This window comes from Archangium lansingense (genome assembly GCF_026626635.1).
Classification (GTDB): Bacteria; Myxococcota; Myxococcia; order Myxococcales; family Myxococcaceae; genus Archangium; species Archangium lansingense.
This window is the reverse complement of the sequence record NZ_JAPNKA010000002.1, coordinates 1-57,671: the sequence shown is the minus strand read 5'-3', so window position 1 is coordinate 57,671 and position 57,671 is coordinate 1. Positions and strand designations below refer to the sequence as shown.

Sequence of the window (57,671 nt, the reverse complement as noted above, 5' to 3'; positions counted from 1 at the left end):
AGCAGGAGGTCTCCGGATCGTCTTTGGTGACAGACCCCAGGTGCACGCAACACCCGGTCGGTGCCCGCTGTGGTGGCCGAGTACCAGCGCGCGGTGCGGCAACTCGGCTCTGCGATGCTATTTCCAACCACAGTTCGGACTGGGCCTAGACGCTCCTCCAGCGCCAAATGAAAAGCTGTTGTCGAAGAAGCATCCCAGCATCCACCGTTGTCTCCCGCCGGCGGCAAGTCTTTGACACGTAGCAATGGTCCATGTCGAAGGAACGGGAGTCACGCTCACGTAGCCCGAATCCCCTATGGATCCTTCCCCAATGATGACGCAGACCTTTTGGGCCACTGCCATAGGCGTCGCCTGTTGTGCCGCAAACTCGTCTTGCAAAGTGGCCCCGCTGGGGCCCGATATGCCTTTCGCGTTTGAATGACTGGACAGCGCTGCCATCATCAAACCCACCGCCACTACAGGGAGTCGGAGCATGACAAAGTTCTCCTCAGAATCACCTGCACGACAGGCGCAGGTGGTCGGCCAATATTCCTCTGTGCTTTCGCACTCGTAAATACTTTCCGGAAATTCGTGTTTTATTTTCGTCTTCAAGAGTTGTGGGTTTGTATGATGTTGAATGGAACAGAAGGCGAAGAGGGGACATGTTGAAGGCGGACGAGTTGGGCCGCCTGCCCGGGGGGTCCTCGCGGGCGGGACGAGGACGGGGCGCTTCTCGAGGAGCCCACTGTGGGGGAGGGGAGGCCTGGCAAGGTGGTGAGCAGCGGGGGCGACAGACCAGAAGAAGGAGGCTACGCTGGTTTCCAATTCGGTTGAGGCTCTGGCTGTGGTGCGGGCGCTCACTCCAGATGCAGGCAGTGCCGGGCGCATACACGCCCAAACTGAGGGGACGCGGCCGCGAACTCGTCCTGGAGAACGCCACCTTCAAGTGATGGAGCGGTAGGTCTTCCCAGCAAGCAGCGCCGCCACCGCCTTGTGGGTAACTCCGTACCGTGCCCCAAGCGCTGCCATGGAAACACGGCCGGGTGCGTATGCGGCACGGATTGCTCTCGCGTCGGAGTCGGAGAGGCGACGTAGAAGAAGGTTAGGGCGACCACGACTCTGCGCGGAACGGATGACGCGCGGCCCTCCTGCTTCCTTGTACGTGTCATGCCGCAGGATCTTAATTACAGTTGCGACACACACAGAGTACTCCTCTCCGAGTCGCTCAAGCGTGAGCAGTGGATTCGCGTGAGCCCTCTCGCGCATCTCTACAATCGTCGCCCTGGGCATCCGGAGCCACTTCCGCTCAGGACGCGGAACACGAGGGCCGCCGGCCCACAAGTAGGTCTTGCCGTCGACGATGTTCTGAATGACCGAGGCTGTCGTCCTGAACTGCTTCGCAAGCTCACCCATCGAGGCTTGGCCGGACGCGTACCGAGTCCTAATGGCGAGAGCATCCCCGTCGCGCAGGCTTCGATTGGTCCACTTGGGGAGGGTGTGTTGAAGCGTTGGGCCGCCAGCCTCCAGCCGCCTGACGCCTCGGACCAAGGCAGTAATCGCCGGCGAGTTCACACCGAACTCTTTCCCAAGGGCAACGCCGCTTTCGCGGCCGAAAACGTACCGCTCTCGGATTTCTCGCACCTGCGCATCTGAAAGCTTGGCGCCGTGATGTCGCTCTCCGCGCGGGAGGACTCTGTAGGCGAGGTTTTCCCGTGGAGACACTGTTCGAAGGTGGTCGGGGTTGACACACATTCGATTGCGGCAAATGTGGTGGACGTGCATCCCAGGCGAAGCGGGTCCTTTGAAGAGCCGGAAGCTCACTCGGTGGGCAGCCTCGTCGCCGTAGCGGCCATAGCCAGACGGAGATGTGGGCCCCTGCCAGACCCAGCACCTGGTGGCTGCGTCAACAGCGGTTTGCCTTTTTATGTATGCGCGGCGACCATCATCGTCTTGTAGTGGCCCAGAAGCGCTGAACTTCGCCTGGGTGAGCGGTCCGGGAGCGTGCTTGTACGTTCGCCCGGTTGCAATCTGACTGGCAGCCCCGGGGCTCAGACCAAAATGAGCAGCGAGGCTGACGACGGATTCTCCTTGTGCGCGGCGGACCCGGAGCTCTTGAACTTGTCGAGAGGACAGGCGCGCTCGGGTTCGCCCGGCCAACGCCATGTCGCGCATATTGTCGGCATGTGACCCAACCAGAAGATGATCCGGATTTACGCAACTGCGATTGTTGCACTGGTGCCGCACGACTTCGCCCGGCCGGAGGTGCCGGCGACGGAATAGAATGATCGCGAGCCGGTGAGCGGTAACATTCTTCTCTCCGACGTGGATTGAGCCGTAGCCGGTCGTCTGGTTGCTCGCGCCGGTCCACTCCCAGCAGCGAGTCGTGGGGTCACAGTAGGTTTTCACCATGAACCGACTGAGTAGTGCGATGCGATCTGGACGGTGTTTCGCGCTCATTGGGCAACCTTTCGGCCCGTAGCCGGGAGTTCGTCGTGGAGAACGTCACCTTCAAGTAGCTGGCTAGGCTCCGGAGGGCTCGCGCCCAAACCGCGCCGCCAGCGAGGCGAGTCGTTTGGGAGAGGTCTCCGGTATTAGGCCTCGGGCCTGGAGAGCCTCCAGGGCAGCGGCAGGGCCCGCCACGACGACGCAGGCCTCTCCGTCCGTGTCGAAGAGCACCCAGCGCTCGCCGCGGCCCCTGTCCTGGGCCAGGGCGTTGAGGAAGTCGAGGAGCGCGTAGGCGTCGATGTAGTCGTCATCCTCATCGACGGACACGTCGTCCTTCGCAGGCGCCTCGTAGCGTTTGCTACCGCTACGGGCGACGAGCTGCTCGGCGGCTGCGTATTCGCGGAAGTCGTCTTCGTCCTCCTGCTCACCGACGAGGCCCCCCTCCACGTCCTCGTCATCGAGCTGCTCCTCGGCCGGGGGCATCTGCTCCAGGTGGAGTCCGTCAAGGGCACCGCTGGCGAGGGAGGCGAGCTCGCGCATGAGCACATCGTGGCGGACGCTGTGTTGGCGACGCTTGAGGGAGAAGAGGTGGGCCCGCCCTCGGTGGAGCAGGACCTCCTGCAGCGTCGCCGGGCGCTCCTCGTGCTCAGCCAAGTCCAGGTGGAGTTGGTCCGTTAGCCCGAGGCTGTCCAGGAAGGTCTCGAGCGCGCCGGCGGCGGGGAAGTTGAGCAGGGCGGCAACAATCGACTGGGCGCCGTCCGGCAGCTCCATGGTGCTCCACGCGCGGGCGATCTCCACTGCGGTGGGCCGGTCGAGCGCCGCCAGGTGCGCGAGGCAACGTTCCGCCATCTGGCTCGGGCCCTCCTTCGCGCAGGCGGTGAGCAGGCGGATACGCTCGGGCACAGGTGGGTAGCGCACCTCCTCCCCGGGTCCGAATTCGACGCCCTCGGCCTCCAAGTGGAGCTCGTGGCGGGGATCGGGCAGCAGCTCCCCAGGGCGGTAAGTGGGCGGGGTCGGTGTAGAAGGAGCGGCCGAGTCGGCGCTCTCCTCCAAGTGGGCGTAGGTAAAGAGGACTACCGGTTTCTGAGTTGTCATGCAGAGGAGAGCAAGGCCAAAGCGCACGTAATTGCATGCGCTCTGAACTAAGCGTCTGGCAGGGTGGCTCCCTCCACAGGCTACGCCGCAAGCGTGCGGAGCGGGCGCCGTCAAGAGGGGCGAGTCATCTCCCGTCCCCGCGTGAGCACCTTCCCCCCCTGTCTGGTTGGGCGGCCCGCATCCTATCCTTCAGGGTTGTTTCACCTGGGGGAAAGGCGCGACACATGGAGAAGCACCGCGGTTCTGAGGTGGGGGCGGGCGCGGTGACACGAGGAGCGCCACGGCCAGCACTGCGGCGAGGCTGGCCGAGGCGGGAGGCCAGTGCGCTGGCGCTACTTGTCCTCGGTCAGCAGGCGGCGTGCGCGGCGGAGGCGTGGGAGGTGGCCGAAACAGCACAGGGGTGGGAACGTGCGTGAAGCCGCCCATGCAAAGAGCCTCCAGGCCCTCCTGCTCGCAAGCTGCCTCGTCGCCAGCACCAGCGCGTCCGGCGAAGAGCTGAGACGAGAGCAGGTGACGCTCTCGGCCGAAGCGCATGCGCGAGCCAAAGCCCCTAGCCCCCGCGTGGAAGATTGGAAGGGGGACGTGCTCTCCCTCCGGGTTATGGATCCCGGCACCCTCGTGGTGGAGGCAGGCGATGAGGTTGTCGCCGCTGGCGAGCTCCTCTGGGGCGAGGGCACGCGGCTGCGGGTGGAGCCACGCAGGGGCTACCCGCCCGCGCCGCTGCCCCGGCTGGTGAGTCCCGAGCCGGGCCGGGAAGAGGTGGAGGTGGACGTCCCGGAGGGAGTGGGCGCCGGAGGGGTGCTCACCCTCACCTATGATTGGGGCCACAAAGACACGCCTGCCCTGGAGCGCACCTGGCGCCTCCCCCCCATGGAGGACATTCCGCCAGAGTGGCTCGAGGACGAGCTGGTTGAGACGGAGCAAGAGGGCACGCCGGAGGACGAGGCGGACAGCGCGCTGGCCTTCCTCTCACCCCAGCAGGCTCCGCTCCCCGTCCAGGTGGACCCAGAGCGTCCGGAGTTGCTCTGGGTTCCCGCGTACGCCTCTCGGGAGGAGCTCGCCTCGCGACTCTTCGGGGAGGCGGCCGCGGTGGGCGCCTTCGACTTCGAGCCCCGCCCGGCGCCCCCCAACGCGGAAGGCGAGCCACGCCAGTGTGTGCGCGTGCGCCATCCACCCGCCTTGCGGCCCGAGCTCCTCGCGCAGGTGCGCGGCGCCCTGGACGAGCGACTGAAAGCGGATAGCACATGGAGCCGCGCGCAGCTCTCGGCGGAGTCCCTTGACAGGCCCGGGGCCGAAGCGCTCGTGGAGCGCGGCCTGCGCTGGTCTCAGCGCTCGGAGATTCCAGACGGCTCCGGCCAAAGTTATTTCGACAGCTACCTCCAGACACTGGCGCCCTGGCGGGAGGCGAAGCCACGCGGGCTGCTGGGAGACACGCTCGCCCAGGACTGGCACTTCCTCGGAGAGTCCTCCGAGCCCCTGCAGAAGGCCATCGCCCTGCGCTCCCAGCGCTGGACGACGAGCTACACCGTCACGGATGGCTCACCCGTCCTCTCACCTGGAGACGTGGTGGGGCGCTTCTACTTCCCGGACGGCTCCAGCGTTCAAGTTTACCTCCAGGAGTTGCTCACCGAAGAGCGCTCCCAGGAGCGTGCGGAGATCCGGCTCCGCAACCTTCCACTCAGAGGCCCGCGCGTCATCATCCCCGGGGAGGATGAGCGCTGGCGTGGCTACAGCGCTGACTTCCGCCTCGCGGCGGGGGCCCCCGAACCGCTGGAGTACCCCGCGGGTGACTTCTTCTGGTACTACCCCGGGACAGTCTTCATCCGCCCGGACGATTGGCGGCTGGGAGTGGGAAGCGGCACGGGCGAGCTGGCGGCCCTGCGGCGGGCGATTCTCACTGCCGCCCTGGCCAGGGCCACACCGGACGCGCCCGAGCCCCTCCACGGGCTGGACTACGACGTGCTCTCCCTCCTCACCCGGGAAGAGCGCCTGGGCATCTTCGACACCGTCCTCAACAGCTCAGCGCTCACCTCCGACGCTCTCGAGGAGGACGCTGCCCAGTTGCTCGGGCGGTTGGTGCTGTCCATGCCCGCCGAGGAGTTTCCCACCCTGGAGCGCAGGCTCACCTCGGGCGAAGCGTTGGACAAGCTGCTCGGCAGCAACGCGCCGCACAAGGTGCTGCTGGGGCAGGCCTTTACCCAGAAAGCGCTGGCCTCGTTTCCACTGGTGCTCGGCTCGCTCGACGACCTGCCCACCTTCGAGCTGGGGCACGAAGGCGGGACGGCATACCTGGTGAACGTGTCCTCCGGGCTGGTGCCCACGAAGCTGGTGGCAACGGAGGCGTGGGACGTGAAGAAGGGAGTGAGCTTGGAAGCAGAGCCCGCGCTGCCCCAGGAGGCACCAGGGGCCTCCCGGCGCATGGCCCTGTACTTCGAGCCGGTGAAGCACGACTTCCAGGCCCGCTACGGCTCTTCGACGGAAGCGGGCACACGTAGCCGCGCCTTTCACCCGCTGGAGTGGGTGCGCGTGGAAGTCCACGGGCCACAGCCGCGCACCCAACTCATGACGGCCATGGAGTTGGCCCTGCACGCCTCCCTGCCAGATAAAGCGCTTATCTGGGCGGCGGTAATCCGCATCATCGAGATGCGCACGTTTTACCGCGCCCTGTATGCATTGACGAAGGCACCGCTGCTGCCAGTTGTGCCGGCTACCGCCGCAGAAGGAGGCGCCCTCGCCGCGGCGCAAAGGACGGCGGTACGTCAGTTCGTGGGCCGCACGGCCCTGCTGACGACTCTGGCGGTGGTAGACACCTACCGCGCAGAGCTGTCGCGGACGGCGGAGGGACGGTACTTCCTCGCGGTGCATGACCTGGCACTGCTCGCGCTGGCCGCGCGGGACGTGTCCAAGCTCATCAACTCGGGCATCTGGCGCGAACTGGCGTACCGGGGTGGGCTGCTGCTGAGTCAGTCCGGCGCCCGGGCCTCTGCGGGACTGCGCGAGTCCGTGGAGTCCATACAGGCCCTGGCCAAGACGTTGGAGCGGATGCTCGCCGAGGGCAAGGCCCTTGCGACACCGGACGGACTGCGGTTTCCCTTTCCTGGCGGCGCCGAGGCTTTCAAGCAGACCTTCTTCGCCATACGCGGGGAAATCGCCGCCGCACGGGCCCTCGGTGGCATTCGCGGCGCGGGGCTTGCGGCCCAGGAGGCCGAGAAGACGCTGGAAGCGTTGAAGCTGCTGGCGGCGGAGAGCCAGGAGATGGCGCGTGCCTACGGTGCGGTGGCACGGCGTGCGGCGGCGCTGCCGGCCGACAAGGCCCAGGCCTACCTCGCCGCAGTGGACAAGCTGCGCGCCTCCACGCGCGGTGCGGTGAAGCCGGCGCTCGCGGAATTGCTGCGGTACTCAGGAGCACGGAGCCTGAAGGACCCGCTTGCCTTCCTGAAGGAGGCCGATTGGCTCGTCAGTCACCCGGAGCTGGAAGCCGAGGCAGTGGCTACACTGGCGAGGAAGGCCTGCCGGAACAAGGTGGACCTGAGTTGGCTGCGATCCACATCGCTGACCCTGAAGGATCTCAATGCCATGGGCAGGAACAAGATGACGCCCTGGAAAGACTTCCAGCGCGCAGCGGCGGAACCGGGGAATTTGAAGCTACAGCGGAGGGTGCGTGAGCAACTCCGAGGCCTCGCGACGGAGATGCTGACAGAGGACAACGCGCGTAAGCTCTTCCCGGGATTCCAGTTAACTGGGCGGCAGGTAAAAATGGGAGGAGGGCACATCATCGACGAGGTGCTGACGGCCATGATGGGGCCGAAGCTTCAACATGGGGTGGAAGTGAAGGGGTGGAACGAAAACCGGTGGCGCAAGGCACTTGATACTTGGTTGGCCAGAGAGGGCGGCGCCAGGCTCAACGAACAACAGGAGGCGCTCGTACGGCAACTCCAACGCCTGCTCGACCAACTCACGGACGCAGCGAAGGCACCTCGAGGGCCGCCGTTTCTGGTCAGTACAGACAAGCTGAGCGGGCCGACCAAGGCTAAGCTGCTCAGATTCCTCAACGATAACGCACGAGGCACGCCGCTCATACAGATAGAGGAGGCGAAGATTTTGGAGACGACGAAACAATGGCGCGGGGCCCTCCGGCTACCAGAGGATCTGTCCGGAGGTGCGCCATGAGTCGGTGGCCACTCTGGGCGGTCCTGGCTCCCGGCGAGCCCGCACGGCTGGAGAGCCGCGCCCTGGCCATCGCGATGCCGGACTGGGATGAAGAGGACGGAGAAGAGCTGCCCTTCGAGTTCATCGCGGGCAGTGGTCGCTACCATGCCATCGTGGGGACGGACCCCATTGACATCGGCGCCGAGATGCAGATCGCCGAGGCCCTGTCGCTCGAATGTGATGAACCCGTGTACTCGATTGAGCGCGCCAACGACCCGTGGACCGTCATGTCGTGGCGAAACGGTGCACTAGATGTCCTGGAGGACAGGGACCCGGACTCTCTGGCGAAGTCCCTCGGGTGTCCGCTGCCAGAAAGCGAGAAGACTTCGGACTCCCCCTGGAGGAAGCCGCTGCGGACGGTCGCGTTGATAGAAGGAGTCCGGGCGGAGGAGGCGCACCGCGTGCTGGTGGAGGCCGACGATCCGTTTCCTCCGGGGCACTATCGCTTCGAGAACACCCCGCGAGGGCTCCTCATTTCTAGTGGCACAGGCAATATAGGGTTCGCTGACATCACCATTTCGGAACGACTCCCTCTTGCGACTGTGTATGCTGTGAGCGCCTCCCCAAGCCTAGACAAATTTGTTGTGACCAAGATGAAAGGAGGGGAGGGCATCGAGCAGTTCGCACGGCCGCCCGAAGAGTTTCCGCCCTATCCGGTTGCCAACGAGGTCAGTGGCGAGTCCTCGCCCGAGCGGATCCTCGCGGCGTTGGGCATACCGGCAGAGTGGTTTCGGAATGAATGACAGGTGCTGGGATGACCTCGTTGAGGGTCCCATGCCCCACCATGTCGCCACCGAGGTCAGGGTGAGCCACTTCCACCGGAATCACCGAGGGCCAGAGGACCACCCGGTGGATTCAGAGCGATTTCCCGCCCGAGCCGACAGCGGGCCGAGGCCGCAGGGCTTCTACTCAGTCCGTGCTCCACGGCAGTTTCGGGATGGACTGCTCCTCCCCGATGAGGGCGGCGCCAGAGCGAGGGCACTAGATTCTCGTGACAGCTCGCCGCGCCCCGTGTGGACGGGGGGAGGTGCGGTGAGCCCACCGCGCATCAAGGCCAGGTTGTGCAAGGGGGAATTTTTCGGTAGGCCCTCCTGAATGAGTCACTCTGTAGGGCTGGTGGTTACTTCACTTCTCATCCCTCTGGCCTTCCAAACCCTGCTCACGCTCGCACTGCAGGCATGGGGCAACTGGGTCAGCCACCGCCAAGGCGAAGGTATCTGGTGGATGCGTGCGGCGAGGGGCCCGGTGGTCGCATTCGCGCTCACAGTCATCGGCATTGTGGGGAGCAGCATCGGCTTGCTGCTGACGTATTGGTCCGCAACCTCATCCCCTCCTGAGCAGAGAGCGACAGTGCTCGTAGAGGGCTTCACTCTCTCGATGAACGCTTCAGCGCTCACCGCCATCCTATCGTTGCTGCTTAATGCCAGCAGCGTGGTGCTTTTCATCGTTGGCACAGTGCGCCGCTCCTCGCCAATGCGCAGCACGGGCGACTGCGAGACATAGCGCTGAGTTTCACGCACAAAGGCGGCATTGCCCTCTGCAGTGTTACCGTAAGCATTCGGTCCAGCCCAGGGTGTCGGCCATCACGAAGCGTGGCAGGGTAGCCACGTTATAGACGGCACCCTGGGCTGGACCGGATGCTTACGCTGCGGCAGCACTCTTGGCCGGGTCGCTTCGCGCGGGTCACCGTCGAGGTGGCGTGTGAGTCGCCCGAGGGCTCAGGCGAGGTGACTTGGCACACCGCCACCGTCGTCGAGAACATGGACACGACAGTCGAGAACCTGCGTGCGGCGTTGGAGATGGCGCCCGGGCTCTTCATAGCGCTACGGCAAGGGGGCGGGCGCGACCGAGGGCATAAGCACCACCGGCGCATCAAGAAGCGCCGCGCGCGCCACAGCCTCCGCTGCCTGGTGCTCCGCCCGGGTGTTGGCGTTCACGAGGAAGCGCGGAAATTTGGACCGGGCCGCCAGACTGCTGTTCAGCCCGCGTTGCGCCTGCTGCAACTCCGCCTCCGCTCTCGCCAGTCAAGCCGCGAGAGCCTCCTGCTCCGTTCGTGTCGTCATGGTGGCGGATGATGCAGGCGACGTGCCTGCCGCGGTCGTGCTCGCCAGCCCAACCGGAGATGTCACAGCGAGGCTGAGTGCGCGCGTCCCATCCGGCCGAAGTGCGCCGCCAACAGGAGGAAGCAAGCGCGGCCGGGGGTTCAGTCCTCCATGAGGGAGTCCACGGCGGCCTCAAGGTCCTGCATGTTGGGCTGCACGTAGATGGCCGTGGTGGCGAGCTTCGCGTGGCCCGCCACGGCGGCGACGAGTGCAATGTCGTGCTTCTTGCGGCGCACCAACTCGGTGAGGGTGGTGTGGCGCAGGACGTGGGGGCTGACGCCGGCGACACCGGAGAGGCGCTCGTACTTGTCAACGAGGCGGCGGATGGAACTGGTGTTGAGCGCATCCCCGTAGCGGCCTGGGAAGAGGTAGTCGCCCAGGGCGGGGCGCGCGGCGAGCCAGGTGGTGAGGACGCGGCGCACGTCGCGGTGGAGGGGGAGGGTGCGCTGGCGCGAGCCCTTGCCATTCACCTTCACCCAGCCGCGGCGCTCGCCCAACTCCAGGTCCTCGAGCTTCACGTGCACGAGCTCGTCCTCGCGGATGGCGGTGGCGACGAGCAGCTCGCAGACGGCCCTGTCGCGCAGGGTGCCATGCTCCTGCACGGTGCGGAGGAAGCGGCGCTTGTCGCGCACGTCCAGGGCCCGGCGGAGGGGCTGCTCCAGGGGGGCGAGGCGGTGGAGCTCCAGGCCCGCCACTGGGGACTCGCGGCAGTGCTGCGCGGCGACGGCCCACCGGAAGAAGCTGGCGAGCCCCGCCCGACGGCGGTGGATGGTGGCGGGCTTGGCCTCGGCCCGCTTCAAAGCCGACAGGTAGCCGCGCACGTCGGCCGTCCGCACGCCGCCAGGGAAGTGCGAGCCGCCCTCGCGCTCGAAGTGCCCGAGGAAGGCGCGGACGTCGCCGAGGTAGGCCCGCACCGTGTGGGCGGGCTTGCGCTGCCTCTCCAGATCCAGCCGGTACTGCTCCACCAAGTCGTCGGCGGATAACAGAGTGCGAGCGCCGTTATCGTGCGTCATGGTTGCGCGATAGCACGGGGCAGGGAGGCGGGCTAGGCCCCGTTTGGGAGGCAGCGACGCACGATAATCGCCATTATCGCGCGTGGCGCCGAGCCCGCACGCACATTGGCTGTCCGTGTAGGCGGTTGGCTCTAATGTAGGACATATCACCGCCCATTGGGCCTTTTCGCGTCACGACTTGTCCTCGTCAGCAGCGGCACCGCGCCCGCCCCTTCTCCCCATTGAGGACGCAATGAAGCGTCGTAGGCCTGAGCCGCGAGGCGGGGCCTTTAACTCGATTCCCAGCCAGGGGCTGGGGTCGGGGAGGTGGTGAATGACACTTGGAGATTGTGAGCATCTCTCCTGGCTGAAGGGTCTGAAGGTTGGAGATCGGGTACGGGTGCGACCCCTGCCCAACGGCCAGTTTACCTTCGAGACGTACGTCACGGCCGTGGTTCGAGGCGGAGTTGCCGTTAATTGGGAACTGGCCGCCGGATACTGGCAGGACAAGGTGCGGCTCTTCTCCACGAGGACCGGCAAGGAGAAGGACGTCGGTACCAAGAGGCACTACATCATGAAGCCGTGAGGGGGCCGGAGAATGATTGAGCCAGGCCGCCTGAGACCTCAGTGCTTCAGGAGGTTGAATCGGCTTGGTTCCTCCATGCTCCGGTACGCCTCACGGGAGGTGGAGGATGTCGCAGGTGAGCAGGGGCACCGGCTTCCCTACGCCGGGCTCCCAGCCAACCCCCATGCGGTAGCCGAGGGCCGGGACGCGGTGCTCGACGAGCAGCAACTCCACCTCGCGCGAGGCGCGCATGAGGGCCTGACACGTCTCGTCCGAGTCGGCCGTGGCGCAGAAGTACCCGGAGCGGTGTAGGCGAAGCGGCGTGGCACGGGAGAGCAGCTGCGCCAGGTCAGGGCGGTGTGAGGCCACCACGTTGAGGAGGAAGGCCCACGTGGGCTCGGTGCTGGCTCCGGTCTCCTTGGCGAGGTAGGCGCGGACGCGCTCGCGGTGGGCGCGCTCCTCGGGCGAGCCGGCAGGACGGTGCAGGTCCACGCAAGCCTCACAGAGGATGTCCCCGGTAAGGCCGCCACAGGCAATGCACGAGGGGGTGGCCGCCTCGGGCGAGCCGTGGGCGCGGGAGGCGTTCTCGAGCAGGAGGCGGCCGTCCTGCGCGAGGAGGAATCGCACCCCGGAGTGCTCGGCCATGCGTCCCGCCTTCAACGTCCCCCACAGCAAGTCGGCCGCGCGGTCCACCGCGGCCGCGTCCTCGAGCAGCTCGGCGAGGATCCGCCGGAGCTGATGCTGGGGCCAGAGTGCTTCGGGCACCTCCGTGCGGACGAGGATCTCTTCCGCCTCGGTGTAGGCCGCACGGGCACGGGCATAGGAGTGGAGCTTCATGTGCTTAGGGGCTGTCGCAAAATAAGTGTAATGAAAGTGATAATGAGCCCACCAGGCAGGCAGCCATGGGGCTGGTCGCTGCGTAAGAGGCATTTCGTGGGCATGTTGTATGCGTGAAAGTAGATCTCGAAGCCTTGCGCGCCAAGTTCAAGGCCCTGGCCCCCATCATGGACGAGAGGGTCAGCCGCCTGTGGGCTGCGGCTGAAGTGGAAAGCCTTGGACGCGGAGGAACCGCAGCGCTCCAGCGGGCAACGGGGATCAGTGGTCGTCGCATCTGGAAGGGCAAGAAAGAGCTGGCGGAGCTTCGGCGGCAACCGCCTTCAAGGGCTTCAACGTCGCGAGTGCGTCGGCCAGGAGGAGGAAGAAGGCGCCTGAGCGCAAAGGACGCGAGGTTGCTGGGTGACCTCCAGGCGCTGCTCGAGCCGGTGACGCGCGGCGAACCGCAATCGCCGCTTCAATGGACGACGAAGAGCGTGAGGCACCTTGCGTCGGAGTTGAGAGAGCGAGGGCATGAGGTGAGTAGCGACACCGTCGCGCGGATGCTGCACGAAGCGGGGTATAGCTTGCAGGCTCCGCGTAAGGAGGAAGAGGGAGGCAGCCATCCAGATAGGAATGCACAGTTTCGTTACATCGCTCGACAAGCGAAGGCCTTTCAGCGGCGCCGACAACCAGTGGTGTCCGTCGACTCGAAGAAGAAGGAGTTGATTGGAAACTTCAAGACCCCGGGTCGGGAGTGGCAGCTCCAAGGCCAAGCGCCCAGAGTCAACGCCTACGATTTTCCGGATATGGCTGAGGGCAAAGCGATTCCCTATGGAGTGTATGACTTGGCCCGTGACGAGGGCTGGGTCAACGTTGGGACGGACCATGACACTCCTGAGTTCGCAGTCCAGTCGCTTCGGCGTTGGTGGCTCACGATGGGCAGGCATGCATATCCTCATGCAAGAGAGCTTCTGGTGGTAGCGGATGCTGGGGGTTCGAACTCGGCACGGTCGCGGGTATGGAAGAAGTGCCTGCAAGAATTTGCAGATGCCACGGGGTTGAAGGTCTCCGTCAGCCATTACCCTCCGGGCACGAGCAAATGGAACAAGATCGAGCATCGACTCTTTGCCCAGATCACGCTCAACTGGCGAGGCCGACCGCTAACGAGCTATCAAGTTGTCATCAATCTCATCGGCAGCACCACGACACGCACGGGACTGTGTGTTCGGGCTGCCCTGGATACGAGGGAGTACCCCCTTGGCGTTCGCGTCAGCGCAGCGGACTTTGGGCAACTGAACATCCGAAAGAAGCGGTTTCACGGGGAATGGAACTACTCGCTCTCTCCGAGACGGCAAGCGAGCGCTCAGCTGGTGAAATAATTACACTTATTTTGCGACAGCCCCTTACCCTCTCATGGGTGAATCGGAAGGCGAAAAGCGAAGAGGAGGGACTGCTCCATGCCGACCGGCCCCAGCCGGTTCAAGGCCCGAGGGCCGCTTGCGCGGTGCCCGTTGGGCAGCCTTGAGCCGTCCGGTTCCGCTCGCCATTGGTTGACCGTCCCTCCCCCGCCAGCGGGGGAGTGCCAAGGGCACCCACCCGCGACGGCTCAGCCAGCAATCTCCCGGAGAATCGCCTCGAGCTTCTCAGCAGGGACGGGGAAGCGTTCGGTGATGGTGGCGAGCTGCTGCGCGAGCTCGGGCCCCTCCGGGCGGCGGCAGAGGCAGAGGTAGCGGAGCGTGTCCACGCTGGTCTCTAGCTCGCGGGCAAGGTCCTCCTCGGTGAGGTTCCTCTTGGTTCGGTACTGCAGCAGCACGTGGCCTAGCGTCCAGGTCTCCTGGGAACTGCGAGCGGCGGCCGGTTCCAACCACTTCGGTGTCGTCATTGTGAGTCTCCTCGCCGGCGTGAGTGCCGGTAACTCTTCTTTCGGAGCCCGAGGCCGAAAGTGCGCCGCGGGCAGGTGCAGGGTGGGGCTCCGTCCTCGGTGCTCAGGCGGCGTCCTCGGCGGCACGGGGCTGCTCGGTGCGAGCACCCGCGTCCTTGGCGAAGACGTTGGCTAGCTGGAGGAGGATTTTCAGTCTGTCGGGCGGCAGCTCGCGGGCGCGGCGCAGCAGTCGGCGCACGTCCGCGGACTGCTCCTCCTCAAGCATAGGGCGGGGAGGCAGCTCGGCCGTGTCATCGAGGGCGAGGGCCACATCCGCGGAGAGATTCAGGGACAGGCAGAGCTTGCGGAGCGTCGGCACGCTCGGGGTCATATTCCCGCGCTCGAGGCGCCCGTACACTTCGGTGGCGAGGCCAACGCGCTCGGCAACGTCCTCCTGGGTGAGCTGAAGCTTCTGGCGGGCAGCACGGCAGGCGGCCCCGATGCGGGGCGCCAGGCGCTTGAGGTTGACGGCAGGGACACGGCGATTCATGGAGGGGCTCAGGCGCTGGCGGGTGACGGGTTGAGGTTGGTGAGGAGGAGGAGAATCTGTGCGCGCTCCATCAGGACGTGCCCCGCTTCTGCCCGAGCCTCGTAAGCCTGGCCCCAGGCGGCACGGGCGGCCGCCTCTGCAGCTGACTCGTAGCCCTCCTGTTCCATGGCATCCATCCAGGCAGCGATGCTCATGTGCTCGCGCACGGACGCGCGGCTGAACTGGACGAGGCCCTGGGAGAAGTCAGCGAGGAGCGGAGCGAAGTACGGAGACAACTCAGGAGGTTTCCTCATGCGCGGGCGCCCACGGTGAAAGAGGGCAACCCGGGCAGAGCGAGGGCCGCTGCCGCCGCCGAGAAGAGGGCTCGCTCTCGAGCCTCCTGGGCCTCCTGGAGGTCCGCGAGCGCGGCACGCGCTGGCAGACTGTGAGGCCCGTCGCAGCGAGCGGCGGTCAGCCACTCGTCGCGGCAGAGCCGCATGCAGCGGTTGGCGCGCAGCAGCTCGGCGTGGGCGTCCATGTAGAGCAGCAGGTGGCCGAGGAAGGAGGTGGGCAGCATCATCGCTCGGCCTCCGAGGAGCGCAGTGTCCGGCCCAGGTCCTCGAGGAGGTAGCCCAGCTGCTCGTAGCTGAGGCCGTGGCGGTGTGCCAGGTCGGCCACCGTGCTCTCTACGGCGTAGCGGGCCTGGGCTCCGACAGGGGCGGCGAGGACTGCGAGGACGTGGAAGGGCGGGCGCCGCCACCAGCTGTCGAAGGCGATGCACCCGGCGAGCCCTCCGAGGGTGAGCAGGCCGAGGGCGACGTCACCTGAGAGGCAGAGGAGAAGTCCGACGAGGCAGTAGGCAGAGTGCAGGGGGGTAAGCATGGTTCGGAGGGCAGCTCGTTGAGAGCCAGTCGGCGGTTGAGGTCACGTTGTTCGAGGAGGTAGGCGCAGAGAGGGCAGAGGCCACGCAGCTCGTAGGCGAGCCGGAGCAGGAGGCGCTCCACGCCCTCCAGGGCCACGGCATCCACCGCGGTGCTTCGGTCCTCCTCGGTCGGGAAGGGCTCGTCAGCCAGGAGCGCGCGGAAGGTGGTGCGCTGCTGCGCAACGACGCGGCGAAGGTCGCGGGCGATCTGCCGGTCATACCGGGTGCGATCCTCGCAGTTGCGGCACCTGGGCCCGCGCTGTCTACCCACGCGAGGGGCCCTCCGGAGAAAGGCGCGTCGAGGCGAGGGCTCGGGCGAGCTCCCCCAGGTACGTGCGGACCTGCTCACGGGCGGGCCCGGTGAGCAAATCCAGGAGGGGCGAGCCCATCAGGTCGGCCTGAAGGATGGCGGAGGCGGCCGCGTGGTGGGCGAGTAGGCGCACCTCAGTCGGCGTGAGGAGAGCTGCCTCGAGGGAGAGCACGGGACCAGGAAGACGAGCCGGGCCGAGCAGCAGGAGGCTGGAGGAGTCTTCGAGAGGCGAGGCAGGAAGGGGAGGCACTGCGGGCTCCTGGATTGCGCACGTAATCACATGCTATCGCATGTAAACACGTGCGCGCACGTAATCACGTGCGCTCAGGAATTCCGGGTCTCGTTCGGCGGGTGCGGTAGCACTCGGAGTGGAGTCGGTGATCCAGGGCGATCACCAGGTGGTTGCAGCGGAGCCTGGGCGCCGGACTCCAGCAGTAGTCCCCCTAATGCGGGGGGCGGCCGTGACGCCCACGCGCCGGAGCTGGCGCAGGGGAGGGTCGCCCGCCACTCGCCCCCGCCGGTTGCCCCCAGTGCACAGTGGTGGTTCGGAGCGCTGAGGTGCTTGGCGCCGTGCAGAAGAGGAGCGGAGAACTGGAGCTCCAGTCCGGCGCGGATAGCCTTGGGGCTTGAGGGCCCGGGAGGGCCCGGATAGTGGCGCCGTTAGGCGCCCACCGCTCAGATCGGGTCGGGCTGGTGCCGGGTGATCCACGCGATCACCGCGAGTTTTCCACAGGGCCCACGTCGAGGGATTTTGGGTCCTGGAGCTGCGTCTAGGAAGGGGCGTCTAGGCGGATCGCGGAAGCCCATGATGTTGCTGGGGAATTCGGCAAACCCCGCCCCAAGAATGACGCAGCTCAGCCCGGAGATCGACGCAGCTTCTGCCCCGAGAGTGACGCAGCTTTAGAGGGAAGAAAGCGCCCCAAGAATGACGCAGCTCCGGTGAGAAAGTCGATCGCACAAGCACCTGATTTCTCAGCACTCCTTAAGCGAGTCCCCAGGTTATCCACAAGGCGGAGAGCATGTTGTGCCATGCCCATTTTTTCGAGCATGTATACACATGCTCATGCCGGGGCCGGTTTTGGGGGGCTGTTAAGGTGTAAATCCGGCGCCCTGCGATCGGGAACCCCGCTTGACAGCCCGCCATGGTCCTTAGATGTAAATGGTGGACCTGACTGGTAGGGCGGTGGGGCATCCAGCGGCTCATGCTATGGCATGAGCTTCTTCGGACAGCCGCGGACGTACGAGGCTCAGTCGCGCCGGTGCCGGGCACGGCAGATCCACCACCGGACAGGGGCGAGTAGCAGAGGGCGGCTGTTGTGGCCGTGTCCTACGCCTCGGGCTCCTCGTCAGCAGGCTTGCGACGCGCGACGCGACGCGGAGCCGCGGCCTCGTCCAACTTCAGCAGCTCGAGGTTCCTCGGGACGGGGGGACGTGTGGAGACACCAGGCAGCGCCAAGCGCGCATCCTTGACGGGCTCAGATGGCCGGAGGACGAGACGATTGCCGTCCTTGGTGAGGTGGTTGGGGCAGCCCCGCCAAACGGCTTGTACGAGCTTCTGGTTCGCGCGCAGCAACTCCCGGGCCTTCTTGTCGGAGGCAGCCCTCGAGCCGAGTTGGGCGAGGAGGCCCCTCTCTCCGAAGACGGGGACGCCCACGGAGTCGCGCCCCTGCTGGTGCAGTTCCCAGGAGCGATGGGCCTGCCAGACGTACAAGTCGAGCGCCATGGGCTTGTCCTTGAGCGCTCGCACGGTATTCAAGTCCAGAGGCATCATCTTCTCGCGAAGAGCGGCTGCGAAGGAGCGCGAGAGGGTGATTTCGTTCTGCCAGAGCGTGTGCTGGTTCGGCTGCTTCGAGCTCTTGTCGCCCCAGAGCACGTAGGCGTCGATGAGATTGTAGCGGCGGATGGCCTTGCGCTCAGCGTCGGGAACGCTGGTCGGCTGGCGTTCGTCGTAGACGAAGAGGGTGGCGTGCATCAGCCTGTCGATACTGGCCGAGAGAGCGGCATGCTTGGAGCCGCCCGTGCCGAGTCCGAATGCGCGAAGGATGTCCTTCACGCATTGGAAGCGGATAACGCCGTCCTCCGGCTTGCCGACGATGGTGTAGGCGGTGGCGAGCCAGATTGGCAGCAACCGGTCCTGGCCAAAGGGGATGCCAAACTCGGGGGCGGCGAGAATGCGGTAGCGGAGTCCACCGTTTCGGCGCTGGTACTCGATACCGGGGTGCCTTTTGTACGGCAGGCCGAAGCGGATGAAGTCCTCGGGGGTGAAGGCGAGGGTTTGCTTCTCATCGCGGCGGGCCTCGACGGCATCAACAACCTTGGCGCCGGCGTTGCGAGTGCGCTTGGAAATACGCGGCTTGGGAGCTGCTGGCGGCGAGGGCTTCGCCGCGGCCGGCGGCGCCGCGGGTGTGTCCATCTGCAGGGAGAGCTGCCCGAGCGGCGAGGAGGCCGGGGCCTCCGCGGCGATGGTCGCTACAGTCTTCGGCTCGTCCAGCGTCGTGTGCATGGCTACCCCAACCAGCATCATGCAGTATGACGGGGACCCCGAAACCGCATGTAATTACATGCGCTCAATACCCGACAGGTGCCGCTGTCGGGAAGACCCTCGGCGCTCCGTGTGGGGGGCCTCGGGCTGTTTCGAGGTGGCTCCGCCCTTCGAGCCCCCCGCTCTGCTTTTGTCGTCTTGGGTGGATCGTTACCACCAGATTCGGCCGATCACTAGGAACGCGTCTACCTGCCAGGGTACGCGGCCGTGGAAGTACCTGGTGGCGCCCAGGCCCAGTGCTCCCACCCACTTATCGGCGAGCCGCAGCTCGGCGCCGAGCGCTACATGGCTGTAGGGAGTCCACTCCGTGAGACTCGGTTCTGCGAGCTGCACGGTGGTGTTGGCGGGGAGGAAGGTGCGGTTGTGGAAGAAGCGGCCAGCGAGGCCCAGCTCGGCGCGCAGTACGGGAGCCACCGGGTAGCCCGTGTCGTAGCGGTAGGCGGCGGCGGCGCCGAGGGACAGGCCCAGGAGGTCCTCGTAGAGGCGACCGCGGGGATGGGAGCCGTCGGCGAGCTCCAGGGCGGCATTCTCGAAGAGGAGGTCCTTGCCGTAGGTCAGGCCCAGGGCGCCGCCGACGAGCAGTTCGTGCGTGAGGCCGCGCAGGACGAGCACCTTGCCAGCGGGCAGCAGCTTCCAGGCGGGCGCGGCCGAGGTGGAGGGGGCGGTGAGGCGAGAGGCGGAGGGAGAAAGCTCGAGGAGGGTATAGAGCTCGCCCCGGTCCGCGCGTGCGGAGAGGGGCAGCAGCAGGAGGGCAAGGAGGAGAAGGGTTCGGGACATGGCGGACAGACAAAGGGCAGGAGGCAGCGGGTTGCGCGCAGCCTCCTGCCCGGTGTGGAGTGTCAGTAGTTCTGGGTGTGGCCGGAGAGGGTGTCCTCGAGGGCGACGCGGCGGGCGCCCCCGCTCAGGGCCGCCGAGGAAATGCGCAGTGTGCTCGAGCGCAGGTAGAGCTGCGCGGAGAGCAGCTCGGTGCTGTAGCGGTAGGCCGTCTCCTCCAGGCACCAGCCATTCCACCCGCAGCGCTTGGGCTGCGAGGAGGTAGGGAGCCAGAAGTCGTAATTCCACGTCTGCACGCGAGCGCCGCGCTCGGTGGAGAGGTCCGCGTAGGGCAAGGCGCGGGCGGGGCCACGCTGGCGCACCAGGAAGACGACGAGCTGGCCCTGGGCGGGAATCTCGTAGGTGTCGGCCGAGGAGGCCACGGGCGAGGCTTCGTAGCCGGCGGAGACGGGCTGGTAGACGGCGTGAGCAAGGCCACCGCTCGCCTGCACCGAGGAGGACGGGTCCCTCGTGGTGGGGGGCGTCATGGTGCGGCAGGTGAAGGCGGTGGTGGAGCCAGCCAGGTGCAGGGCAGTGGGCGGCTTGAGCCCGGGGCCACAGGGATTCATGGCGTAGGGGCTGGAGGGCACGCCGGCGGGGGGCGCCCCGTCAGCGAGCGTCGCCCAGCTGTAGGTGCGGTTGAAGGTGATGCCGTCCGCGAGGAAGGTGTCACCCACGGGCGGCGCGACTACCTCCTGCGAGCGCTCGGTGAGAGTCCAGTCGCCGGAGGCAGAGACAGCCACGCGGACGGGGATGGGCGCGGGGTTGTGGACGACGTAGCGGGCAATGCGGACGGGAGAGCCTCCGCCCCACATGCCGGCATAGGCGCCGCCGGCGAGGGTGAAGACGTACTCGCTGTTGGGATCCTTCCGGGAGGGGTAGGCGGTGTCCTTGAGGGCCACCACGGGAGGGGCGAGGACGTTGAAGTCCACCGAGTGCGTCAGTGCCTCGCTGTTGCCCACGGCGTCGGTGAAGGTGACGGTGATGGCGAGCTGGGCAGGCGCGGCGGGCAGCTGCGTGAGGGCGGGCACCGTCTCCTGGGTGAGGGGCAGGAGGTAGGTGGGGCGGCTCTCGGAGCTGCGCGGCGAGGGGATGAGGCTGCCCGTGTACGCGGGGAAGCTGCAGCCCGGGCAGGAGACGCGAATGGAGTAGGAGGCGCCAGTAATGGGTGCCTCTACCCCGGGCAGCTGGCGAGGGGCGCTGTAGGAGAGGAAGGGGACATTCTGAGGGTTTGCGCCCTCCAGCTCCTCGCCGGTGGGCGTCGTGGGGCCCCAGGAGAGGCGGGTGAGGGCCTTGGAGACGCTGCCAGTCACCGAGGCGCGCGAGACGGACGAGGGCCAGGTGTAGACGACGGGCAGCTTGGGCGGCCCGCTGGCGGTGCGCTCCACGTCCATGAGGCTCTCGTCGCGGTAGCTGGCCACGGGCGAGAGGCCGGGGACGGGCCCGGAGTTGTCGCGTGAGACGGTGACGACGAGGGGCTCAGAGGGAGGGGAGGAGTGCAGCGCGTCCTCGGCCCACACCTGGAAGGTGTTGAGGCCGGGCTGCAGCGCGAGGCCCGAGAAGGAGAAGCGGCGGCCGTTCGAGCCCGGCACCTCGGTGGCGCTGGAGATGCCGGCGGCGCCGACACGCGAGGCACGCACAGCCGTCACCGAGGAGGCGCTGTCGGAGGCCTCCACGGTGAAGTTGAGGGTTGCGGAAGCCGTGTAGCGCGGCGGTGCAGTCACCAGCGTGACGGCGGGGGCGGTGCGATCCACGGTGAAGGTGACGGCCTCGGTGGAGCAGTTGGAGACGGCGTCGCAGGCCTTGAGGGTGAGGGGCACCGGGCCGTCGGCGAGCTGCGTGGGGACAGTCCACAGGCCGACGAGCGCCGCGGGCGAGTCAGCATCATCGACGAAGCCCGGGAGGCCCGTGGGCGCCAGGGAGGCCACGCCGCTGCCGGTGTCGGCGGCGGAGACCTCAATCCGCACCTGGTTGGCGTAGACGGAGGCGGCGGGCTGGACGCGCGAGATGACGGGCGGGGTGTTGTCCACGAGCACGGGGACGAGGGTGCTGCCCTTGTTGCCACGGCCATCCGTGGCTTCCACCGTGAAGACGAGCTCGCCATCGGCGGCGAGGGAGGCGTCCCAGGTGCCCTGGTAGTGGGTGGGGGTGTTGCCACGGAGCGCGGGGAGCAACTCCGCCCCCTGCTGCGTCACTCTAAGGGCGGTGACGCCCGCCTCGTCCCGGGCGTCCACCTCCAGCATGATGCGGCCGCGGACGGCAGGGCGGACGGGGGAAGCCGCGAAGACGTACTCACCCGCGCTGTCCTGGTACGAGATGCGGACGGACACCACCGGCGGGGCAGCATCGAATTCGACGCCCGGCTCGCGGAAGAGCTTCGCGCTCGAGCTTCTGCTGAGACCCGTGAGGAGCGGCTGGACGTCGGCGGTGGTGATGCGCAGGGTGTTGCGCTCATTGGCGAGGAAGGAGCCGACGGCGGCCGCGAGGTTGAAGCGGACGGCCTGGCCGTCGAGATGGTGGGGCGTGAGGACGCCAGCGGCGGGAAGTAGGAGGCGCTGGCCGCCGAGGCCCTTGCCGTCGAAGACACCGTCCGCAACCAGGTCCTCGTAGAGGGCCGCCGTGAGGGTGAGGCCGGTGACGGTGCTGCCCGGGGTGAGTCCAGTCTGCTTGGAGAGAGTGAGGGCCTCCTGGGAGAGGCCCGCGAGAATGAGGCCAGCCCTCGCCGCGGCATCGAGCTGGGGGGAGGTGGTGGCCGTCACGTCGGTGGGCTGGGTGGTGCGCCAGTCCAGGCCGCCGAAGTGGGCGTTGAGGTGGCGCCAGGCGCTCTCGTCGGCGGTGAGCACGTCAGCCATGCCCGCCTGTACGTCTCGAAGGGCGAGGCCCGTGGCGAAGTGGCTGACGGGGGAGAGGAGGAGGCGCTCGAGCCGGGTGCCCACCTGGAAACGGGGCACGAGAGCCGTCAGCTCGTCGCTGCCGAGCTGCACGGTGGCGCCCGTCGCCTCGTCCACGGTGGAGCCGCCCGTGAGGACAACCAGGAAGGGGCCCTCGCTGATGCCGACAGGCACGGTGAAGGCGCCATCCTCCGCGGTGGTGCCGCGGGCCACCTGGGCGCCGCGCTGGCCGGCCGGGAGGACGCGGTAGACGGTGACGGTGGAGCCGGAGAAGCGAGAGGCGCCGGAGAGGGCGCCGGCGGTGCTCGCGTCCGTCCCGTCGGCCTCGGGAGGGGGGCGCCCTCCGGAGCAGGCCGGCGAGAGCGCGAGGAGGAGGACAGCGAGGAGGAGGGACGCGGTACGGCGGGACGGCATGGCGCGGGAAAACCTCGGGGCAGAGCCCGAGGTGTCCCGGGCTACTTGGTGAAACGCGGTGGAACCTTGATTGATTTGAGCTTGGGGTTGTTGGGGTCGGCCGCCTTGCGCTTGGCGGCGAAGCGCAGGACGGAGCCCATGAAGAAGCGCTGCAACTTCACGTTGGCCCAGGCGGCGGCCTGCTCGACGGCGGCCAGCTCCAGCGGGTGGGCAGTCACGGACAGCTGCTCCCCGTAGCTTTCGTCCTTGCGCTCCGGGGCGTCGTACTTCCACTCGGGTGGGCGGGTGGCGACGGCTGGGTCCCCAGTCGGCACGGCGGGGGTGAAGCCCAGGAGCGTGGCCTCCTCCACGGCCGCCGTCACGAGGAGCGTGGACATCTCGACCTTCGTGTCGGGCGTGGAGAGGGCGTCGCAGAGCTTCTCGATGAGGAGCGCCTCGTCGGCGTAGACCCGCACGGTCTTCTGCTTGAAGTTGCGACTCATCTTCTCGCCCCCGGGGGAGGGGCTTTTCTTCTTCGCAGGCACGGGGGGATTCTGACACAAGCGCCCACCGCTGTGGGTAGGTTCGACAGCTCACTTGGGCTTCTCCTCGATGTGCTTGCAGGTGGGGTAGCCCGAGCAGCCTACGAAAGGGCCCCGGGCATTCTTGCCCGGGCGCAGGCGGCGGACGCTGCACTTGGGGCAGGTGCGATTGAGCTTCCGGGCCTGGGCGAGCTCCTTCTTGTCCCAGGTGCCCTTGCATGCGGGGTAGGTGGAGCAGGAGAGAAAGTCCCCCTTGTCCTTCATGGGCGCGGTGAGGCACTGGGGGCACTTCTCGTCCACGGTCTCGGCCAGGTCGCGGGTGCCCTCGCAGTCCTTCTTGAGGCAGCGTGCGTAGGGCCCGTGCTTGCCGCGGGTCCGCTCCAGTGCGCCCTGGCACTTGGGGCAGGGCTCCGGGTGGGGTTGGGCGTCCACGTCGCCCATGTAGCCGCAGCCGTCCTTGTCGAGGCAGCGGACGTAGGGGCCACTCTTGCCCTGCACCTCCTCCATGGCCTTCGTGCAGCGAGGGCAGGGGCGCGCGGCGGCCTTCACGTCCAGGGGGGCCGTGTAGTCGCACTTGGGCGTGGCCCGCCACCGGCTGCAGGCGAGGAATTCGCCCCGCTTGCCCGGGCAGAGCAGCAGCTCGCCCTCCCCACAGCGGGGACACTGCTTCCCGGTGGGCTTGGGAGCGTCGGGCGCGGCCGCTGCGAGCTCGGGCCGCTTGCGCAGCAGCTGCTCGACGGCGGAGGGGGCTGCCCCCAGGCGGCGCTCGAAGTCGGCCCACCAGGTGCGCAGGTGCTCCACGTGGGAGGCCTTCCCCTCGGCGATGGTGTCCAGCGTCTCCTCGAGCTGGGCGGTGTAGTCCACGGCGACGAGGGAGGCGAAGGCCTCGGAGAGGACCTCGTCCACGGCCTGCCCACGCACGGTGGGGGTGATGAAGCCCTTCGAGTCCTCTTCAATGTACTGGCGCCGGAGGAGGACGCCCTCCTTGCCGGCGATTTGGGCGTAGGTGGAGGGGCGGCCGATGCCGGTGCGCTCCATCTCCTTGGCGAGCGAGAGGAGGGTGAAGCGCGGGGGCGGCTGCGTCTGCTTCTTCGCGGAGTCGATGGCGACGAGTTCCAGGGCCTGCCCCACCTCCACGCGGGGCAGCTCGTCCTGCTTGTCGTCGTCGGCGCCGGCGTCATCGACGTAGTGCTGCCACCCCTCGAAGGCGCGGACAGCGCCGCGGGCGCGCCACGAGGTGTCGCCCGACTCGACGACGACGGTGGTGGTGTCGTAGACGGCGGGCTTGCACTGGCTCGCCAGGAAGCGGGCGCGAATGAGCCTGTAGAGGGCGGCCGCGTCGCCGGCGAGGCCTTCGGGGAGGTCCTCCTCAAGGCTGGTGGGGCGGATGGCCTCATGGGCTTCCTGGGCGTTGCCCTTCGCCTTGGCGACGTTGGGCTTGTCGGGTAGGCCCGCGGGGAAGTCGTGGGCGATGAAGGCGCGCGCTATGGCGAGCGCCTCCTCGGAGAGGGCGGGGGAGTCCGTGCGGTGGTAGGTGATGTGGCCGCCCTCGAAAAGCTCCTGGGCGAGCTGCATGGTGGCGTCGATGCTCAGCTTGAGACGGCGCCCCGCCGCCTGCTGGAGCTCCATGGTGGTGAAGGGCGCGGGGGCCTTCCTCTCGGAGGGCTTGCGCTCCACGTGCTTCACCACGTGCGGCCCTCGGGCCCTGGCGACAACCGCGTCCGCCTCGGCCTGAGAGGAAAGCTGGGTGTCCTCCACCTCACCCTTGTCGTTGAGGGTGGCGTAGCGGCCGACGAGTTCGTTGCCATAGCGCGCGGAGAGCGTCCAGTAGTCACGGGGCCTGAAGGCCTTGCGCGCCTTCTCACGCTCCACCACCAGGTGCAGGGCGGCGCTCTGCACCCGGCCGGCGCTGTGGTTCTTCCCGAGGGGCTGGAGGAGCGGAGACACCTTCCAGCCGACAATGCGGTCCAGAATGCGGCGGGCCTGCTGCGCATCGACGAGGGCGGTGTCCAGCGAGCCCGCTGCCTTGAGGGCTGCCTCCACGGCCTTTGCCGTTATCTGGTCGAAGCGAGCGCGCGAGTAGCGTTTGAGGCGCAGCTCCTGGGCGAGGTGCCACGCAATCGCCTCTCCCTCCCTGTCCGGGTCCGAGGCGAGGAAGACGTGCTCGGCGTCCTTCGCCGCGGCGCGGATGCGTGCGAGGAAGGAGGCCTTCGGCTCGAGCACCTCGTACTGGGCGCGGAAGGTGGACAGGTCCACGCCCAAGTCCTTGAGGGGCAAGTCACGAACGTGCCCCCCACTGGGGAGGACCTGGTAACCAGCGCCGAGGAACTGCTGAATCTTCTTGGCCTTGGTGGGGGACTCAACGACGACGAGCAACACGGGTTACCTCAGAAGGGTTGATCAACGAAGACGAGGAAGCAGGTGCCCTTGGGCACCGGGCGCGCGGAGGACTCGGAGGGGCGCGCAGAGTTGCGAACGGCGCGGCCGCCAGCACCCGCCGCACCCTGCAGCAGCTCGCCGCCCAGGCCTCCCGGGCTGACTGAGCCGAGCACCCGCTCGGCGGTGGTGAGGGCGGTGTCGCGGGCGTCATCGCCAGCGATCGGCCCACCCGAGAGAATGACGGGCAGGCCCGGGCGCCTGTCCTTGCCGTAGAGGAGGCCCGCGAACGATGGGGAGCCGCGGCCAGGGATGGTGAGCGTGTCGCAGCTGCCGGTGAGGCGCGCGGCGCTGATGCCGTGGCCAGTGCAGACGAGCGTAGAGGTGCGGGGCACGGCGACGACGTCACCGGCCTTCACGTCGGTGGACACCACGGCGGTGAAGGGGGCGGACTGCGACGGATCCGCAACCGCGGTGAGACAGGCGGGGAGGAAGGTGCCGCGGGCGACGGAGGCGGAGCTGGTGGACGTGGGCGGGGCATCCGCGAAGCTCGTGGCCATCGAGGTCGCGAGCGAGCGCCGGGGTTGCCGGGCGGGCGCTTCGGCCTCGGGAGCGTCCGCTTCCGGGGGCGGCAGCTGCGTCACTCTGGGGGCGGCAGGCTGCGTCACTCTGGGGGCGCGGCGGGTGGGCGGCGCGGTGGCGGGCGCAGGAGGGGCCGTCTGCTCGACGGAGGGCCCCCCGGACGCAGAGGGCTCGGCAGGCAGGTCGGCGAGGATGGGCGGGTCGCCGTTGGGCATCAGGTCCTGGAGCGCCCGCTCGCGCTCAAGGCGCTCCTGGTGCGCCGTCTTCACCTCCTGGCGCGTCGTGCGTGAGGAGTCCTCCGTGTCTGCCCAGACGTGGACGAAGAGGGCGCCGCCCCCGAGAAGGAGGAGGAGCACCACCAGGGGGACGACGACGGCCCGCGGGTCCGCCCCCCGTGGGTTGTGGATTTCGGCCGCCAAGGCCGTCCGCTGCCTTTCCAGCGCGTCCGGCTTCTTGGGGGGCGGCGTTGGGACGGAGGCAGGAATGGAGGGCCGCGCGGGGGCCTGGGCCACTGGTGCGTGCACCACCGGCACGGGGGCGGGCGCGGGCGTGGGGGGCACAGCGGGCGGCGGCACAGCCGCTGAGGGCTCGGCCACTGCCGAGACAGGGGGCGGGGGCACGGATGGGCCCTCCGGGTCCTCGGGCTCAAGCGGGCCTGCTAGGTCCTCGGGCTCCGGCGGGCCAGCCAGCTCGGCCGGCTCGGGCGGCATGTCGTCGGTCAGGGGCTCGGGCGGGAGATCAGGGTCGTAGGGGGCGGGTTGCTTAGGAGGAGTCATCGCGGAAGGGCCTCTAGAAATGGAAGGCGTCCACAACAACGGGGCGGCCGTCGCCGGTTCTCTCGGTGAGATGGAGTGCGTAGGAGGCGGCGGCCTCAGCGCCCTCGGGGAGCTCAAAGCCGATGACGCCCTTGGCCACCTCGCGGAAGGCCAGCTCGTCGTCGGAGAGGAGCAACTGGGTGTCGTCCACGGGCTGGCTCTCACCTTTGCCGTGTAGCTGGTAGAGGGCGACTTCCCCCACGGCGAGCTCGTCGCGGCCGCGGTTCTCCACGGCGAAGCGGACGAACACCTTGGAGCCGAGGCGACACAGGTGGAGAACCTCGAGGCGCACGTCCCCCTGGCGCGTCTGACGGCCCACGGTGCGGCACTTGGGCGTGTCGAGGAGGGCGCTGAGGAGGACGCGGGTGCTGCTCTCGGCGAGGCGCCGGGTGAAATCCGCCTCCAGCTCGGCCCGGGCCTTGGCCACCTGGTCGCGAACGAATTGGGACTCGGCCCCCCGGTTGGGGAGGGTGAAGACGACACGGGCGTCAGCCTGGGCCCGGTGTGCGTACTCAACCAGGAGGGTGACAGTGAGGCGTGACTTGAGGCGCACCGTCACCGTCATCTGAAACTCGTCGGCTGGAGGGCCGTCGCCGCCCTCCTCGCGCGAGAAGCGCAGAGGCTTCACGGCGATGTAGTTGTCATTGTCGAATGCCTGGAGGACGAAGAGCGCCGGGCTCTTGTCGAGGTTGGGGGAGGCGCCATCCACGCAGTCACCACAGGAGGGCGGCGAGGCGAAGCCCTCGGGAAACTCCACCACCGTCTGGAAGCCCGGCGCGGTGCGAATCCGGTACACCTTGTTGGCGCGCTTTTCGTCGAGCTCCAGCACGCGGACCTCCTGCGCCACCAGCGCGTCGGCAGCCGGCGCGGCCACCTCGGCGGGCGTGACGGGAGAGGGCACGGGCTGCGGGCGGGGCGACTTCGCCGGCGCGGCCAGGGCGAGGAGGAGGCAGAGGAGGGCAGCGGTCTTCATCGCGCCCCCTTCGGAGCGGGCCCGGGCGGCACGGGGCTCGCGGAGAGGGTGGGCGGCGCCACCGGCGTCTGGGGGAATTCCTTCTCCAGGTGCTCCACGAGCAGCCCGTTGAGCGTGGCGGGGCTTCGGGGGACGACGACGAGCGTGGCGCGCACCACCACGGGGCGCTTCATCAGCGGGGCGCCATAGGCGTCCTGCCGGAAGGCCTCCAGCACGCCGCCGAGTTGCACGAAGTAGCGCACGGGGCGGCCCTGCTCGTCGGGCGCAACCTTCACCTGGGTCTGCGCCGGGTCGAAGGTGAGCGCGGTGCGCACGTTGCCCTGCTCGAGCTTGGCGAGAGTGGGGTCATCCTTCACCACGTCGCGGTAGGCGTGGGAAAAGCGCTGGGTCATCAAGGCGAGGGCCTTGCCCAAGTCCCTCTGGACGCTGCCGCTCGTCACCTCGAGCAGGTAGGTGGAGACGAGGCGGGAGACGTGCTCGGCCTCCTCGGGCCCGGGCGCGGCGCTGGGAAGCACGTTGCCCACGAGCTCGGCGCGGCCGAGCTGGTCCACGCGGATGGCGAGCAGCGGGCGGGTGGCGAGGAGGACAAGAGCGCCAGCGAGGAGGACGACGGCGGCGAGGAGGACCAGGTTGAATCGCTTGTGGAAGCGCGCCGAGCGGGCGACGTCGTCCCACAGCTCGAAATGCGTGGAGGAAGTAGGCATGGGCATGGAGGGGCTAGGAGGCTTCAAACGTCCTTGGGGCGGAGGGGGTGGCTGTCCTCGTGGGCCGGGGCCTGGTGCTTGCCGCCAACGCCGCCGGGCTGCTGGTGAGTCGAGGCACCGAGACGGCCACCGATGAAGGAGCCGACGGCGCCAGCGAGGCCGGTGGCGACTTGCTGAGCCGTCGCGGCCGAGAAGATGGGGGCGACGGACTGGCCGATGAAGTAGGCGACGAGCCCCGGCACCATGAGGGGCAGCACGGCGAGGAAAATGAGGTTGGTGATGACGTCGATGAATCGCGTGTCGAGCAGCGGCAGGTTCTTCGCCTCGAGGAGGTACACGGCCATGCTGTCGCCGATGGTGCGGTACACCACCGCGGTGGCGACGCTCCAGCAGCTCACCTGAATGAGGCAGCTAAGCCACACGCGGCCGGAGGGAATGCCCAGCATGCTCGCGGCGAGGAGGAGCGGGCCGAAGCAGTAGAGGCAATTCCAGACGATGGCCTGCGCGCCCTGCAGCTGCGCGTGGCCGAGCAGCGCGAAGAGCCACGAGAAAAAACCCACGGCGACGACGGCGCCGTCCTTCGCGCCCTTGGCCACGTCGAAGAAGGAGAAGCTGTAGTCCCGGAAGCTAGCGGACACCTGGAGGAGTAGCTCGCCCAGGGCCTCCATCTTCGACTCGGGGTAGATGGCGACGGCGAGATTTTGCCCGGCCGCCCATATCCACTGCGCAAGGTAGGAGTAGGCGCCCAGTGCGGCCGCGGCGAGGCCCAGCTCGTAGATGATGATGCTGAACTGCGGATCCTGATTGGTGGCCTTCTTCCAGTGCGCGAGGGCGATGCGGATGGCGGTGCACAGGGCGAGCAGTGGCCAGGCAAGCCAGTAGGCAGTGGCCGGGGGCCCGGAAAGCACCGTGTCGAAGAGGCCGTACTGCCCGAGCTGCGTCATCGCGGGCCTCCGGTTGGGAAGTCCACCTCACGCGGGGCGGCGCGGCGGAAGGACTCCTTCATGCTGGAGCCGAGCCGCTCCCAGGCGGCGTCCCGCTCCTGTTGCACCGCGGCACGCGTGGTGGCCTCCTCCTGGCGCTGAAGCTCGAGGAGGGAGAGTTGCTTGGCCTCGAGCTCCTGGAGGCGGGCCACGCCCACGGCCGTCATGGCGCCCGACTGCGCGGCGAGCTGCTGCGCCTTGCCAGGGGCGGCAGTGGTGGACTCCTTGAAGACGGCCAGGGCCGCCTCCTGGGCGGAGAGCGCGCTGGCCTGGCGCCGCATGTAAAGCTCGGCGAGGCCCGCGTCTGCCCGGGCCATGTCGAGCTGGAAGAGGCCTTCGGCGGCGGTGGCCACGGGGAGTGGCCTCGCGAGGGAGGACTGCACGGAGGCGTCGTCGAGGAGGCCCTGCACCTCACGGGAGACGCTCCAGGCGGCTCGCGCGTCGTAGGCGGGGGCTGGGCCCGCGCCAGCAGCCTCGCGGCGGCGGGCGGCGTCACCGTAGGCGTCCACGCCCAGGTTGACGTTGAGGGCAGGGCGAAGGCCACCCTCCCCCAGCGGGCGCGTGAGGTCCTGGCCGAGGGAGAGCGCGTCGGCCAGCTCCGGGTTGGCGGAGAGGAAGGCGCGGCGCCCCTCCTTGAGCAGGTCCTCGGGCTTGTACGAGGTGAATTCGCTGACGCCGGCGTAGACGCTGCGCACGAGGGCCAGGTTCTCGCGGGCGGTGGTGACGGTCTGCTGGAGCTGCGCGAGCTGGTCTCCCATGGAGAGCGTCTGCCGGACGTTCTCCATGAGAATTTGAAGCTGCAGCGCGTTGGCCCCCGGGTCCACGAACTGGGCTCGGGCGCTGCCGGCGAGCAGCACCACGGCGGCGGCGAGGGGAAGGGTAAGGCGGGACGGCTTCACGTCTCGGGGCTCCGGTGAGGGGACGCGGGCGCACGTGCACCAGCATCCCCGTGGGGACACGTCGGACAGGACTCAAGGGCGCCGGGGCGGTGTGGGGTGCGGCGACTCGCGCGGCTACCCGACGTCACGCCCCTGAGCGCACGTAATAACATGCGATTTCGCGCACATGATTCCGGCGACGGGCTGACGGCGGGCTTGGGCCGAGCAGGCAGTCAGGCGGCTTCGACGCTGGTGGCCTCGCGGGGAGCACCGTGCGGGTGGTGCTCGACGAGGTAGCGGAGCGCGGCGAGGTGGTTGCCACCGAAGCGGCGCACCACCTCGGCCTCGAGGTCCCTGTCCACGCCGTCAGTGGTGTTCACCCAGTAGTCCCACGGACTCGGGGTGACGCGGACGATGGTGCTCTCGTCGCCGCGGCGGAGGAATACCTCGCTGTAGTGGCCCTTCTTGGGCGTAAGGCTCCGGAAGAGCTCCAGCTCGCGCGAGTTGAGTTGCAGCAGCTCGCCCACCTGTTCATGCCCCTTGGAGTGGCGCAGGAGGGCGAAGTTGGTGGCGTTGGCGAGGATCGCCGAGGCCTGGGGCACCGCGAGGAAGTCGGCGAGCTCCTGGGTGATGGTGACGACGCCCGCCTTGAGCTTGCGCGCCGTGCGGTACAGCTCGGCGATGAGCTGCGCGGCGGTGGGGTCCTTCAGGAGCTTCCAGACTTCATCGTAGATGACCCACGCGAGCCACCCGGGGGCGCTGCGCTTGCGGCCGATCATCGACCAGACATAGGCGGAGATGACCAGCAAGACGATGGTGCCGAAGTCGCCCAGGTCCTCAATCCCCTTGAGGTCGAAGACCACGAACGGGCTTCGGATGTTCACCTTCGTCTGCTGGTTGATGACGCGGGCCCGGGCTGTGGAGAGCTGCGCGCGCAGGGACTTGGCCATGCGGCGCGCGAGGGCGGTGCTCTCCTTGTCCTCGCCGGCGAAGGCCTCCAGCTCCTCGGCAAGGTCGGAGAAGATGGGCGGGCGCGCGCTGCCCACGCGCTCGTAGGTGGCCAATATTGCCTGCTCGAGGATGGAGGAGGCGATGATGCCGGGGGCGGGCTGGCCCGGGTCGGTGACGAGCAGCTTGGCGAGGCCCGCGAGAAACAGCACCTTGCCCGGGTTGGGCTCGCGCGAGGGGTTGCCCTCGTCGTCCGTGTAGAGGTCCTCGCGCGAGAAGAAGGGGTTGATGGCCATGCTGCCATCGAGCGAGACGGAGACGAAGTCGCCGCCGAGCAACTGCACGAGCCGGTAATAGCTGCCCTTCTCCTTGCCGCCCACGTCCACGACGATGAGGGGGCTTCCGAGAGCCAGCATGCTGCTGGTGGCGAGCGAGAGGACGTAGAACGTCTTCCCGGAGCCGGTCCTCCCGAAGATGCACCAATTCCAGGCCTCCGCGGCCGCGTTGGCGGCGTCGATGGCGTAGGGCTCACCCGTGCGGGTGGTAGCGAGGAAGAGCGGCCGCTTGTCGCCTGGGGCGGAGGCGTAGAGGGGCAGGAAGTCGGCGGCGTTGTCGGTGAGTACCGTCTGCCGGTGCAGCGCTTGGTGGGCATTGCCGGGCAGCATCCCGAGGTAACCGGGGAGCTGCTCCATCTGCAGCGTGGAGAAGGGCGTCCGCATGGCACGGATGAACTGCTCGGCCGCCATCTCGGTGTAGCGGTCGAGCTCCACGAGCGTGTCGGCGCCGAAGAGGACCTGGACGGACAGCTCGAAGAGCCGCTGGTCGCGGGCCACCATGGCGCGCATGGCGCCCTCGAGCTCCTCGGCCTGCTCCTCGGCTCGGACGTTGCGCCCCCAGCCAGAAGCCGCGGCGAGGGCCCGCTTGCGCCGGCGGTCGATAGACTCGTACCGGGCCTCGGAGTCCGGGACGGAGAGGCTCACGGACAGCCAGTGCGCGAAGGGCAGCCGGTTGGCCGGGAGGATGTGGGCGGCCTCGGTGGCGGGCGGAAGCGACTTCACGCCCATCACCCGGTAGGGACGCACCGGGTCGTCGAGGAAGAGGGTGTCGAGGTTGTAGGAGAGGCCCGCGTGGACGAGCTGCTGGCGCAGGCTGAGCGGGCGGTGGAGGTGGCGCTGCTCGGCGGCGAGGCCCGGAGGGGGCTCGCGCGCGGGCAGCTCCGGGGTGTAGTAGCGGGCGCGCGATGGGTTGAGGAAGCGGAAGACGAGTTCGACGAGTTCCTCCTCCCCCAGAGGCGTGAGAGGGACGCGCGCATCGAGCGCGCTGGTGAAGGCACGGGCCTTGGCGTCGAGATCCTGGAGCGCGGCCAGGTGCTGCTCCCGAGCAATGGTGGAGGCATTGCGGCGGCCGAGGAGCCTGTCGAAGAGGCTGCCACGCCCGAGGGGGCCGAAGGCGCGCGGCTTCGAGAGGAAGACGTAGAAGTCGAAGACGCGCAGCTGCCGGCCGCGCAGGAAGGCTGTGGACTGGGCCCGCTGCTCGCGGAGGATGGGATTCTCGGCGGCCGACAGCTCCGCGTAGGTGCGGAAGTAGCCCTCGCTCACCGGGCGGGACTGGCGGAGGACCTGGAGCTGGTAGCCGATGGGTAGCGCGTTGAGGGCGGAGCGGCAGAAGGCGGCCAGCGCGTTGCGCTCGGCATTCGGAAGGGTGAGGACGGAGAGAGGCCGGAGGCGGAAACCGCGGACGAGGGTGCCGTCCACCAGGGCGAGGGCTCCGTCTCCCACCCACCAGTAAGGCAGGTAGGAGGCGAAGGCAGACTCATTCAAGCTGGGAGGTGGTGGCATCTGGAGACTCCCGGTTGGGTGCGGCGGGGTACGGAGGGCAGGCGTCGGGCGCGTGGGCCGACAGGTGCCGAGGCTCTGTCAGGAAGCGCAGGAGGCCCACCAAGCCACCATTGGGGAACCGGACGCGGAAGACCCAACTGGCGGCTAGTGAGGCGGCAAAGGCCACGTGGGCATAGGCGGGGTGGAAGCCGATGATGTTGCCAGCGATGGCGACGGCGGCGAGCACGAGGAGGGGGAGGATGGCGTCCTCCTTCCCGAAGCGTGCGAAGCGGCCAGCGGCGTTGAGCTGGCGGAAGACGGGGGAGCGCTCGAGCCCGGGCTCCTCACGGGGCGGCGCCACGGGCTACCCCATCCACCGCCGGAAGAGCTCGATGAGGGTGCCGGCGCCGAGGCACACGCCAAAGCTGTTGATGGTCACCAGGAAGCGCAGGTTCCTGGTCATGGGTCGCCGGGAGTTGCCTGACTTCAAGACCACTCCCTGAGATGGGTGTGGCCGAGAAGTTGAGGGGGGGAGAGTGCGCCGGTGGAATCCACGGTCGCGCGCGTCCTGAAAAGACGGAAGGCCCACCAGTAGCGGCTGGAGGGCCCTCCTTGGAGGCGCGCCCTGGTGTGCGAGAGGGGCGAGCCGGTGAGGAAGAGGTAGCGCACTCCGGGGCGCGGCGCCAGAAGCCGGCGCGCGCAGGAGTGTCGTGGAGGCGCTGCGCTTCGTGGTGTGCGGCCGGCCCGAGTGTCGGCAGGTGTTCTTCCTCTGCTCTGCGTGCGACCGTGGCCAGCGCTACTGCGGGCCGCCGTGCAGTCGAAGGGCGCGGGCGGAGTCAATGCGCGCGGCTGGTGCGCGCTACCAGCGCACCCGGGACGGACGGCACGCACATGCCGCGCGGCAGGCGGCCTGGCGGGAGCGGCGGCGAGAGAAAGTGACGCATCAGTCTCCCGCTGCCGTGGCGCGGACAGCCAGTGTGCCCGTCGCGCCGGCCCCGGCCGCCACGCAGGTGGCCGCGGAGCCGAGCGCAGCGAGGCCACTGCCGCATGCACCGCCGCCCTCCATCCCCGCCTGCACCTCGTGCGGGCGTCAGAGTCCCTTCCTGCGCCACACCACGCTTGCGCGCACCCACGTGGGCCGGCGCTTCAGGGCTGCCCGTCCGCCGTGAGGTGGGCCCATGATTTCCCCCGAACTCGCCGCCCGCATCCGCCGACTGCACTTCGCCGAGCACTGGAAGGTGGGCACCATCTGCTCCGAGCTGAGCGTGCACCACGACACCGTCCGGCGCGCCCTGACGCTCGAGCGCGTCAGCGGCACGGGGGTGAAGTCCGTCAGGCCCACGCTGCTGGATGCCTACAAGGGCTTCATCCAAGCCACCCTGGAGGCCCACCCACGCCTCACCGCCATGCGCCTCTTCCACATGGTGAAGGCGCGCGGCTACGTGGGTGGCCCGCTCCAGGTGCGCCGCTACGTGCGCACGGTGCGTCCCACCTCTCGCGCCGAGGCCTTCCTGCGCCGCAGCACGCTTGCGGGCGAGGAGGCCCAGGTGGATTGGGGACACTTCGGCACGCTGTCCGTGGGCAACACGCGCCGCCCTCTGTGCTGCTTCGTCATGGTGCTGGGCCACAGCCGCGCCCTCTACGCGCGCTTCTTCCTCGACATGACGCTGGAGAGCTTCCTCAGGGGCCACGTGCTGGCCTTCCAGGCGCTGGGGGGCGTGCCGCGCGCGCTGCTGTACGACAACTTGAAGTCCGTGGTGCTCGAGCGCGCCGGCGACGCCATCCGCTTCCACCCGCGCCTGCTGGAATTGGCCGGCCACTACCACTTCGCACCCAAGCCCTGCGCCCCCTACCGCGGCAACGAGAAGGGCAAGGTGGAGCGCACCATCCGCTACCTGCGCGACTCCTTCTTCGCCGCGCGCACCTTTAGCGGCGTGGATGACCTCAACTCTCAAGCGGCGCGGTGGGCGGCCGAGGTGGCCCACGCGCGCCAATTGCCCGGCGACGTCACCGGGCGCACCGTCGCCACGGCCCTCGAGGAGGAACGCCCGCGGCTGCTGCCCCTGCCCGCACACCCGTTTCCCACGGACGTGGTGCGCCCCGTCGCCTCCGGCAAGACGCCCTACGTGCGCTTCGACTCCAACGACTACTCCATTCCACACACCCTGGTGAAGAAGCCCCTCACCCTGGTGGCCTCCGAGACACGCGTACGCGTACTGGACGGCTCCGAGGAGGTGGCCTCCCACCCGCGCTGCTTCGAGAAGGGCCGCACCCTGGAGCAGCCCGGCCACCTCGCCGCCCTCGCCGACGCCAAGGCCCGCGCGCACGAGCTGCGCGGCCGAGACTTGCTGCGCGCCTCCTGCCAGCAGGCGGAGGGCTTCCTCGCGGCCCTCGCCCAGCGCGACCTCTCGCTGTCACACCACACTGCTCAATTGCTGAAGTTACTTACGCTCCACGGCGCACGCGCCCTGGATGAGGCCCTCGCCGAGGCCCTGCGCAAGGGGGCGGTGAGCGCCCCCGCCGTGGCCCACCTCCTGGACCAGCGCGCTCGCCGCCAGCGTCAGCCTCCACCACTCACCGTGGTGCTGCCGGATGACCCGCGCATCGCCGCCTCCCGCACCCGCCCCCACTCCCTCGCCGACTACGACCGCCTCCTCGACAAGGACTCCGCCGATGACGACTCCACTCGCTGACCGCCTGGCCTCCCTCGGACTGCACGCCACCTCCCAGGGCCTCGCGGACCTCATCGCCCGCGCCACGAAGGCCAGATGGGGCGCTACCGAGTTGCTGGAGCACCTGGCCGACGAGGAGCAGAAGGAACGCGGCCGCAGAAGTCTCGAGCGGCGCCTGTCTCGCAGCCGCCTTGGCCGCTTCAAGCCCATGGCGGACTACGACTGGGGATGGCCCAAGAAGATTGACCGCGAGGCCGTCGAGTCCGCCTTGCGCCTGGATTTCCTGGAGCGCGCGCGCAACGTCGTCATTGTCGCCCCTCAGGGACTGGGCAAGACGATGATCGCGCAGAACATCGCCCACCAGGCCGTCCTCAAGGGGCACTCCGCTCTCTTCGTCACCGCCTCCCAGTTGCTGCTCGACCTGGGCGCCCAGGACACCAGCCGCGCACTGGACCGCCGCCTGCGCCACTACACCAGCCGCACCAGCCTGCTCGTCATCGACGAGATGGGCTACCTCGCCTACGACGCGCGCAACGCGGACCTCCTCTTTCAAGTCGTGGCGCGCAGGTATGAACAACGCTCATTGGTGATGACCACGAATCTGGCGTTTTCGGACTGGCCGACCATTTTTCCCAACGCCGCGTGCGCCACCGCGCTGATTGACCGCGTCATCCACCACGCGGACGTCCTCGCTATCGAAGGCGAGAGCTACCGCCGCCGCGAGGCCGAGGAGGCCGCGACGACCAGGAGGGCGAAGTCCAAGCGCTGAGCCTCACCTCGGACCGGGATGCCGGACCCCCGGCACACCTCCAGCGTCCCAGTCCAAATTTCCGCGTTTCCTCGTGAACGCCAACACCAAAGCCCAGGAAATTGCTCTCGAGGCTCTGTCGGGCGTCCGGCTTGCCGAAGAAGTACTTCCAGCCGGTGGCGGCCAGGCCGATGCCGCCGATGGCGAGGGTGATGGTGCTGAACCACTTGGAGCCCTGGTTGAGGGCTGAGGTGATTTTGTCCTGGGCGAAGACGAGTGAGGGCACCAGGGTGTAGAGGGCGACGACGGCGAAGCGGCTGAGTCGGTTCATGGGTGAGGGGCAGAGGGTGGGGCGGCAGCAAGGGCCGCCGCACCACGGAGAACGCACGTAATTACGTGCGGTATGCCCGGCGGAGACCCTCGCACGAGTCCCTGCTTGGCCAGCTGCCGGGCGCAAGGACACGAGCGTTGCTGTGCAGCAGTCGTGCGGGGCGAGTGGGGGCCGCAGTCGAGGGCGAGGCGCGCACAGCACACCTCAGCTCAATCCCTTGGCGGCCGAAGGTCGCGCATGTGCCCGGACATGGATATGGTCGCCCGCCATCGAGGAGGCGTGGGGTTTCGGCCACGAGGAATTTGATGCTAGACCAGGATCTCTCTAATTGGCTTGATGTCGCTCGGCGCGACGTCGCGGACTTGCTACTCAACAAGGGGCTCTATCAAAGGATAGATTTCACCCCTCCCCGCCCCATTCGCTTGTCCGACTGGGCCGCAGTGATTCCTCCGCGCCTCCAGCGCGACTGTGCTCTGTGCGACGACGCTGAGCAGACGACTTGGTCCTACGAGTTTGTGACGACGAACATGCTGGGGATGCATTCGTATAAGTGCATGAATTGTGAAACGTCGACCACCACGTTCATGCTCGCCATGACGTCTGGGGGGATAAAGGAGGTACCAAGTGGTCCTGGAGGGGGCATCTTGGATCGTCACCTCACCAACTACTCAATTGAAAAGGTTGGGCAGTACCCGGCATGGGAGGCACCTCTCTCTCGCACCTTAGTTAAGGCCCTCGGAAGAGATGGGAAAAGCCTGTTCATCAAAGGTTCTTCCTCGCTGCGTGCTGGCCGCGGCATTGGTGCGGTCGCGTATTTTCGCCGCATTATCGAGAACCATATCGACGACATTCTCAGGATGGTGGCGGAGAGCGCTGCCGCTGCGGGAGACACCGCAGCCAGTGAGCAGATTAAGGCGGCAAGTCAGAACCTCTACGCAACCGACCGGCTGAAAATCGCTGCCCAGCACACCCCCGCGCACCTGAAGCCTGGCGGTCACAACCCGCTAGAAGTGATGTACAGCGCATTCAGCGAGGGACTTCACAGCCTCTCGGATGAGGAGTCAGCAGTTGTCGCCAATCGGCTCCTGGAAAGCATAGCTTATTTCTTCGAGGTATGGCAGGAGAACAAGGAGCGCGCCGATCGCTACGCTCTTGCGATTACGAAGGCGGCGACGAAGTCCTCCTAATTCTTCAGACTTGCGGGTCGGAACCATGCGCACGGCCGGGCCCACGGGACTTTCGACACGAGGGCTGCGCACGGACTGCTGGTGCCGTGCGCTCCGCCGTGCCTTTTTGCAAGGCAGTCCTGCAGAGTCTACTCGTCTCGGGGAGCCTTCTGGCTGATGTAGCCCCTCTCGTACTTGTCGAGACGCTCGTTCAATATGGTTTGGATGGCGTCTTCTCGCTGTTCTTTGCTCGTCCGCATCTTCCGGATTGCCCGCTGCAACAAGATCGCCGGAATCAGCACGATCAGTTTCTCGTGAAGGTCCCATCCTTCCTTGACCAGCGCCCGCTCTCTATTGGTGATCTGCTTGTCCTGAGAGGAACGCGTCACCATGATGAGGAGTCGTCCATAAGGGCCGCTGAGATAGCCCCAGGCTTGGCGGAATTCGGGGGCAGCCATCTCCTCGAAGTTCTTGCATTCGAACACGATCTGGCTCACGCCGTAGACGCGCGCAACCCTCCCCCAGAATCCTCTGTCGGCATTAATTGACCCGACCACATCGCGTTGCTGGAGGCCGCTCTTGTTCGGGTGCAGCTCGATATTCCCCAGGTCCTTCGCAAAGAGATACTGAGCCGTTTTGTGAACCCACTTCTCGAAGGCATGGGCGCCCTCGTTGCCGAGGGGGATCTTTTCAAGATCGTCAGCGATCTGCCCGAGCTTGCGGAGTCGATCCGCCTTCATCTCTGTCTTCGCTGGGACGCCCTTCGCCACATCGTCCTCGTCGTCAACCCGAATGAGGACCTCTTCTTGTGGTACATCGCCAGTAAGGCTCAGTGCCCTCCAGAAGCAGGGATGAACGACGATGACTCGGCTGTCTGGTAGCTCCTGTACGTCCGTGTTCGAGCCGTCGTGGCAGAACGTCACGGCATCACCTACGTCATCTTGGATGCCCAGGAATCCAACACTGTAAAGAGCGTTGAAGGCGTCTGCGCCCGTCGAAATCAATGCAAAGTCGCGTGCCACCATCCCAGTACCGCCGGCATCGACAACGTCCTGAAGGAGTTGCTTCACATCCGCAGACTTGCGCTTAGCTGTCCCTCCGCGGAACCGCTCGGCGAACAGCGACATCCCGGGCAGCACCTCCTGGTACTCCTTGTAAAGATCCTGGAGCCGCTGTTCGGAGATAGCCGTCGCGGCACCCTGCAGGTCGGCGTCTATGATCCGATCACGATTGGCGGCAGCTGCTGCCTTGTAAGCCGTATTCAGAAGGCTGATGAGGTCGCGCGGACGGTAGAGCGTCAGTTTCAGGCAACGTCGGAAGCCGTCGATACCCTCCAGCTCCCCCTTCGCGAACTGAGTCCAGATTCGGGTGTCATTCTCTTGACTCCACCGAAAGGCGGCTCGGAGCCGTAGCGACACGAAGCTCAAGAGCGACCGCTCGTCCCATTGAAGCCGCAACGTGCTGCCTTCGATGTTCCGACTGTAGTCGGGGTCTAGTTGGACCAAAGCACGCAGCATGTTGTCGCGGATGAAGAGCAGACAGTGAAGTCCGTGGCTCTCTTCACGGAAGTCGGCAGCGGCGCGGGCGAGGCCACCGAGAACCCCTGTTGCGAGGGGGCTGGGTAGCCATCCCTCGTCCAAGCCGTCGTAGAGAAAGACCAAGCGCTTGCCGATGGCGTTCTGAACCCCATCGATGATTGCATCTTGGAGGCGCCTCAACCTGAAGTAGTCGGAGATCTTCTCAAGCAGCGCTCGGGCTCCAACGCCCGGATTTGCGCGTCTGACTAGCCTCAGTGCTTCAAGACTTCGCGCCAAGCCCGCGTGCTCAAATAGGCTCTGATGCTTAGTCTTGAATTCAATCAAAAATACGCGAGTCTCACCAAGCTTCTCGGCTTTGTAGTGCTTGAGGATGTGCTCAAGTGCGCTGGTAAGGATCTGCACCTTCCAGGTGAGCCTTGTGATCGAGCGGGCATCGTCATACCGCTCGGTTAGCTGCTTCAATTCCTCTTGGAGCGCAGCCGTCTTCACTTCATCGGGCTTCTCGGTGATGAGGATAGCTCCGCCTTCGGCCTCCAGTGCCTGAGTGACCTTGCGGAAGAGAGCGCTCTTGCCGGCGCCGCGTCTCCCAACGACGAAGCGAAAGTCGGACCCGTGGATCAGCTCAAGGTAGTTCCGCGACTCATAGAACGCGACATCCAGCATACGCCGGTCCGCTTCGGCGGTTGTCTCTCCGAGGATGTTGCCCGCAGGCGCTGTCGTCACCGGACGTACCTCCGTTATGAGTCGAGGCGAAGAATAACTCATGGTGGGAATGTGGTCCCGTTCATTCGAGGGCCAGGGCAGGCCAGCGCTGATGGTTCGCGTGACCGAGTGCACGGGGTGCAGGACTTCCGTTCTCCGCAGTAGGCCTGAGTTGCCTCATTTTCGCGCTGGTGCAGCGAGACCACCGGTTGAGAATGCGCCGGCTGGACAGGGGGTCGCAGTTCCGGTTATCATCACCGACCAACACAGAAGGTCTGCTAATACTGATTATGTCAACTCGCCTCACCGGGCGATCCGCTGAGGAGGCTTAGGTCTGCACTCGTAAGGATGGTCACGCGCCAGAAGTGGCGACTCTCACCGAGCACCGGGTACCGAGGTGAACGCAACCGGTGGGTAGCGCCTCCAGGGGCCACTACTCAAATCGGAATCAAGGGGAAGCCCTGAGTGCAGAACCAAGTGCTGTCGCTGAGCGCGCGGTACAGCGCCGTCTGCCACGAGTTCCGGTCGGCCACTTCCCGGCTGATTGCCTCCTCCGTGAGGTGAGAACGGACCGCCTGCTCCTTGGCGTGTCCGTACAGCGTCATTAGGCGGTAACGCATGTTCACCAACTCTTGAGCGGCGAGCGTCGCGTAGGTCGCTCCAAGCCCGAAAGCATCAAAATGGGACTGCGTGCGGTCGGCTTTGAGTTGGGTCCAACCCGGAGGGGGCTGGACATAGAACCGAACTGCAGGCTGAGCTGACTGAATCACATCGGCGTAGAGCCAGCGGTCCTGCCCGAAATCGTCGAAGTAAGGGTGAAATGTCTGTTCGCCCGCTGTTGTCGGACGCGCGGTGCGCTTAGTCGTGTTGCAGTCGCGGCAGGCCGGGATCAGGTTGGACGGAGCTACTGCCAACGGCGAGAACTTAGCCTTCGGAAGATGGTGGTCCAGGGTCGACACCTTGTGCGCACCGCACAAGGGGCATACGCCGCGCGCTGGCAGGAGCATCAGCTTGTTGTAGATGCTCCGCCCAGGGGACTTATGCTTCGACATTCTGTCGGTGTAGAGGGCCGTCATCTCGTCCTTTGTGACGAGGCCGGCGACACCGACGCTCATAGGCAATGTGTGGAGGGAACCAGCGGTGGCGGCGGCCTCGTATAGCGCAGCAGCGGCATCGATACTTGGCTTCACGCTCGTCAAGCGAGCCTTCAGGCCTGGATCGGTCTCGCCGCTAACACAGAGGAGAAACACATCACCGGCGGTTTCGGTCAATTTTGCGAGCTTGCGCACGGGTCACGCCTCATCCGAGGAGTCGGTCATGTCGCGAGCAGCAATGAGCCCACGTGCGATGGCACGCGCCTCGGCACCCAGTTGATTCCCGAAGCGCTCCAGAATGGACTCGTAGCCAGGTGAGTCTGCGACAGCATCCCGCAGAAGCTTGTGGAAGCCGGACTGCGTCACCTCCAAGGAGAAGATCTCGCGCGTGAGAACGCCCACGTTCTCTCCGAACGTCTCGTTTTCGGGCCTCTCAGCGCGGACCTCCTGACCGGATCGACGAAGAAGCCAGACGCAGGTCTTGGGTACCTCCTGGAGCACAACTGGCGAATGGGTAGCGATGATCGCAACGCCATTCCGCTGAATGAGAAGGTCCGACAGGCTTCGCACAAAAGCCGCAAGGAGAGGCGGGTGCAAATGAGCCTCGGGCTCGTCGAGCAAAACCAGGGTGCGCTCCACCACCGTCTCGACTAGGCGCGTGATGGTGAGAAGCACGATCTTGTGGCCGGAACTCAGATTCTTGTAGAGGGACCTAGCACGGCTTTTCCAGTCCGGGCCATCATCATCATCCGCGAGCTGCGCCACTTCCTCATCATCCGCGAGCTGCGCCACTTCCGCCTCTTTGAAGAGCGGATCTGATTCGAGGGCTTCAAGGGCGCTGCGCCAGCGGATGGCCCGCATCCCTTCACGGCACACGCCGACGCTGTTAACGAAGTCCTCCACCAAGTCGGCAGGAGCTTTGGGGGGAAGCTTGGACACGGGAGGATGAGGCCTGCGCACGCGTCGTGTGGGACGTGGAGATTGAGTCGGAGGGCTCTCTGCAGGTACGGGGGGATTTGGCCTTAGCCCGATGTACCAGTATGGGACGACATGGGGCCTCCCCCTCGTCGCGACCAAGGGGTCGAAGGGATCGAAGGCGCTGAATGAGACCGACACGACGCTCGCAAGCAGACCTCCGCCCTTATCCACCGACAAGAACGACCCGACGTCTCCTGGATCGGCGCCCTGCTCCACGAGCGCGCGCGTCATGCGATTCAAGCAACTCGTTTTTCCGACTCCATTCCTGCCGATCAGAACATGAACGTTCGTCGGGGGCATGGAGTCGGGCACAACGTCGAAGGACAGCTCGAGCGGTGAGGCCTCGGTCCCTTCGGCCCCTATAGAGTTGGGGAACGCGTAGACTAGGTTGAAGGGCGTGAGCTCCGCGTCGCCTCGGGCCAGCCGATGGAAGCGGCCTCGCACTGACTCCTCTGCTACGGAGCGCATCAACGAGACGGTCATCACACGCTCGTTCTTCGCACGTTCAAATAGCGATAGGTCCAGAGCAACATCCCGTAGCCCGCTCAGGATGCGGTCGCGAAGGGACGAATCCAAGGTGTTAAGCGTCTCGTAGTAGTCCTCGTCTTGTCCTAAGGAAAAGAAGCCGGAGTCGAGAGCTTCGAACTGCGTAAGCACGCTCGGCCTACGCGACGTTTGGGCGAACTCCCCGATCTTCACTCGGCCGGCGTGATGCTGGTTCCCGTGGATGTCGACGACCACCAACACGAAGGTGGTTTCGAACGTGAACCAGTCGTCCCAGTCGTTGCGGATCAGAATCGCCTGCTCGTTGCCAGGCGCATAAGAACCGAGGGAACTCACTACGGTGAAGAGCATCGCGCGCCTCAAAATCAAAGGGACGACCGAGCGAGCGTAGCCTATTTTCGCCCACGCGGCGCCCTACCCTCCCCTCCCCCTCTAGGCGCTCTTAATAGCGGGACGACTTAAGGCGCCGGAGCTGGGGGACGTGGGTACCCGCGTCTTCTCAGCCCAAAGGTCCGGAAAGCGCGTGTCGGTGGCAAGAAGGTCCTTCTGATTCCTTTTCTCGAAGAACCGCCGCCACTGACGGAGCCGCGGGCTCACGTGGTCGAGCTCGCCGGTGGCCGGGTTCCAGCGACTCGTGGGGTCGCGTAGAAGGAGCTCCACGTCGGGGAGGTAGCGCGGAAGGCCCTCGGACTGGGCGGGAGCGGGCTGTGGGCGGCGAGCGGCCGCGCCGCAACCGGAGGTTGTGCACTGGAAGTCCGCGCGGCCGTCCCGGCACAAAGCCCAGGCAGTCGTGCCGCACTTCGCGCAGGGCGTCGTGGGCAGCTTGAGGGGAGCCTTCGGCTTGGCGCCGGGCTTCGGGGCGAGGATGGCCCGTCGCGGGTCATCCACAACCACGAGGACGAGCGTTTCGTTGTTGCTCACCTGGTCCTGCTTGAGGAGCCAGTCGAACCGGAGGCTCGTCGGCATGGCGCGCTGCCAGTCACGCAGGGTGTCCGCCCACCCGCCTCGCGGGTACTGCTTCACCCGCTTCTCGAGGTGCCGGGTGACATAGCCATTCACGCGCTCGAGGAGCTTGGGATGAAGGTCTTCCGACGAGAGCGTGGGGCTGATGACGTGCCATCCCTCGGAGCGGGCCCGGGCGTAGACGTCATTGCGCAGCAGCAGGTAGCGCAGGACGTGGACGGGCGGCGGGCGGAGCAGGCTCTTCTCGTCCGGACAACCGAGGACGCGCAGGGCCTTACCTCCGAGCCAGTAGTAGACACCCGAGTAGCCGCCTCGCTCCGGGTGTGTGAGGGCTTGTTTGAGGAAGCCTTCCTTTTCGAGGCGCTGGAGGCGCATCCTCGTGTTGCGCTCGGTGCGGCCCCTGCCAGTGTCGGGGTTCAGCTCGTTGAAGTGCTCGACGAGCCAGTGGGCCTGAAAGGGCGTCACCACGCGAAGGCGCTGCAGGCGCCGGAAGAGGCGCAGCTCCTCGGGTGCAACCTCGGGCACGGTGGCTCGGGGGCCAGGGCGGCGGACGGGGGCGGTGGTCATGGGGTTAGACGAGGACGGCGAGTTGACCTGTCACTGCGAGGACGCGCTCCGCGGTGGCCTGGTTGGGCACAGCCCACACCGTGGGCTGCCCCGTCCAAGCGGTGGCTTTCTCGCGGATCATCTGGTTGGAGTATTTCGCGGAGACGTACTCGACATTCACCTGCTGCACGCTGCCATCGGGACGCTGGATGGCGAGCTGGGCGTCCGGCAGTTTCGAGGTGACCTCCTGAGTCCTGGCGGCTCGGGCGCGGAAGTCCTTCCCCTCGAAGCGCTCACTCATGAGCTGCGTCTCCATTTTGAAGCCTAACACCTGGTTGCCTGCTGCCCGGTGCTGCCTTTCAAGATTGTCGAGTGCGTCGAGAGTCTTCAGGTGGTGCTCGCCAAAGCTCTCGCGCAGCCGGGGCGGCGGCGGCAGCTCCAGGCTCTCACTCGCGCGTGCTGTGAGGCTGTAGGCTCGCAGGACGTGGTGCCGAGCGCGAGGGTTTGGCTTGGCCGTCGTCGGCGCCTTCGCGCCATTCAAGACAAGCGAGCGAGCATTGAGATAGCCTTTAGCCGTCAGGCGCTTGAGCGCGGCCTCGGCGCGCGGGGAGGCGTCCGAGAGCGTCTCGTGCTCGGCGCGGAAGAACCTATCCACAATCCGGTCGAAGTCGGCGACGCCCGCGCGAGCAATCCAATCCAAGACGGCTCGCTCGCGAGGGGACGTGGGTGTCGGGAGAGGGGGCTTCACCATGGCTCAGCCCAGCTTGTTGAGATGGCCGGGGAGCAAGGAGACGAGGCGCGGCGGCCGGAGCTGGTCGCCGTCGAAGATGCGGACAACGGCCGTCCACTTCTGGAGGCTCTGCACGGCGTCAGGGGTGAAGCGCGGCAGCTCCACGTCGGCGTAGGAGACGGAGACGCTGCGCGACTCGCCGCCGGCCTTGGCCGTCATGTCGTCCACCAGCAGCCCGCGCTCGACGCCCTGGTAGCCCGAAGCCTCGGAGCGGGAGGCTCGCACCGTCTGGTAGGTGCCGAGCTCCGTGGAGAGGGTTTGGGTGGTGAGACTATCGTTGACGGCGAGCATCACCCAGGTGCGGTGGTTGCCGAGCATGGTGGGCCGGTACTTCTCCGGAATCTGTGCGAGGCCCTGGTGCAGGGCGATGGTGCAGCAGCGGGCCTCACGGCTGACGCTGGTGAACTCCGCCCACTTCTCATTCATGTAGAACCACGCCTCGTCCGCGAGGCACAGGACGAGCCGGTCGTTGTTGCCGCCCGCCAGCTTGAAGGCAGGCGTTGAGCGGGCCAGCATGAAGTCCTGGAAGTCCATCATCAGGAAGACGCCCAGGGCCCGGGCAAGCGTCCCCCAGCGGTTGGGGTTCATGTTGAAGATGACGATCTTCCCCTCCTCGGTGAGGCACTTCCATCCGGGGAACGTGGCGTCGGCCTGGCAGAAGGTGGGGCGCATCTCGTCGCTGACGAACTGCGTCAAGTCGGCCCGGAAGCCCTTGGTGAGCATCATCCGCTCGCGCGGGTCTTCCTTCGCCCACTGCTGGGAGAACCACCTGTAGGCGATGGAGTTGCCGGGCCGGGCCTGCTCGAGCAGCTCCGTCTGGAAGTCCTCCTCGCAGACGAAGCGCCAGAGGTCGAGCAGGGTGTAGCGCCCTGCCCCGAGCGTCTCGTGGAGGATGGCGAAGGCGTTGGAGGCGAACTCCGTCTGCATCTTGAGGTAGTAGGAGTTGGGCTCTTGGTTGCTCATGACGGTGAGCGCCGAGACGAGCCGCACGGCGAGAGCCTGGGGGCTGCCGTTGGCCAGCGGGTTGAAGCTGACCAGGCGCTCCTGGAAGGCCCGCTCGTCCTCGGTGGGCTCGCGGCCAACGGCCTGGACTCCATCGGGCGAGATGATCAGCACATCGTCGAGGCGCCCCGCGGCCCGGGCCCGGGGGATGATGAGGTCCTGCGCCATGTTGCCCTTGGCGGCGTCCAGGATGAAGAGGGCGTTGCGCATCCGCCGGGCGCTCATCTTCGTCGTCCGACCCTCCGGCGTTCTGTACTCCACCTCGCCGTCCCCGGGCCATTTGAAGAGAGCCTGCTCCAAGAGCGGCTTGACGACGGTGTGCGTCTTCCCGGAGCCGATGCCGCCGAGGCAGTAGATGTTGGTGAACATGGCGAGCTCCGGGATGATCTCCCAGTCCGGGTCCCCCTCGAGCGTGTTCCACTCCCCTCCCCTCTTCCCAATGATGAAGTCGTTGGTGAAGAGGAGCGCTTTGGCCTTGGTCGCGAAGGGCGGCAGCTCTCGCACCTTGAAGACGCGGGGCCAGAAGAGGAGTGGCCAGAAGCAGGCGGCGTAGGCGCCGGCGAACGCGAGCGGCGTGAGGGCCCACCAGCCGAGGCGCCCGAGGTCGGCGAGCGGACGCGGGTTTAGCCCGAATGCGGTGAGGGCCTGGGCGGTGGCCAGGAGGCACCCGTAGAGGCCGCTTCGGGCTGCCTGGACGCGGAGCGAGGGCGGCCGGTAGCTGCGCTTGCTCACGCGGAGGAAGTCGCCCAGGCCCATGACGAGGATGGGCACCACGAGGAGCCCAGCGGCATAGAAGACGACGTGGATGTTTCGCGCGAGGACCTTGTCCAGCGTGCCTGCCGGGAGTCGCTGAATGCCGGCCGCAATGAGAACGCCCAGGGTCGCCAGGAGGAGCCCGAAGGTTCCTGCTGTGTTGGTGGCGCTGGGTGTGGAGACGGACTGCTGTGCGGGCTGGCTCATTCCTTTTTTCCTTCCCCCTACCCTTCTTCGGACTGGCCTCGTATCGAGCGGTGCCAGGTCGGTCAATCTGCGGTTTCGGTGCTACGGAGTCGCTGAAGCCGCCTGCTCTAGTTGTGTGTGTGTAAGTTGCTAGGTGTGTCAGATGGCTGCGGTGCTAGGTAGGAAGGGGGAACAGAGGGGGTTTTGTCGGTAATGCACACAGCCATCTGGCAAACTACGACGCCGGAAACGGCTAGTATTTCCAGCAACTTACACACATTCGAGGCTTCCACGTGGGGACCGCCCCGTCTGGAAGCCTCGTTGGGCCCGCTCGCGGGCCCCACAAAGTGCCGCGTCAGCGCACTGCGTTCGCGGGTTTCCCGTGTAAAGTCGGAGGCTTAGAGCCGGTGGTGACTTCCGCACCGCACCGGTGCGCCAAAGGAGCCTAAAACGTGCCCGGAAGGCCCCCTTGGGCCGCCAGTGGCGCGATGCGGAGGTGGCACCACCTCCGCCTTGGGGCGCGGCTTCCTGCGCCCCTAATGCCGACGCTGGCGTGCGGCTTCTAACACACTTGGAGGCCCGCGGGCCGGTGACTCCTTCTGCACCATCCGGCGCACCGAAGGAGTCCAAACCCTGCCCGACTGATGCCTCTTCCAGACAGCTTCGGGCGGCGCGTGGGGGTGCCGCCACCTCCACCCTGGGCGCCGCCTCCGGCGCCCTCCCCTAGCGTTTGCTTGGGGCGACGAGTCGCCCCCGCTCTGCTAGGTCTCCCCTTCCCTCCCCTTCCGCCATTTTGGCGCCGTCCGGACTCTGCTCGGAGTTTCGGTGGGACGTGGCGGGAGGATCTAAGCCTCGACCGCCCGGGCGCCGCGGGGCGGCGGGCCCAGGGCCCGACGCCGCGGGGGGTCAGGCCGCCGCGGCGTCCTCGCGCAGGGTGGCCAGGAGAGCCTCCAGCTCGGAGCGAAGTGCCGAGCGCTGCGCGGGGCTGAGGTCGCCGAGCGCGTCCTTCTGGATGACGAGCTGCCGCTCGCTGCTGACGAATGGCGTCCCCTTCGGGAGCGCGGCGACCTTTGGAGCCTTGGCCTCGTCGGCCGCCTTCTCCGCCTTCGCGGCCCCCTTCCCTCCCGTCTTCACCCGCTTCACGTACTCGGCCACACGACGCTTCTCCATGTCGTGCATGAGGACGTGCTCCAGGTGGGGACGGAACTCCCGCTCGGCCCACACCTTCGGGTCGCGCCCCTTGGGTGCGCCGCGGAGGATGTGGTTGTAGAGGCCCGCCAGCAGCTCGGCGATGGTGAGCTCGCGGATGACGCGAACAACCAGAACGGGCTCGGGAATCTCCTTCTCCCCCTTCGCCGTCTGGATGGCCTGCATCTTCACGGACCCGTCCCCCGGATTGCGCTTCACCTCGGGCTTGCCCTCGGCGTCGAGCTTCGGGACGCGGAGGCCCTGCTCCATGGCCGCGCGCAGCGAGTCCGGCCCGGTGGCGATGCGGATGCAGCGCTCGATGCGGTCCACGCCGAGGCCCACCTCCTTGGCGATCTGCTCCACAGAGAGGCCGTCCTCGTCGCGCATCGCAACGTAGCCGTCACCCTCCTCCAGGGGCGTGAGATCCTGCCGCTGGAGGTTCGCCACGAGGGCCTGAGCACGGCCCTTGCCTGGAGGGGACGCGGGGCGGACGATGGAGAGAATGGAGGCCCACTTCTGGTCTCCCGTCTCCGCCAAGAGGTCCTTGTGGCCGCGCCAGCGGTTCTCGCCGCTGATGAGGATGAAGGTGCCGGGCTCCTTCGGGTGCGGCTCCAAGGTGACGGGCTCGAGGAGGCCCTGGGAGCGGAGGCTCTCGCGCATCTCGGCCCGCCGCTCCTCCGAGAAGTGCTTGCGCGGCTGGAAGGGGCTGACCTTGATTTTCTCGACCGGAATCTTGACGAGCTTGGCCTCGGTGGTCTCCTCCCCCGTGGGGAGCGGGCCCTTCGCGGTGACGCGGGCAAGCAACTGGGAATTGTCAGGCACGACGGATGACCTCCTCTGCGAAACTGGTGTACTGGACCGCGCCCTTGTTCTTGGGCTGTGCAAGCACCACGGGGCGGCCGTTGCCGTGCGCGTCCCCTATCGCGCGCAGGCGGGGAATAGAAGTCGAGAACAACCGGCTCTGGAACAGGCCCCGCAGGGCCTGGAGCATCGCTCGGGGGGTGGACGAGCTGGTTTCATTGAAGGTTGGCAGGACCCCGAGAACGCGCAGCGTGGGCTGAGCATTCTGCTTGAGTCGCACCACGAAGTCGTTGAACTCCACCGTCATCGGCAGGGTGCCAATGTCGAGCTGCACGGGCACCACCACCTCGGGGCAGGCCACGACGGCGCCGATCATCAGGATACCGAGCGTGGGGGCGCTATCGCAGATGATGTAGTCGTAGTCAGCGCTGAGCGTGTCGAGCGCGTCGGACAGGCGGAAGTGCCCGCGGGGGTCTTGGTCGAGCTTCTGGGCGTAGTGCGACAGGCGCGTGCTCGATGGCAGCAGTTCCAGGCCCGGGACGTGGGGGTACTTGTGAGGCGTGAAGGGCTTTCCCTCCAGCAGCTCCACCACGGTGTAGAGCGGGGCGTGCTCCTCACGCACCTCCTCGGCGAGGCCCAGGAAGATGCTGGCGCCCGCGGACGGGTCGAAGTCCACCAGGAGGACGCGGAGGCCGCGAAGAGCAAGCACGGCGGCAAGGTTGATGGCAGTGGTACTCTTACCCACACCGCCCTTGTTGTTGGCGATGCAGATTCGACGGGCCCTACGAGTCATTGGGCACCCTTTCGAGGCAGTTGTAGGGGTAGCGAGCGTGCAAGTCTTATACGGTTTCGCTCGCCGAGGGGTCAACGAGGCAAGCATGCGTTTACGGTCGGTGCCCTGCCCTACTCGGGCCCGACGTGACAGGTCGCACGAAGCGTGCGGGTTTTCGCGTGCGGTGGCGCCCTCGAAGTAGGCGCCAACTGCTCACGCGAGCAGGCTGGAGGGGCCCGAGAACCTGGAGGAAAGCGCGCACGTTTCCTAGCTCCGCGTCCAGTCGCCTTACCCCATCCGGACGGCGGCCAGCACCAGTTCGAGCGCATTGCCGGTCTCCGCCAGCAGTTCGTCGCGCTTGTCGTCGATGGCGGCCTTCGCGTGGGCGACAGTGGTCGCGGTGTTCCTCAGTTCTTCGAGCGGTGCGTCCTTCGTCATGGGCGGTGGCCTCGCCAGCGCCGACGCAAGTCCGCCGCGGCGCTGCGGGGTGTCGGAGGGACAGCAGGGGTGTCCGCCCTCCACCCGGCCCTCGGCCCTCGGTCTTCGCGCGGTCCTCGAGCACGAAGCGGATGAGGTCATGCTCGCCCTGCCCGCGACCTTCGCCATGGCCGGCACCGCGTCGGCACGCTGGGGCGAGTTCCAGGACGAGCGGGGGAGGGGAGGGCGCGGCAGAGGCGGTGGGCGCGGTGGGTGGCCTCTACCAGGAGGCCTGGCGGTGATGCTGCGGGAGGAGCCGGGACCAGGGGGCGGCGGTGCTGCGCTACTCTTCGGTGTTGCGGTAGCCACGTAGGTCAGCCGTCTCTGCGTGGCCGAGGTTCGTCTTGGCGAAGTCGGCGTGTTTGAAGACCTGGCCGTAGCGGCGCGCGGCCTCGTTGTGCTGATGGTGGAGAGCGAGCTGCTGCGCGTCGGTGGCGAGCCTCATGGCGGCTTCCAGGTGCTCGCGGATCTGCCGTGCGTACTGCTCGGCCTTCTGTTCGTCGGTGAGGAGCTGCGGCGGGGCCTCTTGCGGAGGTGTAGTCATGGGAGGGAGGGGCGGGCCCCAGGAGTGCCGGGGCCCACGGGAGACGCTGGCAGATCGCCGCCACGGAGTCAGCGGCCGACTGAGCGGAGGGGTTAGAAGGGGATGTCGTCCTCCGGAGGGGGCGGCTCGGCGCCCTGCGGAGGAGCGCCAGCGTCGGAGTGGGCGTCGTCGGGCCTGGGCCCCAGAAAGGTGACGGTTTGGGCCACCACCTCGGTGGTGTAGTTCTTCCGGTTCTCCTTGTCCGTCCACTCGCGCGTCTGGAGCCGTCCCTCGACGTATACCTGACGGCCCTTCTTGAGGTACTCCCCACAGTTCTCAGCGGGCTTGCCCCACACGACAATTCGGTGCCACTCGGTGCGCTCCTGCTTCTGGCCGTTCTTGTCCGTCCAGGTGTCGCTCGTTGCGATGCGGAAGTTGGCTACTGCCTGTCCGCCCGGGGTGAAGCGCACTTCGGGGTCCGCCCCGAGGTTGCCAATGAGAATGACCTTGTTGACGCCACCAGCCATAAGAGTCCGCCCTCTTCAGGTACGAGAGTGAGTCCCGGGGCTATTGCAGGGGCGGCCAGCCGTCCGGGCACGGCGTGGCTCATGCGCACGTGATTACGTGCGCCCCACGCTCAATGGTGGGCAGAGAGAGGGCGGTGCGCCACCCGGAGAGGGTGCCCGCCCGGTTGCGGTGCGAGCCCCCGAAGAGGCGGGCCCGCCGAGGAGAGCTACGTCAGTCTGAGGGCGAGGGCCTCGCCCTGTGGCGGGGCAGGTAGGGCAGCGCGGCGGAGTGCCAGCTCGAGGAGCTGCGCCACGTCGGGCATGAAGAGTTCGCCCTCGCGGGCGTAGTCCATCGCGGGCGTCCGGGGCTCGGAGAAGAAGAAGGCGTCAGCGGCGTCCTCGTAAGTGCCCGAGGCCTCCAGTACGAGGAGACTGCTGTCGCCCAGCATGGGGGAATGGCGAAGCGGCGACCGGCGATGGCTCAAGCGGACAGGGAGACGCGCCGGTCCAGGACGACACCGGGCCGGAAGTACGCGGCGCCGTCGCCCGCGCCGTCGCGCGTGCGCTCGCGCATGACCGGCAGGGAGTTGAAGAGAAGTGACGAAGGACGAGAGACGCTATGGCGGCCGGTCGGGGAGAAGCGAGCATCGGTTGGAGGCCCCTGCCAGGAGGGCCTGGCGCAGTTATCCCAGGCGGGCCTCAGGAAGTTGTGCGCGTGAGGAGCGCAACCAACGCGGGCGTCTAGAGGAGGCGTGCGCCGTTGCGCCAAGACGACCAACGGGAGTCCGCGAAGGGCCGCGCGAGGTCCGGAGCAGTTACAGAGCCCCCCGGGCGAATGGTGCCAAAACCATTCCCCGCAGCAGCGGGGAAGGGGTGCTCTACGCGAGCCGCACGTAGACGGGCCGGGTCAAGGCCGAGCAGTACCAGCGCCTTGACGCGGTCTGTCGCGTGTGGCCGCGCCTATGGAGACGAGGACGGGGCGGGGGGGACCCGTCCTCTCCTTCACGGGCTTGCCCGTGTCCATGGGGCGGGGGACCGCTGGCGGCAGCGGGCCCGCGACGGAGGGACTCCTGCGGTCCGACCGGGGGGCCTCGGGCTGTGCCGGGCTGGCGCAAACGGTTCGTGCCCCCCTCCTGCTTTTTCTTCTGCTGCTGCCTGTCCGGCCGGTCCTCAGACGGGGAAGGAGGCTCGTAGTCCTCACGGGGAATGGCTCCCGCCACCGCTTGACGGCCGTTCAGTTCCTGATAGTGTGCGCCCTTGCATATGCACGAGCGCCCGCAACTGCTGGCGCAAGGGCCTACAGGAGAGGTTGGAGACAACGGGATGACGGGCGACGAAATTAAGGGACTGCGCACAGAGCTCGGGATGACCTCGGGTGCGTTCGCCACGTTGCTCGGAGTCAACCCCTCGACGCTCTATCGGTGGGAGACGGAAGGTGAGGGTGAGGTGAAGGTGGATCCCAACGCGGCGCGGATTCTCGCGGCGATGCAGCAGGCGCGGGCGACAGGGGGCCTCGAGGCATTGAAGACGACGCTTGGAGGCGCACTGCTGATCGGAGGCGGTCTGTTCGCCCTCTTCAAATTGCTTGAGTACCTGTTCTCCGACGACAAGGCGCCGACGACGGCTTCAGGCGCGGGCGCTTCCACAGCGGCCGAAGCGAAGGCGCCTGCCCCGGTGGTGCGGGTAACTAGAACCGCGTCGCCAAGCTCGGCGGCACAGGCACCAGTAGTGCCGAGGGCGACGCCAGCTCCAGCCCCTGTCCGGAGAGTGGTGCGGAAGACGTCGAAGGGGGGAGCGAAGTAGCGGGAGCGAAGAATGAGGGGTCGGAGCGGCAACTCCGACCCCCCGAGGCCACAGCTGCTCGGCCTGAGCGGCGTGACGAAGACTGCGCGAACACTGATGGTCTAACCATCAGGCATGTCCTTCGTCAAGCCAGCTCGAAGTGAGCGGCCAACCAGGCGTGTGTACCGCGCGTAGCGCGGTCGCATGAGCGACGAAGGAGATGGGAGGGAGTGTGAGTCATCGGAAGCACGAGGTGTACGAGAAGGACAAGGGCAAGTGCCGCTACTGCGGCAAGAGACTGTCCATCAAGAACCACGGGAAGACGGGGAGCCGGGGCGCGTGGCAGATCGACCACTCGCGCTCGAGGCGCAACCAGGGCACCGACCACCTGAACAACCTCGCGGCGGCCTGCGTTGCTTGCAACCAGGAGAAGGGCGGTCGGAACGCGAGGGCCTTCAAGGCGGAGCTCCGTGCGCGCGGCGTCGACGTGCCGACGAGGAAGAAGAAGGGTTTCTTGGCGCGACTGTTGGGCCTGTAGGAACGGGCGGGGGAAATATGAGGTTTCGGCGAAGGAACGGGTACAAGACGTTTATCGACAGCGACGGGCGCGAGAAGTACGTGCACCGTCGCGTGGCGGAGAAGAAGGTCGGAGGCCCTATCGGACGAGGAAAGGTGGTGCATCACCTCGACGAGAACAAGGACAACAACCGGCCGGAGAATCTGGTCGTTGTCAGCCGGGCGGTGCATGGCCGCCTTCATGGCGGCAAGCCAGACGCGTGCTTCAAGTGCGGCAGTACGACGCACTGGGCTGCAGACTGCTACGCGAAGCGGGACTTCACGGGCAGACGTTTGAAGTAGCGGTGGTGGCGGGGTTCAAGGGTCGAATGCCGTAGGAGGCAGTGGTGGGACTGGGCGAAACGTTTAGTGAATTCCTGTCGAATGTTCAGATCGACAATGCCGAAACAATCTCACTGCGGTACGGGGAGATCACGGCGGCGTTGAACAAGAAGTTCCGCGATACCGAGTCGAAGACCGACAACAGACTGCAGGTCGGTTCGTATGGCCGGGGAACGGCGATTAGGGGCGTTTCGGACCTCGACATGCTCTACATCATGCCGGACACTTCCTGGGACGACTACAAGGAAGAGGGCGGGCAGTCCAAACTGCTCACCGCCGCGAGCAATGCGATCAAGGACCGCTACCCCAAGACAGACATTCGCGTGGACCGGCTCGTCGTCAGTGTACTCTACGAGAGCTTCCACGTTGAGGTTCAGCCTGTCTTCAAAGAGAAAGACGGCAGCTTCAAGTACCCGGACACCTATGGGGGCGGGAGCTGGAAGAACACCAAGCCGCGCGACGAAATCGACGCGATGTCCCAGGTCGACGAGCGGAAGAACGGGAATCTCAGGCGCCTCGCAAAAATGGCGCGAGCATGGAAGAACAAGCACGGTGTCGGCATGGGCGGATTGCTCATCGACACCCTTGCTCACAACTTCCTCGAGTCGACGGAGGCCTATGACGACAAGAGCTTCTTGTATTACGACTGGATGAGTCGTGACTTTTTTGCCTATCTCGCTGAGCTCCCCGACCAAGCGTTCTTCTTGGCGCTTGGGAGCAAGCAGCAGGTCAAGGTCAAGAAGAAGTTCCAGAAGAAGGCAAAGAAGGCGCACGAACTCTGCCTGAAGGCAATTGAGGCAGAGGGGAAGTCGACGCAGAACGCGAAGTGGCGGAAGGTCTACGGACGCGGGTTTCCGGCCGACGCCGCAGACCTCAAGAAGTCGGCCCTCGTCATGGATGGTGTCCACCGCGCGACGAATACCGAGCAGTTCTTCGAGGACCGCTTTCCCTACGACGTCCGATACAACATCGAGCTCGAGTGCGAAGTGTCTCAGAACGGCTTCCGCGAATTCCTGCTTACTGAGCGGCTCGCCAAACGCCTGCGACTTCAGCGCAAGCGGTCACTGCGGTTCTTCGTCAAATGGCACGACGTGCCCGAGCCCTTCAAGCTCTACTGGAAAGTCCTTAACCGGGGGACTGAGGCGATTCGTCGGGACAATATACGAGGGCAAATCCTGGAGGATGCTGGCCATCTAGAGCGAACTGAAAGCAGCATTTTCTACGGGGACCACATCGTGGAATGCGTCGCCGTCAAGAATGGCGTCGTCGTCGCAACCGACCGAATTCGTGTGCCTATTGAAGGCGAGGGTGGTGGACAGGAATAGGCGACTACGGCGGCGCGGAACGTAGGGCCGGGCTGCGCAGTTTTGGCAGGGAGGGTCGAACGGGGGGCCTCGGGCTGTGTTGGCAGCTCTTGGACCCCCTCTTCATTATCTTCATCTTCTCGAATACCTGCCTTTAGGCCTGGGTGACGTGGGTGGGCAAATCTCCCAAGGTCACAGGGGGCATCCAATCCAGGGCCGACAGGCACGCGTCGCAAATCGGATCGCCACCACCTTCCTGATTAATCGGCTGAAAGACCCGTTGGGTCAGACCACATTCAACGCACTCACCTCGCTCCGCCCGAAACAGTACGACCAGCGCTGGCTCACCTGGCTCACGTGGGGGCATAGACCAGTGGGTGGCACCCCAACGCCTTGCGTCCTCCACCGTGGTCGCCACGAGCCGAAATGACTGCGTCAAACGAAGTGGTTGTCCCCTGGGCACGAGCGCGCGTTCCGCGGCAAATCCCAGAAGAGCCAATAGTCGCTCCCGTGTCGGCCCGTCGAAATTCCGGCCGCTCTCCTGTGCGCGTTCCAAGTCGCTGAGCGCGATGGACACCCGTCTGGTGCTAACGACCTCGTCGCAAAGCCGGCGAGCCTCGTCGGCTTTCTCTGCGAGACGCTGCACTACCGCCTGGATAAGAAGGGAAGGCCGAAATTGGAGCGCTGCCTTCTTCCCGTTGCATGAGCCACATGCCGGCATCCAATTTTCGAACGAGTTCAGGTCAAACGAAGCGGGGAGGCCCAGCGCTGACTTGGCAGCTTCAAATAGTGAGGGGGTCTCGAGCAGGTGCTCGGGCACGACGTGGTCGACTTGCATCGAGGTGAGGTCGAGTGGGACCCCACACAGGTAGCATTTCATGCCATGCACCAAGAATATCGCGTATCGTTGCGCGTTGGAAAATTGATATCGCGACATGCCCCCTCCTCGCCCGACTCTAACTTGAGCGCGGAGACCATTGCGACGAAATCGGGCAGACCGGGACGACTCCGACCGCGTGGATCGTGAAGCACCCGACCGTCGCCGCGCTCCTACGGGGCACCTGGGACTACCCAATCGTGGTGCTGGAGACCCCAAGTGGGATTCGGCGTCGAGAGGGCCCCGCGCGAGGAGATCGCTTCCTGCTGATCGAGGGGCACCAGCGAACACGCTACCTGAACGTGTTGGCGCACCGCGGAGTGCGGACGGGGCCGCATCAGGTGTTCGTGCTGCAGAGTCCCATCACTGGCTAGGGCAGCCTCCAGGGCGCGAACGTCAAGCGGCCTGAGCGGGACTCCGCCCGCGGAAGGCATCCCAATCGCCGTTGGGGGCGTGGAGTTCGAGCGCTTCCAGGCAGGAGCGGGCGAGCGGGGTGAGCGAGGCGGCCGCGGTGCCGGCCAGGTCCTCGCTGGGGCTCCATGACTCCAGGGCCTGACGCAGAGCGAGACGGGCGGGCCCCGCCGCGCTCAGGAGGCGCGCAGGCTGCGAGGAAGAGGAGCGGTAGGTGGTGGCGTAGGCGAGGCAGCGCCGCACGAAGACGAGCAGGTCCTCGCGCAGCTCGCCGCCGGGCCGCTCCTTTCGCACGTGGGCGAAGAGGGGTTGGGAGGCGAGGCAGCCGAGGTTGTCGAGCGCCTGGCGCATGAGGCCAATTAGGAAGGCGGCGGCAAGCTCTGGGTCTTCCTCGTCGGAGGGGGCTGCCATGTCGGTGAGGGGCTCCAGGCCGAGCGCCAAGTGGGCCTCCGCGAGGAGGTGCTCCCAGGGCGCGGGGCCAAGGGTGGCCGGGGCGGAGCGGACGAGCCATTCGTGCGTGAAGCCTCCGAAGGTCTGCGCGGAGAGCAACTCCACGGCGAAGGCGGCCTCGCGCTGACGGTGGGCGACGTAGTTGAAGCTGGTGCGGTAGTGGCCCGGCTCCATGCTGGTGAGGACCTGCCCATGAGAGGGGAAGGCGATCTCCCGGAGCACACTCTGCACGTCGCCGAACTGCTCCTCGAGGGCGCTCCACCGGGCGGCGTACTCCTCGGGAGGCAGGTGGGCCCGAGCGTGGTCGAAGACGTTGAGCGTCTCGAAGCCGTAGGTGAAGAGCTCGTGCAGGTCCTCGGGGCGGAAGAAGCGGCGGACGGGCGTGCTGGCGAGGGGAAACGGCGGGGCGGTGGTCATGGTGGGGAGCTGCTCGCGTTTCGTGCGGCCGGCGGCCCGTGGGGTTTGCTTGCGGGCAAGCGCATGTTATCACATGCGCGCACGTAATCACGTGCGGTGGAGGTAAACACGAATGACGAGGACGTTGGCAGTGGTGGCGGCGTTGGTGATGGTGGCGGGCTGCGCGGGGCGTGGCGTGGTGGCCTTCGAGGGAAGGCGGGCGGCGCTCCTC

The 57,671-nt window shown here is 66.9% G+C and carries 50 protein-coding genes; 15 read left to right on the top strand and 35 right to left on the bottom strand.

Features of this window, described 5'->3' with window-relative positions; all coding sequences use genetic code 11:
• Positions 1-921 precede the first annotated feature (921 nt).
• Together OV287_RS56850 and OV287_RS56065 are read right to left on the bottom strand one after the other, a co-directional pair.
• On the bottom strand, positions 922-2,388 hold the full coding sequence (locus tag OV287_RS56850) for an HNH endonuclease (protein ID WP_506344835.1): 1,467 nt from the start codon (positions 2,386-2,388) through the stop codon (positions 922-924).
• Positions 2,389-2,499: 111 nt separating this feature from the next.
• Entirely contained in the window at positions 2,500-3,327 is an 828-nt protein-coding gene (locus tag OV287_RS56065) for a hypothetical protein (protein ID WP_267542668.1), read from the bottom strand.
• Positions 3,328-3,927: 600 nt separating this feature from the next.
• Here OV287_RS56065 and OV287_RS56060 point away from each other — a divergent pair.
• The 3 genes from OV287_RS56060 (at position 3,928) to OV287_RS56050 (ending at position 9,231) form a co-directional block, all read left to right on the top strand.
• On the top strand, positions 3,928-7,689 hold the full coding sequence (locus OV287_RS56060) for a hypothetical protein (protein WP_267542667.1): 3,762 nt from the start codon (positions 3,928-3,930) through the stop codon (positions 7,687-7,689).
• Complete coding sequence (locus OV287_RS56055) at positions 7,686-8,471, top strand: hypothetical protein (RefSeq protein WP_267542666.1); 786 nt, start codon at positions 7,686-7,688, stop codon at positions 8,469-8,471. The genes OV287_RS56060 and OV287_RS56055 overlap by 4 nt, the downstream gene beginning before the upstream one ends.
• Before the next feature lie 352 nt (positions 8,472-8,823).
• Positions 8,824-9,231, top strand: coding sequence for a hypothetical protein (locus tag OV287_RS56050; protein WP_267542665.1), 408 nt, complete (start codon positions 8,824-8,826; stop codon positions 9,229-9,231).
• Between the two features lie 700 nt (positions 9,232-9,931).
• On the opposite strand, the gene OV287_RS56045 is transcribed toward OV287_RS56050, so the two are convergent.
• On the bottom strand, positions 9,932-10,843 hold the full coding sequence (locus OV287_RS56045) for a tyrosine-type recombinase/integrase (protein ID WP_267542664.1): 912 nt from the start codon (positions 10,841-10,843) through the stop codon (positions 9,932-9,934).
• A gap of 313 nt (positions 10,844-11,156) precedes the next feature.
• Between OV287_RS56045 and OV287_RS56040 the strand changes: the two genes are divergently transcribed.
• A complete protein-coding gene (locus OV287_RS56040; RefSeq protein ID WP_267542663.1) occupies positions 11,157-11,408 on the top strand; it encodes a sortase family protein in 252 nt (83 codons plus the stop codon).
• A 90-nt stretch (positions 11,409-11,498) separates the two neighbouring features.
• Here the strand turns inward: OV287_RS56040 and OV287_RS56035 are convergent, their stop codons facing one another.
• Positions 11,499-12,224, bottom strand: coding sequence for a hypothetical protein (locus tag OV287_RS56035; RefSeq protein ID WP_267542662.1), 726 nt, complete (start codon positions 12,222-12,224; stop codon positions 11,499-11,501).
• 167 nt (positions 12,225-12,391) lie between these two features.
• On the opposite strand from OV287_RS56035, the gene OV287_RS56030 reads away from it, so the two are divergent.
• The gene (locus OV287_RS56030; protein ID WP_267542308.1) at positions 12,392-13,582 is read left to right on the top strand and encodes an ISAzo13 family transposase; all 1,191 of its coding nucleotides are present in this window, start codon (positions 12,392-12,394) and stop codon (positions 13,580-13,582) included.
• A gap of 227 nt (positions 13,583-13,809) precedes the next feature.
• On the opposite strand, the gene OV287_RS56025 is transcribed toward OV287_RS56030, so the two are convergent.
• The 18 genes from OV287_RS56025 to OV287_RS55940 all read right to left on the bottom strand — a co-directional run bounded on the left by OV287_RS56025 (position 13,810) and on the right by OV287_RS55940 (position 33,443).
• Entirely contained in the window at positions 13,810-14,085 is a 276-nt protein-coding gene (locus OV287_RS56025; protein WP_267542661.1) for a hypothetical protein, read from the bottom strand.
• Positions 14,086-14,188: 103 nt separating this feature from the next.
• Positions 14,189-14,614: a helix-turn-helix domain-containing protein gene (locus OV287_RS56020; RefSeq protein WP_267542660.1), complete on the bottom strand. Its 426-nt coding sequence runs from the start codon at positions 14,612-14,614 to the stop codon at positions 14,189-14,191.
• Between the two features lie 8 nt (positions 14,615-14,622).
• Positions 14,623-14,907 carry a hypothetical protein gene (locus OV287_RS56015; protein ID WP_267542659.1) on the bottom strand — a complete coding sequence of 95 codons (285 nt, stop codon included), beginning with the start codon at positions 14,905-14,907 and terminating at the stop codon, positions 14,623-14,625.
• Positions 14,904-15,173, bottom strand: coding sequence for a hypothetical protein (locus OV287_RS56010; RefSeq protein ID WP_267542658.1), 270 nt, complete (start codon positions 15,171-15,173; stop codon positions 14,904-14,906). Before OV287_RS56010 ends, OV287_RS56015 begins: the two co-directional genes overlap by 4 nt.
• The gene (locus OV287_RS56005; protein WP_267542657.1) at positions 15,170-15,475 is read right to left on the bottom strand and encodes a hypothetical protein; all 306 of its coding nucleotides are present in this window, start codon (positions 15,473-15,475) and stop codon (positions 15,170-15,172) included. Before OV287_RS56005 ends, OV287_RS56010 begins: the two co-directional genes overlap by 4 nt.
• A gap of 303 nt (positions 15,476-15,778) precedes the next feature.
• Entirely contained in the window at positions 15,779-16,075 is a 297-nt protein-coding gene (locus tag OV287_RS56000) for a hypothetical protein (RefSeq protein ID WP_267542656.1), read from the bottom strand.
• A gap of 1,077 nt (positions 16,076-17,152) precedes the next feature.
• On the bottom strand, positions 17,153-18,328 hold the full coding sequence (locus tag OV287_RS55995) for a replication protein RepA (protein ID WP_267542655.1): 1,176 nt from the start codon (positions 18,326-18,328) through the stop codon (positions 17,153-17,155).
• A gap of 189 nt (positions 18,329-18,517) precedes the next feature.
• A complete protein-coding gene (locus OV287_RS55990) occupies positions 18,518-19,144 on the bottom strand; it encodes a hypothetical protein (protein WP_267542654.1) in 627 nt (208 codons plus the stop codon).
• A 62-nt stretch (positions 19,145-19,206) separates the two neighbouring features.
• Positions 19,207-22,485 carry a hypothetical protein gene (locus tag OV287_RS55985; RefSeq protein WP_267542653.1) on the bottom strand — a complete coding sequence of 1,093 codons (3,279 nt, stop codon included), beginning with the start codon at positions 22,483-22,485 and terminating at the stop codon, positions 19,207-19,209.
• 41 nt (positions 22,486-22,526) lie between these two features.
• Entirely contained in the window at positions 22,527-22,967 is a 441-nt protein-coding gene (locus OV287_RS55980) for a hypothetical protein (protein ID WP_267542652.1), read from the bottom strand.
• 90 nt (positions 22,968-23,057) lie between these two features.
• A complete protein-coding gene (gene topA, locus OV287_RS55975) occupies positions 23,058-25,385 on the bottom strand; it encodes a type I DNA topoisomerase (RefSeq protein ID WP_267542651.1) in 2,328 nt (775 codons plus the stop codon).
• 8 nt (positions 25,386-25,393) lie between these two features.
• Complete coding sequence (locus OV287_RS55970) at positions 25,394-26,740, bottom strand: hypothetical protein (RefSeq protein WP_267542650.1); 1,347 nt, start codon at positions 26,738-26,740, stop codon at positions 25,394-25,396.
• A gap of 13 nt (positions 26,741-26,753) precedes the next feature.
• The gene (locus tag OV287_RS55965) at positions 26,754-27,752 is read right to left on the bottom strand and encodes a hypothetical protein (protein WP_267542649.1); all 999 of its coding nucleotides are present in this window, start codon (positions 27,750-27,752) and stop codon (positions 26,754-26,756) included.
• Positions 27,749-28,462: a hypothetical protein gene (locus OV287_RS55960; protein ID WP_267542648.1), complete on the bottom strand. Its 714-nt coding sequence runs from the start codon at positions 28,460-28,462 to the stop codon at positions 27,749-27,751. The genes OV287_RS55965 and OV287_RS55960 overlap by 4 nt, the downstream gene beginning before the upstream one ends.
• A 17-nt stretch (positions 28,463-28,479) precedes the next feature.
• Positions 28,480-29,400 (bottom strand): hypothetical protein, encoded by a 921-nt coding sequence (locus OV287_RS55955; RefSeq protein ID WP_267542647.1) that lies wholly within the window; start codon positions 29,398-29,400, stop codon positions 28,480-28,482.
• Positions 29,397-30,338: a hypothetical protein gene (locus OV287_RS55950; protein WP_267542646.1), complete on the bottom strand. Its 942-nt coding sequence runs from the start codon at positions 30,336-30,338 to the stop codon at positions 29,397-29,399. The genes OV287_RS55955 and OV287_RS55950 overlap by 4 nt, the downstream gene beginning before the upstream one ends.
• A 212-nt stretch (positions 30,339-30,550) precedes the next feature.
• Positions 30,551-33,103 (bottom strand): VirB4 family type IV secretion system protein, encoded by a 2,553-nt coding sequence (locus OV287_RS55945; RefSeq protein WP_267542645.1) that lies wholly within the window; start codon positions 33,101-33,103, stop codon positions 30,551-30,553.
• The gene (locus tag OV287_RS55940; protein ID WP_267542644.1) at positions 33,078-33,443 is read right to left on the bottom strand and encodes a hypothetical protein; all 366 of its coding nucleotides are present in this window, start codon (positions 33,441-33,443) and stop codon (positions 33,078-33,080) included. Before OV287_RS55940 ends, OV287_RS55945 begins: the two co-directional genes overlap by 26 nt.
• Before the next feature lie 478 nt (positions 33,444-33,921).
• Between OV287_RS55940 and OV287_RS55935 the strand changes: the two genes are divergently transcribed.
• The 5 genes from OV287_RS55935 to OV287_RS55915 all read left to right on the top strand — a co-directional run bounded on the left by OV287_RS55935 (position 33,922) and on the right by OV287_RS55915 (position 38,020).
• Positions 33,922-34,251 (top strand): hypothetical protein, encoded by a 330-nt coding sequence (locus OV287_RS55935; RefSeq protein ID WP_267535216.1) that lies wholly within the window; start codon positions 33,922-33,924, stop codon positions 34,249-34,251.
• A gap of 9 nt (positions 34,252-34,260) precedes the next feature.
• Positions 34,261-35,775, top strand: a complete 1,515-nt coding sequence (gene istA, locus OV287_RS55930) for an IS21 family transposase (RefSeq protein WP_267535575.1) — start codon at positions 34,261-34,263, stop codon at positions 35,773-35,775.
• Positions 35,756-36,523, top strand: a complete 768-nt coding sequence (gene istB, locus OV287_RS55925) for an IS21-like element helper ATPase IstB (protein ID WP_267533277.1) — start codon at positions 35,756-35,758, stop codon at positions 36,521-36,523. Before istA ends, istB begins: the two co-directional genes overlap by 20 nt.
• Positions 36,524-36,654: 131 nt before the next feature.
• A complete protein-coding gene (locus OV287_RS55920; RefSeq protein ID WP_267542643.1) occupies positions 36,655-36,798 on the top strand; it encodes a hypothetical protein in 144 nt (47 codons plus the stop codon).
• A gap of 679 nt (positions 36,799-37,477) precedes the next feature.
• Complete coding sequence (locus OV287_RS55915) at positions 37,478-38,020, top strand: hypothetical protein (RefSeq protein ID WP_267542642.1); 543 nt, start codon at positions 37,478-37,480, stop codon at positions 38,018-38,020.
• Positions 38,021-38,148: 128 nt separating this feature from the next.
• Here the strand turns inward: OV287_RS55915 and OV287_RS55910 are convergent, their stop codons facing one another.
• From OV287_RS55910 to OV287_RS55855, 12 genes are all read right to left on the bottom strand, one after another.
• Entirely contained in the window at positions 38,149-40,260 is a 2,112-nt protein-coding gene (locus tag OV287_RS55910) for a P-loop ATPase, Sll1717 family (RefSeq protein ID WP_267542641.1), read from the bottom strand.
• 416 nt (positions 40,261-40,676) lie between these two features.
• The gene (locus OV287_RS55905) at positions 40,677-41,528 is read right to left on the bottom strand and encodes an HNH endonuclease (protein ID WP_267542640.1); all 852 of its coding nucleotides are present in this window, start codon (positions 41,526-41,528) and stop codon (positions 40,677-40,679) included.
• A gap of 3 nt (positions 41,529-41,531) precedes the next feature.
• The gene (locus tag OV287_RS55900; RefSeq protein ID WP_267542639.1) at positions 41,532-43,166 is read right to left on the bottom strand and encodes an AAA family ATPase; all 1,635 of its coding nucleotides are present in this window, start codon (positions 43,164-43,166) and stop codon (positions 41,532-41,534) included.
• Between the two features lie 81 nt (positions 43,167-43,247).
• Positions 43,248-44,345 (bottom strand): hypothetical protein, encoded by a 1,098-nt coding sequence (locus OV287_RS55895; protein WP_267542638.1) that lies wholly within the window; start codon positions 44,343-44,345, stop codon positions 43,248-43,250.
• Positions 44,346-44,349: 4 nt separating this feature from the next.
• Entirely contained in the window at positions 44,350-45,024 is a 675-nt protein-coding gene (locus OV287_RS55890) for a hypothetical protein (protein ID WP_267542637.1), read from the bottom strand.
• A 54-nt stretch (positions 45,025-45,078) separates the two neighbouring features.
• The gene (locus OV287_RS55885) at positions 45,079-47,076 is read right to left on the bottom strand and encodes a type IV secretory system conjugative DNA transfer family protein (RefSeq protein WP_267542636.1); all 1,998 of its coding nucleotides are present in this window, start codon (positions 47,074-47,076) and stop codon (positions 45,079-45,081) included.
• Positions 47,077-47,961: 885 nt separating this feature from the next.
• Positions 47,962-49,065 carry a ParB/RepB/Spo0J family partition protein gene (locus OV287_RS55880; protein ID WP_267542635.1) on the bottom strand — a complete coding sequence of 368 codons (1,104 nt, stop codon included), beginning with the start codon at positions 49,063-49,065 and terminating at the stop codon, positions 47,962-47,964.
• Positions 49,058-49,837 (bottom strand): ParA family protein, encoded by a 780-nt coding sequence (locus OV287_RS55875; protein ID WP_267542634.1) that lies wholly within the window; start codon positions 49,835-49,837, stop codon positions 49,058-49,060. The genes OV287_RS55880 and OV287_RS55875 overlap by 8 nt, the downstream gene beginning before the upstream one ends.
• Positions 49,838-50,104: 267 nt before the next feature.
• Entirely contained in the window at positions 50,105-50,254 is a 150-nt protein-coding gene (locus tag OV287_RS55870) for a hypothetical protein (RefSeq protein ID WP_267542633.1), read from the bottom strand.
• 322 nt (positions 50,255-50,576) lie between these two features.
• Entirely contained in the window at positions 50,577-50,837 is a 261-nt protein-coding gene (locus tag OV287_RS55865) for a hypothetical protein (protein ID WP_267542632.1), read from the bottom strand.
• Between the two features lie 92 nt (positions 50,838-50,929).
• Positions 50,930-51,343 carry a single-stranded DNA-binding protein gene (locus tag OV287_RS55860; protein WP_267542631.1) on the bottom strand — a complete coding sequence of 138 codons (414 nt, stop codon included), beginning with the start codon at positions 51,341-51,343 and terminating at the stop codon, positions 50,930-50,932.
• Between the two features lie 206 nt (positions 51,344-51,549).
• Positions 51,550-51,771 (bottom strand): hypothetical protein, encoded by a 222-nt coding sequence (locus OV287_RS55855; RefSeq protein ID WP_267542630.1) that lies wholly within the window; start codon positions 51,769-51,771, stop codon positions 51,550-51,552.
• Positions 51,772-52,645: 874 nt separating this feature from the next.
• On the opposite strand from OV287_RS55855, the gene OV287_RS55850 reads away from it, so the two are divergent.
• The 5 genes from OV287_RS55850 (at position 52,646) to OV287_RS55830 (ending at position 56,556) form a co-directional block, all read left to right on the top strand.
• Positions 52,646-53,125, top strand: coding sequence for a helix-turn-helix domain-containing protein (locus OV287_RS55850; protein WP_267542629.1), 480 nt, complete (start codon positions 52,646-52,648; stop codon positions 53,123-53,125).
• Between the two features lie 211 nt (positions 53,126-53,336).
• Positions 53,337-53,642, top strand: coding sequence for an HNH endonuclease (locus OV287_RS55845; protein WP_267542628.1), 306 nt, complete (start codon positions 53,337-53,339; stop codon positions 53,640-53,642).
• 17 nt (positions 53,643-53,659) lie between these two features.
• Positions 53,660-53,962: an HNH endonuclease signature motif containing protein gene (locus tag OV287_RS55840; protein ID WP_267542627.1), complete on the top strand. Its 303-nt coding sequence runs from the start codon at positions 53,660-53,662 to the stop codon at positions 53,960-53,962.
• 44 nt (positions 53,963-54,006) lie between these two features.
• Complete coding sequence (locus tag OV287_RS55835) at positions 54,007-55,326, top strand: SMODS domain-containing nucleotidyltransferase (protein WP_267542626.1); 1,320 nt, start codon at positions 54,007-54,009, stop codon at positions 55,324-55,326.
• Positions 55,327-56,328: 1,002 nt separating this feature from the next.
• Positions 56,329-56,556, top strand: coding sequence for a hypothetical protein (locus OV287_RS55830; protein WP_267542625.1), 228 nt, complete (start codon positions 56,329-56,331; stop codon positions 56,554-56,556).
• A gap of 22 nt (positions 56,557-56,578) precedes the next feature.
• Here the strand turns inward: OV287_RS55830 and OV287_RS55825 are convergent, their stop codons facing one another.
• Positions 56,579-57,460 carry a hypothetical protein gene (locus tag OV287_RS55825; protein WP_267542624.1) on the bottom strand — a complete coding sequence of 294 codons (882 nt, stop codon included), beginning with the start codon at positions 57,458-57,460 and terminating at the stop codon, positions 56,579-56,581.
• Between the last annotated feature and the right edge of the window lie 211 nt (positions 57,461-57,671).

Coding starts and splice junctions, on each gene's coding strand:
- OV287_RS55870 (WP_267542633.1), bottom strand. CDS start 50,254: ATGACGAAGGACGCACCGCTCGAAGAACTGAGGAACACCGCGACCACT.
- OV287_RS55960 (WP_267542648.1), bottom strand. CDS start 28,462: ATGCCCATGCCTACTTCCTCCACGCATTTCGAGCTGTGGGACGACGTC.
- OV287_RS55970 (WP_267542650.1), bottom strand. CDS start 26,740: ATGACTCCTCCTAAGCAACCCGCCCCCTACGACCCTGATCTCCCGCCC.
- OV287_RS55855 (WP_267542630.1), bottom strand. CDS start 51,771: ATGCTGGGCGACAGCAGTCTCCTCGTACTGGAGGCCTCGGGCACTTAC.
- OV287_RS56010 (WP_267542658.1), bottom strand. CDS start 15,173: ATGATGCTGCCCACCTCCTTCCTCGGCCACCTGCTGCTCTACATGGAC.
- OV287_RS56015 (WP_267542659.1), bottom strand. CDS start 14,907: ATGAGGAAACCTCCTGAGTTGTCTCCGTACTTCGCTCCGCTCCTCGCT.
- OV287_RS56005 (WP_267542657.1), bottom strand. CDS start 15,475: ATGCTTACCCCCCTGCACTCTGCCTACTGCCTCGTCGGACTTCTCCTC.
- OV287_RS55825 (WP_267542624.1), bottom strand. CDS start 57,460: ATGACCACCGCCCCGCCGTTTCCCCTCGCCAGCACGCCCGTCCGCCGC.
- OV287_RS56045 (WP_267542664.1), bottom strand. CDS start 10,843: ATGACGCACGATAACGGCGCTCGCACTCTGTTATCCGCCGACGACTTG.
- OV287_RS56035 (WP_267542662.1), bottom strand. CDS start 12,224: ATGAAGCTCCACTCCTATGCCCGTGCCCGTGCGGCCTACACCGAGGCG.
- OV287_RS56040 (WP_267542663.1), top strand. CDS start 11,157: ATGACACTTGGAGATTGTGAGCATCTCTCCTGGCTGAAGGGTCTGAAG.
- OV287_RS56030 (WP_267542308.1), top strand. CDS start 12,392: ATGGACGAGAGGGTCAGCCGCCTGTGGGCTGCGGCTGAAGTGGAAAGC.
- OV287_RS55955 (WP_267542647.1), bottom strand. CDS start 29,400: ATGACGCAGCTCGGGCAGTACGGCCTCTTCGACACGGTGCTTTCCGGG.
- OV287_RS55865 (WP_267542632.1), bottom strand. CDS start 50,837: ATGACTACACCTCCGCAAGAGGCCCCGCCGCAGCTCCTCACCGACGAA.
- OV287_RS55860 (WP_267542631.1), bottom strand. CDS start 51,343: ATGGCTGGTGGCGTCAACAAGGTCATTCTCATTGGCAACCTCGGGGCG.
- OV287_RS55965 (WP_267542649.1), bottom strand. CDS start 27,752: ATGAAGACCGCTGCCCTCCTCTGCCTCCTCCTCGCCCTGGCCGCGCCG.
- OV287_RS55895 (WP_267542638.1), bottom strand. CDS start 44,345: ATGACCACCGCCCCCGTCCGCCGCCCTGGCCCCCGAGCCACCGTGCCC.
- OV287_RS56020 (WP_267542660.1), bottom strand. CDS start 14,614: ATGAATCGCCGTGTCCCTGCCGTCAACCTCAAGCGCCTGGCGCCCCGC.
- OV287_RS55985 (WP_267542653.1), bottom strand. CDS start 22,485: ATGCCGTCCCGCCGTACCGCGTCCCTCCTCCTCGCTGTCCTCCTCCTC.
- OV287_RS55885 (WP_267542636.1), bottom strand. CDS start 47,076: ATGAGCCAGCCCGCACAGCAGTCCGTCTCCACACCCAGCGCCACCAAC.
- OV287_RS55840 (WP_267542627.1), top strand. CDS start 53,660: ATGAGGTTTCGGCGAAGGAACGGGTACAAGACGTTTATCGACAGCGAC.
- OV287_RS55935 (WP_267535216.1), top strand. CDS start 33,922: ATGCGCGCGGCTGGTGCGCGCTACCAGCGCACCCGGGACGGACGGCAC.
- OV287_RS55980 (WP_267542652.1), bottom strand. CDS start 22,967: ATGAGTCGCAACTTCAAGCAGAAGACCGTGCGGGTCTACGCCGACGAG.
- OV287_RS55945 (WP_267542645.1), bottom strand. CDS start 33,103: ATGCCACCACCTCCCAGCTTGAATGAGTCTGCCTTCGCCTCCTACCTG.
- OV287_RS55995 (WP_267542655.1), bottom strand. CDS start 18,328: ATGCACACGACGCTGGACGAGCCGAAGACTGTAGCGACCATCGCCGCG.
- istA (WP_267535575.1), top strand. CDS start 34,261: ATGATTTCCCCCGAACTCGCCGCCCGCATCCGCCGACTGCACTTCGCC.
- OV287_RS56050 (WP_267542665.1), top strand. CDS start 8,824: ATGAGTCACTCTGTAGGGCTGGTGGTTACTTCACTTCTCATCCCTCTG.
- OV287_RS55850 (WP_267542629.1), top strand. CDS start 52,646: ATGACGGGCGACGAAATTAAGGGACTGCGCACAGAGCTCGGGATGACC.
- OV287_RS55900 (WP_267542639.1), bottom strand. CDS start 43,166: ATGCTCTTCACCGTAGTGAGTTCCCTCGGTTCTTATGCGCCTGGCAAC.
- istB (WP_267533277.1), top strand. CDS start 35,756: ATGACGACTCCACTCGCTGACCGCCTGGCCTCCCTCGGACTGCACGCC.
- OV287_RS56850 (WP_506344835.1), bottom strand. CDS start 2,388: ATGGTGAAAACCTACTGTGACCCCACGACTCGCTGCTGGGAGTGGACC.
- OV287_RS56055 (WP_267542666.1), top strand. CDS start 7,686: ATGAGTCGGTGGCCACTCTGGGCGGTCCTGGCTCCCGGCGAGCCCGCA.
- OV287_RS55875 (WP_267542634.1), bottom strand. CDS start 49,837: ATGACTCGTAGGGCCCGTCGAATCTGCATCGCCAACAACAAGGGCGGT.
- OV287_RS55990 (WP_267542654.1), bottom strand. CDS start 19,144: ATGTCCCGAACCCTTCTCCTCCTTGCCCTCCTGCTGCTGCCCCTCTCC.
- OV287_RS56025 (WP_267542661.1), bottom strand. CDS start 14,085: ATGACGACACCGAAGTGGTTGGAACCGGCCGCCGCTCGCAGTTCCCAG.